The 57,513-nt window shown below is 63.6% G+C and carries 53 protein-coding genes and 1 pseudogene (2 of these 54 cut by a window edge); 9 read left to right on the top strand and 45 right to left on the bottom strand.

Features of this window, described 5'->3' with window-relative positions:
* From mraY to E6X30_RS07630, 10 genes are all read right to left on the bottom strand, one after another.
* Positions 1-530 carry the beginning of a phospho-N-acetylmuramoyl-pentapeptide-transferase gene (gene mraY, locus E6X30_RS07675; RefSeq protein ID WP_016662989.1) on the bottom strand. The gene continues 553 nt to the left of window position 1, outside the view, so only the first 530 of its 1,083 coding nucleotides appear in the window; it begins with the start codon at positions 528-530; its stop codon lies beyond the left edge, outside the window.
* Complete coding sequence (murF, locus tag E6X30_RS07670) at positions 527-1,975, bottom strand: UDP-N-acetylmuramoyl-tripeptide--D-alanyl-D-alanine ligase (RefSeq protein ID WP_016662990.1); 1,449 nt, start codon at positions 1,973-1,975, stop codon at positions 527-529. Before murF ends, mraY begins: the two co-directional genes overlap by 4 nt.
* Entirely contained in the window at positions 1,968-3,548 is a 1,581-nt protein-coding gene (locus tag E6X30_RS07665) for a UDP-N-acetylmuramoyl-L-alanyl-D-glutamate--2,6-diaminopimelate ligase (protein WP_016662991.1), read from the bottom strand. The genes murF and E6X30_RS07665 overlap by 8 nt, the downstream gene beginning before the upstream one ends.
* Positions 3,549-3,553: 5 nt before the next feature.
* Positions 3,554-5,389, bottom strand: coding sequence for a penicillin-binding protein 2 (locus tag E6X30_RS07660; RefSeq protein ID WP_232049669.1), 1,836 nt, complete (start codon positions 5,387-5,389; stop codon positions 3,554-3,556).
* 2 nt (positions 5,390-5,391) lie between these two features.
* Positions 5,392-5,877 (bottom strand): septum formation initiator family protein, encoded by a 486-nt coding sequence (locus E6X30_RS07655; RefSeq protein ID WP_016662993.1) that lies wholly within the window; start codon positions 5,875-5,877, stop codon positions 5,392-5,394.
* Positions 5,878-5,879: 2 nt separating this feature from the next.
* Positions 5,880-6,851, bottom strand: coding sequence for a 16S rRNA (cytosine(1402)-N(4))-methyltransferase RsmH (gene rsmH / locus E6X30_RS07650; protein WP_016662994.1), 972 nt, complete (start codon positions 6,849-6,851; stop codon positions 5,880-5,882).
* A 162-nt stretch (positions 6,852-7,013) separates the two neighbouring features.
* Positions 7,014-7,445, bottom strand: coding sequence for a division/cell wall cluster transcriptional repressor MraZ (mraZ, locus tag E6X30_RS07645; RefSeq protein ID WP_016662995.1), 432 nt, complete (start codon positions 7,443-7,445; stop codon positions 7,014-7,016).
* Positions 7,446-8,010: 565 nt separating this feature from the next.
* Complete coding sequence (locus E6X30_RS07640) at positions 8,011-8,421, bottom strand: DUF3040 domain-containing protein (RefSeq protein WP_016662996.1); 411 nt, start codon at positions 8,419-8,421, stop codon at positions 8,011-8,013.
* Positions 8,422-8,542: 121 nt separating this feature from the next.
* Complete coding sequence (gene dinB / locus E6X30_RS07635) at positions 8,543-9,784, bottom strand: DNA polymerase IV (RefSeq protein ID WP_016662997.1); 1,242 nt, start codon at positions 9,782-9,784, stop codon at positions 8,543-8,545.
* 38 nt (positions 9,785-9,822) lie between these two features.
* Entirely contained in the window at positions 9,823-10,269 is a 447-nt protein-coding gene (locus E6X30_RS07630; RefSeq protein WP_016662998.1) for a hypothetical protein, read from the bottom strand.
* Between the two features lie 63 nt (positions 10,270-10,332).
* Here E6X30_RS07630 and E6X30_RS07625 point away from each other — a divergent pair, with 63 nt between their 5' ends.
* Positions 10,333-11,181 carry a spermidine synthase gene (locus tag E6X30_RS07625; RefSeq protein WP_016662999.1) on the top strand — a complete coding sequence of 283 codons (849 nt, stop codon included), beginning with the start codon at positions 10,333-10,335 and terminating at the stop codon, positions 11,179-11,181.
* A 51-nt stretch (positions 11,182-11,232) separates the two neighbouring features.
* Here the strand turns inward: E6X30_RS07625 and E6X30_RS07620 are convergent, their stop codons facing one another.
* On the bottom strand, positions 11,233-11,439 hold the full coding sequence (locus E6X30_RS07620) for a cold-shock protein (protein ID WP_016663000.1): 207 nt from the start codon (positions 11,437-11,439) through the stop codon (positions 11,233-11,235).
* A gap of 238 nt (positions 11,440-11,677) precedes the next feature.
* Between E6X30_RS07620 and E6X30_RS07615 the strand changes: the two genes are divergently transcribed.
* Complete coding sequence (locus tag E6X30_RS07615) at positions 11,678-13,918, top strand: hypothetical protein (protein WP_016663001.1); 2,241 nt, start codon at positions 11,678-11,680, stop codon at positions 13,916-13,918.
* 290 nt (positions 13,919-14,208) lie between these two features.
* Here the strand turns inward: E6X30_RS07615 and nrdR are convergent, their stop codons facing one another.
* Complete coding sequence (gene nrdR, locus E6X30_RS07610) at positions 14,209-14,661, bottom strand: transcriptional regulator NrdR (protein ID WP_034370179.1); 453 nt, start codon at positions 14,659-14,661, stop codon at positions 14,209-14,211.
* A gap of 48 nt (positions 14,662-14,709) precedes the next feature.
* Complete coding sequence (locus E6X30_RS07605) at positions 14,710-15,057, bottom strand: LysM peptidoglycan-binding domain-containing protein (protein WP_016663003.1); 348 nt, start codon at positions 15,055-15,057, stop codon at positions 14,710-14,712.
* 178 nt (positions 15,058-15,235) lie between these two features.
* Here E6X30_RS07605 and lexA point away from each other — a divergent pair, with 178 nt between their 5' ends.
* A complete protein-coding gene (gene lexA, locus E6X30_RS07600; RefSeq protein WP_016663004.1) occupies positions 15,236-15,904 on the top strand; it encodes a transcriptional repressor LexA in 669 nt (222 codons plus the stop codon).
* Here lexA and E6X30_RS07595 read toward each other — a convergent pair.
* Together E6X30_RS07595 and hflX are read right to left on the bottom strand one after the other, a co-directional pair.
* Positions 15,901-17,946 carry an ATP-dependent DNA helicase gene (locus tag E6X30_RS07595; RefSeq protein ID WP_316335977.1) on the bottom strand — a complete coding sequence of 682 codons (2,046 nt, stop codon included), beginning with the start codon at positions 17,944-17,946 and terminating at the stop codon, positions 15,901-15,903. The genes lexA and E6X30_RS07595 overlap by 4 nt on opposite strands.
* Positions 17,943-19,367 (bottom strand): GTPase HflX, encoded by a 1,425-nt coding sequence (hflX, locus tag E6X30_RS07590; protein ID WP_084813966.1) that lies wholly within the window; start codon positions 19,365-19,367, stop codon positions 17,943-17,945. The genes E6X30_RS07595 and hflX overlap by 4 nt, the downstream gene beginning before the upstream one ends.
* A gap of 220 nt (positions 19,368-19,587) precedes the next feature.
* Here hflX and E6X30_RS07585 point away from each other — a divergent pair, with 220 nt between their 5' ends.
* Positions 19,588-20,217 carry a class I SAM-dependent methyltransferase gene (locus E6X30_RS07585; protein ID WP_016663007.1) on the top strand — a complete coding sequence of 210 codons (630 nt, stop codon included), beginning with the start codon at positions 19,588-19,590 and terminating at the stop codon, positions 20,215-20,217.
* A 51-nt stretch (positions 20,218-20,268) separates the two neighbouring features.
* Here the strand turns inward: E6X30_RS07585 and dapF are convergent, their stop codons facing one another.
* The gene (dapF, locus tag E6X30_RS07580; RefSeq protein ID WP_016663008.1) at positions 20,269-21,144 is read right to left on the bottom strand and encodes a diaminopimelate epimerase; all 876 of its coding nucleotides are present in this window, start codon (positions 21,142-21,144) and stop codon (positions 20,269-20,271) included.
* Positions 21,145-21,175: 31 nt separating this feature from the next.
* Complete coding sequence (gene miaA, locus E6X30_RS07575; protein ID WP_016663009.1) at positions 21,176-22,162, bottom strand: tRNA (adenosine(37)-N6)-dimethylallyltransferase MiaA; 987 nt, start codon at positions 22,160-22,162, stop codon at positions 21,176-21,178.
* Positions 22,163-22,267: 105 nt separating this feature from the next.
* On the opposite strand from miaA, the gene E6X30_RS07570 reads away from it, so the two are divergent.
* Positions 22,268-22,738, top strand: a complete 471-nt coding sequence (locus E6X30_RS07570) for a YbjN domain-containing protein (RefSeq protein ID WP_016663010.1) — start codon at positions 22,268-22,270, stop codon at positions 22,736-22,738.
* Between the two features lie 27 nt (positions 22,739-22,765).
* Here E6X30_RS07570 and miaB read toward each other — a convergent pair whose 3' ends face one another.
* The 16 genes from miaB to E6X30_RS07490 all read right to left on the bottom strand — a co-directional run bounded on the left by miaB (position 22,766) and on the right by E6X30_RS07490 (position 39,260).
* Complete coding sequence (gene miaB / locus E6X30_RS07565) at positions 22,766-24,319, bottom strand: tRNA (N6-isopentenyl adenosine(37)-C2)-methylthiotransferase MiaB (RefSeq protein ID WP_016663011.1); 1,554 nt, start codon at positions 24,317-24,319, stop codon at positions 22,766-22,768.
* Positions 24,320-24,359: 40 nt separating this feature from the next.
* Positions 24,360-25,040, bottom strand: coding sequence for a regulatory protein RecX (locus E6X30_RS07560; RefSeq protein WP_051120582.1), 681 nt, complete (start codon positions 25,038-25,040; stop codon positions 24,360-24,362).
* Positions 25,018-26,106: a recombinase RecA gene (gene recA, locus E6X30_RS07555; protein ID WP_016663013.1), complete on the bottom strand. Its 1,089-nt coding sequence runs from the start codon at positions 26,104-26,106 to the stop codon at positions 25,018-25,020. The genes E6X30_RS07560 and recA overlap by 23 nt, the downstream gene beginning before the upstream one ends.
* A gap of 219 nt (positions 26,107-26,325) precedes the next feature.
* Positions 26,326-26,553 (bottom strand): DUF3046 domain-containing protein, encoded by a 228-nt coding sequence (locus E6X30_RS07550; RefSeq protein ID WP_016663014.1) that lies wholly within the window; start codon positions 26,551-26,553, stop codon positions 26,326-26,328.
* A gap of 5 nt (positions 26,554-26,558) precedes the next feature.
* On the bottom strand, positions 26,559-26,870 hold the full coding sequence (locus tag E6X30_RS07545) for a helix-turn-helix domain-containing protein (RefSeq protein ID WP_016663015.1): 312 nt from the start codon (positions 26,868-26,870) through the stop codon (positions 26,559-26,561).
* 240 nt (positions 26,871-27,110) lie between these two features.
* Positions 27,111-27,611 (bottom strand): CinA family protein, encoded by a 501-nt coding sequence (locus tag E6X30_RS07540; RefSeq protein ID WP_016663016.1) that lies wholly within the window; start codon positions 27,609-27,611, stop codon positions 27,111-27,113.
* 5 nt (positions 27,612-27,616) lie between these two features.
* Positions 27,617-28,210, bottom strand: a complete 594-nt coding sequence (gene pgsA / locus E6X30_RS07535) for a CDP-diacylglycerol--glycerol-3-phosphate 3-phosphatidyltransferase (RefSeq protein WP_016663017.1) — start codon at positions 28,208-28,210, stop codon at positions 27,617-27,619.
* 37 nt (positions 28,211-28,247) lie between these two features.
* The gene (locus tag E6X30_RS07530; RefSeq protein ID WP_016663018.1) at positions 28,248-31,139 is read right to left on the bottom strand and encodes a DNA translocase FtsK; all 2,892 of its coding nucleotides are present in this window, start codon (positions 31,137-31,139) and stop codon (positions 28,248-28,250) included.
* Between the two features lie 107 nt (positions 31,140-31,246).
* Positions 31,247-32,938 carry a ribonuclease J gene (locus tag E6X30_RS07525; RefSeq protein WP_316335975.1) on the bottom strand — a complete coding sequence of 564 codons (1,692 nt, stop codon included), beginning with the start codon at positions 32,936-32,938 and terminating at the stop codon, positions 31,247-31,249.
* Positions 32,939-32,953: 15 nt separating this feature from the next.
* A complete protein-coding gene (dapA, locus tag E6X30_RS07520; protein WP_016663020.1) occupies positions 32,954-33,871 on the bottom strand; it encodes a 4-hydroxy-tetrahydrodipicolinate synthase in 918 nt (305 codons plus the stop codon).
* Entirely contained in the window at positions 33,868-34,587 is a 720-nt protein-coding gene (gene thyX, locus E6X30_RS07515) for an FAD-dependent thymidylate synthase (RefSeq protein WP_016663021.1), read from the bottom strand. Before thyX ends, dapA begins: the two co-directional genes overlap by 4 nt.
* Positions 34,588-34,642: 55 nt before the next feature.
* Complete coding sequence (locus E6X30_RS07510) at positions 34,643-35,350, bottom strand: HAD family phosphatase (RefSeq protein WP_051120672.1); 708 nt, start codon at positions 35,348-35,350, stop codon at positions 34,643-34,645.
* A 42-nt stretch (positions 35,351-35,392) separates the two neighbouring features.
* Complete coding sequence (locus E6X30_RS07505) at positions 35,393-36,154, bottom strand: S-layer homology domain-containing protein (RefSeq protein WP_232049713.1); 762 nt, start codon at positions 36,152-36,154, stop codon at positions 35,393-35,395.
* A complete protein-coding gene (locus E6X30_RS07500; protein WP_016663024.1) occupies positions 36,151-37,050 on the bottom strand; it encodes an SGNH/GDSL hydrolase family protein in 900 nt (299 codons plus the stop codon). The genes E6X30_RS07505 and E6X30_RS07500 overlap by 4 nt, the downstream gene beginning before the upstream one ends.
* A 55-nt stretch (positions 37,051-37,105) precedes the next feature.
* Positions 37,106-37,870 carry a 4-hydroxy-tetrahydrodipicolinate reductase gene (dapB, locus tag E6X30_RS07495; RefSeq protein ID WP_034370222.1) on the bottom strand — a complete coding sequence of 255 codons (765 nt, stop codon included), beginning with the start codon at positions 37,868-37,870 and terminating at the stop codon, positions 37,106-37,108.
* Positions 37,871-37,901: 31 nt separating this feature from the next.
* On the bottom strand, positions 37,902-39,260 hold the full coding sequence (locus E6X30_RS07490) for a pitrilysin family protein (RefSeq protein ID WP_016663026.1): 1,359 nt from the start codon (positions 39,258-39,260) through the stop codon (positions 37,902-37,904).
* Between the two features lie 93 nt (positions 39,261-39,353).
* On the opposite strand from E6X30_RS07490, the gene E6X30_RS07485 reads away from it, so the two are divergent.
* The gene (locus E6X30_RS07485) at positions 39,354-39,953 is read left to right on the top strand and encodes an RDD family protein (protein ID WP_016663027.1); all 600 of its coding nucleotides are present in this window, start codon (positions 39,354-39,356) and stop codon (positions 39,951-39,953) included.
* Between the two features lie 83 nt (positions 39,954-40,036).
* Here E6X30_RS07485 and E6X30_RS07480 read toward each other — a convergent pair whose 3' ends face one another.
* The 3 genes from E6X30_RS07480 to E6X30_RS07470 all read right to left on the bottom strand — a co-directional run bounded on the left by E6X30_RS07480 (position 40,037) and on the right by E6X30_RS07470 (position 43,845).
* Positions 40,037-42,274 carry a polyribonucleotide nucleotidyltransferase gene (locus tag E6X30_RS07480; protein WP_016663028.1) on the bottom strand — a complete coding sequence of 746 codons (2,238 nt, stop codon included), beginning with the start codon at positions 42,272-42,274 and terminating at the stop codon, positions 40,037-40,039.
* Positions 42,275-42,464: 190 nt separating this feature from the next.
* A complete protein-coding gene (gene rpsO / locus E6X30_RS07475; RefSeq protein ID WP_016663029.1) occupies positions 42,465-42,734 on the bottom strand; it encodes a 30S ribosomal protein S15 in 270 nt (89 codons plus the stop codon).
* A 103-nt stretch (positions 42,735-42,837) separates the two neighbouring features.
* Positions 42,838-43,845, bottom strand: a complete 1,008-nt coding sequence (locus tag E6X30_RS07470; RefSeq protein WP_232049671.1) for a bifunctional riboflavin kinase/FAD synthetase — start codon at positions 43,843-43,845, stop codon at positions 42,838-42,840.
* Positions 43,846-44,031: 186 nt separating this feature from the next.
* On the opposite strand from E6X30_RS07470, the gene E6X30_RS07465 reads away from it, so the two are divergent.
* A complete protein-coding gene (locus E6X30_RS07465) occupies positions 44,032-45,528 on the top strand; it encodes a L,D-transpeptidase family protein (protein WP_016663031.1) in 1,497 nt (498 codons plus the stop codon).
* Between the two features lie 20 nt (positions 45,529-45,548).
* Here E6X30_RS07465 and truB read toward each other — a convergent pair.
* The 7 genes and pseudogenes from truB to rimP form a co-directional block, all read right to left on the bottom strand.
* Positions 45,549-46,490: pseudogene (gene truB, locus E6X30_RS07460) on the bottom strand (tRNA pseudouridine(55) synthase TruB); the annotation flags it as partial.
* A 9-nt stretch (positions 46,491-46,499) separates the two neighbouring features.
* The gene (gene rbfA, locus E6X30_RS07455) at positions 46,500-46,952 is read right to left on the bottom strand and encodes a 30S ribosome-binding factor RbfA (RefSeq protein WP_016663033.1); all 453 of its coding nucleotides are present in this window, start codon (positions 46,950-46,952) and stop codon (positions 46,500-46,502) included.
* Between the two features lie 35 nt (positions 46,953-46,987).
* Entirely contained in the window at positions 46,988-48,106 is a 1,119-nt protein-coding gene (locus tag E6X30_RS07450; RefSeq protein ID WP_172620165.1) for a TRM11 family methyltransferase, read from the bottom strand.
* An 89-nt stretch (positions 48,107-48,195) separates the two neighbouring features.
* Positions 48,196-51,075 (bottom strand): translation initiation factor IF-2, encoded by a 2,880-nt coding sequence (infB, locus tag E6X30_RS07445; protein ID WP_016663035.1) that lies wholly within the window; start codon positions 51,073-51,075, stop codon positions 48,196-48,198.
* Positions 51,076-51,165: 90 nt separating this feature from the next.
* Entirely contained in the window at positions 51,166-51,459 is a 294-nt protein-coding gene (locus E6X30_RS07440) for a YlxR family protein (RefSeq protein ID WP_255348412.1), read from the bottom strand.
* 208 nt (positions 51,460-51,667) lie between these two features.
* Complete coding sequence (nusA, locus tag E6X30_RS07435; RefSeq protein WP_016663036.1) at positions 51,668-52,636, bottom strand: transcription termination factor NusA; 969 nt, start codon at positions 52,634-52,636, stop codon at positions 51,668-51,670.
* Between the two features lie 51 nt (positions 52,637-52,687).
* A complete protein-coding gene (rimP, locus tag E6X30_RS07430) occupies positions 52,688-53,233 on the bottom strand; it encodes a ribosome maturation factor RimP (protein ID WP_016663037.1) in 546 nt (181 codons plus the stop codon).
* Between the two features lie 96 nt (positions 53,234-53,329).
* Between rimP and E6X30_RS07425 the strand changes: the two genes are divergently transcribed.
* Positions 53,330-54,376 (top strand): DUF4439 domain-containing protein, encoded by a 1,047-nt coding sequence (locus E6X30_RS07425; RefSeq protein WP_016663038.1) that lies wholly within the window; start codon positions 53,330-53,332, stop codon positions 54,374-54,376.
* Between the two features lie 12 nt (positions 54,377-54,388).
* Here E6X30_RS07425 and E6X30_RS07420 read toward each other — a convergent pair whose 3' ends face one another.
* A complete protein-coding gene (locus tag E6X30_RS07420; protein WP_016663039.1) occupies positions 54,389-56,155 on the bottom strand; it encodes a proline--tRNA ligase in 1,767 nt (588 codons plus the stop codon).
* Positions 56,156-56,299: 144 nt separating this feature from the next.
* On the opposite strand from E6X30_RS07420, the gene E6X30_RS07415 reads away from it, so the two are divergent.
* On the top strand, positions 56,300-57,052 hold the full coding sequence (locus E6X30_RS07415) for a GTP pyrophosphokinase family protein (RefSeq protein ID WP_016663040.1): 753 nt from the start codon (positions 56,300-56,302) through the stop codon (positions 57,050-57,052).
* Here E6X30_RS07415 and E6X30_RS07410 read toward each other — a convergent pair.
* Positions 57,049-57,513: the 3' portion of a GNAT family N-acetyltransferase gene (locus tag E6X30_RS07410; RefSeq protein WP_016663041.1), read on the bottom strand. The gene runs 405 nt beyond the window's last position; the window shows 465 of its 870 coding nt (coding positions 406-870); the start codon falls outside the window, past its right edge — the gene reads right to left on this strand; it ends in the stop codon at positions 57,049-57,051. The two genes, E6X30_RS07415 and E6X30_RS07410, sit on opposite strands and share 4 nt — an antisense overlap.

Below are 57,513 nucleotides of genomic sequence, written 5' to 3'. Positions count from 1 at the left end.
ACAAGGAAGTTGGACCAGATCGCAAACAGGACAATGCCGACGGCCGTACCGGCAAACGCGAGATTCAGCCACGGGATGTCGCGCACGAATGAGATGTGCATCGAGGCAGGCGTGTGCCCCCAGCGATCGGGGAACTGGAGAGCAAGAACGGCGAAGGCGGTACCGATCAGTCCTTGCCCCACAAGTTTTGCGCGTGGAGAAAGACCGAGCGACTGCTTCTTGGCAATCTTGGCGTAATCATCCATGAAGCCGAGCACGCCGAGCCCGACCATGAGCAAGAGTGCAAGCAGGCCCGACACTGACGGCGCGCGAAGAATGCTCAGGTGCCCCATGCCGTAGCCGATGAGGGTCGCGAGGATGATCATGACGCCGCCCATCGTGGGCGTTCCACGCTTGGTCGCGTGGGTCGTGGGGCCGTCGTCGCGCACAAACTGCCCGTACTGCTTCTTCACGAGGAAGCGAATATAAAGCGGGGTCAGGGAGAACGACAGGACCGCGGCTACGGCCCCCGCGATCAAGATTCCGATCATGCCTTTTCTCCTGCGTCTTCCGCTTTCGTGGGCTCAGCTGCCCACGTGCGCACGAGGGACTCACCAAGTTTCGCGAGACCCGCACCGTTCGATGATTTGAGCAAGAGGGTACTTCCGGGCCTCTTCACCGTTTCTAGCACAGCGGGCGCATCCTCGAGGCGTTCGACATACACCGCGCGCTCGTTCTCACCGCGGGTTTCGGTCACACCTTGGTGGATCGCATGCGCCCCGCACCCAATCGTGACAATGACGTCGATCCCCTGCTCTACTGCGAAAACACCCATATCCCGGTGTGCCTTCTCGCTCTCGGGACCGAGTTCGAGCATTTCGCCAAGGACCGCAACGGTGTGGCGTTCATGACCAAGAACCGCAAGGGCGCTCAAGCCCGCGCGCATCGAATCGGGGTTCGCGTTGTAGGCGTCATTGATGAGTGTCACGTCGCCCGGCAACTCGCTCACCTGCATGCGCCCTGGGGAGCGCTGTTCGGCGGAGCGAAGCCCTGCGACGACGTCCTCAAAGCCCACCCCAGCAGCTGCGGCCGCGGCCGCGGCTGCAAGAGCGTTTTTCACGTGATGCTCGCCCGTGAGCGTGAGAGAGACGGGCGCCTTCTTACCGCCCATATGGAGCATGAAGCTCGCCCTAGCGGCGCCATCAAGGCCGACATCGCTCGCGTAGGCTTCCGCGGAGTCGTCAGTAAGGGAAAAGTGCACGACTCGAGCGCACGTGCGCGACTGCATTGCCTTTACCCGCGCATCGTCGGCATTAAGCACGGCGGTTCCGGTTTCCTCGAGAACCTCGACGAGCTCCCCTTTCGCGAGGGCGATGTTGTCGAGGCCTCCGAACTCGCCCACGTGGGCCGAGCCGACGTTAAGAACAAGGGAAATATCGGGGCGCGCGATGTGCGTGAGATGGGCGATGTGCCCAATGCCCCGTGCCCCCATCTCGAGCACGAGAAAGCGCGTCGTTTCGCTGAGCTCGAGGACGGTGAGGGGAAGACCCAGCTCGTTATTGCGGCTTCCAATGGGTGCGATTGTGTCCCCGACTGGCGCGAGGATTGCGTGAAGCAGATCCTTCGTGCTCGTTTTACCGTTCGAGCCTGTCAGCGCGATCACGATCGGCGGCCTCGCACTCGCACGTGCTTCGGCCAACTCGTGTCGTGCGAGGATTTCGAGCGCCTCGAGAGGATCCGCGACCTGAATAGCGGGAAGCTCGAGACCGGGGACAGCCTTCGTCACGAGAGCCGCAGCGGCACCGGCCCTCGCGGCCGCGCCCACATAGTCGTGACCATCGACGTGCTCGCCTTCGAAGGCGACAAACAGGTCTCCTTCACCGATGACACGCGAATCAACGCTCGCCTTTCCGTGGACGCTTTCGTTGCCGTGAGCGCCACCGACGAGTCGGCCGCCCACGAGACGCGCGATTGCGCCAACCGTCGTCTTACGCATCGCGCACCTCCGTCGTCAGGTCCGCCTTATGTGCACGCTGCCACGCCGCTAGCGCCGTGCGTGCGTGGACCCGGTCGTCGAACTCAATCGTGCGATCGGCGAGTACCTGTCCACTTTCCGCGCCTTTGCCCGCGATAAGCACGACGTCACGCGCGTCCGCTTCGCCGATCGCTCGTGCGATCGCTTCGGCACGATCTCCCACGTTCTCGACGTCGGCACGGCACGTCGTCGGAATGCCCGCGAGCACATCGCGCCTAATCGATGCCGGATCCTCATCGCGCGGATTGTCGTCCGTGACGAACACGCGATCAGAAAGTCGCGCAGCGATCTCTCCCATGATCGGTCGTTTGAGCGAATCCCTGTGCCCACCCGCACCGAAAACCGTCACGATTTTTCCGACGCCCTCGAGGGTGTGGAGCGTCTCGAGAGCCTGCTCAAGCGCGTCCGGAGTGTGCGAATAGTCCACGACGACGCGCGGGCAAGCGTCGGACTCGGCGACCCTCTCCATGCGCCCCGGGACCGTGCCCGCCACCGCAAGCGCCCGACGCACCGCCTCCCCCTCGAAGCCGAGCGCTCGAAGGACGAGTGCGACCGCGAGGGTATTGGCTACGTAGTGGGTTCCCGGAAGCGCGCTTTCAAGCGTAAAAGGTTCGCCTTCCGACGGTTGCACGGTGAACACCGTTCCGTACTCTCCGCGGCGGATCTCCCCCACCGTGAAGTCGGCTTCGTGTCCTTTTGCGGAGTACGTCGTCACCGGAACGCTCGCATGGGCTGCGAGACGACGGCCCCACTCGTCGTCGACACACACGATTCCCCGCTTCGCATGCGCGGGCGTAAACAGTGATGCCTTCGCCTCGAAGTACTCCTCCATGTCCTTGTGAAAGTCGAGGTGGTCCTGGCTGAGGTTCGTAAACACCGCAACCTCGAACTGGACGGCGGCTACTCTGTGGAGCACCATCGCGTGGCTCGATACTTCGAGCGCGGCACACGTCATGCCCTCGTCGACCATGTGGCGCATAAGCGCGTGGACGTCAGTCGCCTCGGGGGTCGTGCGCTCCGTCGGAATTTGCTCCTCGCGCCCGCCTGCCCAGGCGAGAAACGTCCCGTTCGTGCCGACGATTCCGGCACTTTCACCGAGCTCTTGGAGCGTGCGCGCACACATCGTCGTGACCGAAGTCTTGCCGTTCGTTCCGGTCACACCGATTAGCGGGATGGCATGCGAGGGCTCGCCATACACGAGATTTGCGGCGAAGCCCGCGAGCGCGCGGGGATCCTCGCACACGAGCACCGAGTAGTCGCCCCCCGGATGCGCGTCGTTCACGATCGCAGCGCCCGCTTCGTCCGTGAGAATTGCGGCGCAGCCCTGGCTGAGCGCCGCCTTGGCGTAGGTCGCTCCGTGCGCGTTTTCACCCTGAACGGCGACGAAGAGAGCGCCGGTTCCCGCCTTGCGGGAATCGATCGTCACGGATGAGATCGGCACACTCCTACCGCGCAGCTCGAGTACGCCCGCTCCAGGCGCCCCTTCGAGCTGCCGGGCGAGATCTCCCAGCATGAGATCGGTGCGATCACTCACGAGTTTCACTTCCATTCGTTCTGAAGTTGAGTTCCAGGCTCGCCGGAGGGGGCGATGCCGCGGCGTTGAAGAGCGTAGCCAAGGAGTTCGGAAACCGCGGGGCCCGCCACGACCGAGCCCGACTTGAACCCCTTAATTCCGTAGACGAACACGCCGACGACGAGTTGCGGGTCATCCATCGGGGCCATCGAGATAAACGATGAGGTGTACGTTCCCCCGGGCACCTGCGCCGTTCCGGATTTTCCACCGACCGCGTAGCCCGCGACGCTACCGGCAGCCTTGCCATCATCATCGACGTCGTTATCCATGAGGGCCCTCATGGTCGCAGCGGTCTCACTCGAGACCACGCGAGTGTGCTCTCCCTCGGGCTCCGGGGTGAAAGAGCCGTCATTAGCGACGCGTCCCTTGACGATGCGCGGCTGAATGTGCACACCGTCGTTCCCAAACGTCCCCACCGCCGAGGTGATCTGTAGCGCGGTGACGGCGTATCCCTGGCCAAAGGCCGTCGCGTACTGCGTACGCCCGCGCCAGTCCTTCGCCGCGTGGAGGATGCCTGCGGATTCACCGGGGAGGTTCACTGCAGTTTTCGCGCCGAACCCAAACCCCCGCAAGTACTCTTCCCGCTTTTCCTTCGGGACCCGCTCAGCGATTTCGACCGTGCCGACGTTGGAGCTGTGCTTCAGGACTCCGGCGAGCGTGTAGTGCGCTACGGGGTGCTCGTGCGAGTCCTTGATACTCTCTCCGCCAAATTCCTTGCGGTAGGGGATCGTGAAGTGGTCGTCGACCTTTGCCTTGCCCTCGTTGATCACCGTAGCCACGGTGAACAGTTTGCCTGTGGAGCCGGGCTCGAAGACGTTGGAAACGGACTGGTTTCCGCGGTACTTTGCGTCGGACGCGCCCGGGTTGTTCGGATCGTACGTGGGGTAGTCCGCGAGCGCGAGAACATGGCCGGTCTTGGGATCGATCACCACGGCCGAACCGCCGCTGCCACCAAAATCCTTGACGCGCTGCGCAAGAATTTCCTGGGCGCGGTATTGAAGGTCTCGATCGATCGTGAGCTCGATGCTTTCACCGTCGATCGCTTCTTTTTCATGGACCTTAGCCGAGGGGATGAGTTGGCCGCCCGCACCCCGCTCGTACTGGCGTTCGCCGTCGGTCCCTCGCAGAATCTTGTCGAATGACAGCTCAGCGCCCGCGAGGGCCGTGCCGTCGGAGCCCGTGAAGCCCACGATATTACCGGCGACCTGGCCCGCCGGGTACAGACGCTCGGCGACTCGCTCCGAGGTGACACCACCGATCTTGAGTTGCTTGACGGCAGCCTCAACCTCCGGACTCACGTCTTTCGCGAGGACGGTGTAGCCCGATTTACCCGTGAGCTTCTCTTCGAGCTCCTCCACGCTCATCTGCAAAAGAGGTGAAAGCTCCATCGCGACGGCCTTGACTCCCTTGACCGTCGCCGTTTGAGACTTTGCTCGGTACTCGGGCATCTGACGCTGGTCCACAATGATCGTGTAGCGCTCGGTGCTCGTCGCGAGCACCTGCCCGTTCGCGTCGAGAATATCGCCGCGTAGAGCTGGAACTGGCTCGGTGTGCAAGCGCTTCGCCCGGGCCTCAGCCGCGAGCTCCGCCGAGTTGATGCCCTGAATCCACACCAGGCGCAGGCTGATCGCGAGGGCCGCAATCAGCATGAGCGCCACGATCACGCGGTGGCGGCGATAAGGCTCATACCCGTTCCGGGCACGCGCGGCGCCGGCCGATTGACGGGAAGCGTGAGAACGCCCGTCACGCACGGTGCGCGGCGGGCGGCTGCGAGAATCTCGCGGCGGACGGGAATTCGGCACGTCTAGCGCGCCCTCTCGTTACCCATGCCGTAATCGTAAAGATTCTTCGGCGCTTTTGTGACGTGCGGAACGAGCGCGGCCGCTCCCTGCGTCGCGGCCGCAGCCTCACCGATGATGCTGCCGTTCGCGAGATCGATGTAGGCGACCTTCCCTGCAGGCACCATCCCGAGCTCACGTGCCTGGCGCTCAAGCTCCTGTGGTGTTCCGAGAAGATCCGACTTCTCCTCGAGCATCTGCGTCTGCTCGCTCAGTTCACGCGATTCGCGCTGGAGCTTCGCGACCTCGTAGCTCATGTTCGTCATCGAAATGTTGAGCAATAGGGTCGCGACCACGGCGCCGAGCAGCACGAGGGTGCACAGCACCGTGAACGGGATGGAGCTGCGTTGGATGTGCGGGCGCGAGACAAGCGCGAGGTTCGCCTTGCGCGCATGAGCAGGGGCGAAGCCAGCACGCCTGCGTGAGGCGGGGGATGCAGCGAGCTGTGCCATAGCTATGAGATCTCCGGTGGTGTTATGCGTTCAATGGCGCGCAAACGCACGCTTGCGGAACGGGGGTTGGTTTCTTGCTCGCTCGCTGGCGCCTTCATGGCGCCACGCTTCACGAGCGAAAAATCGGGGGCAAACTGAGCGAGGTCGACGGGCAATCCTTCGGGGGTCTTCGACGAGCTCGCCGCGGTGAAGGCTTCCTTGACCATTCGATCCTCGAGAGAGTGGTACGACTCGATCACGAGCCTCCCTCCCGGCGCGAGGGCCGCGAGAGCGTTGTCGAGCGCGCCGTGCAGGATGTCGAGTTCCTCATTCACGGCGATGCGCAACGCCTGGAAGGTGCGCTTGGCCGGGTGACCGCCTGAGTGGCGGGACTTCGCGGGAATGGACTTTTCGATCGCACTGACGAGCTGAGGGGAGCGCTCGAAGGGTTCCGACGCTCGTTCCTTCACGATCGTGCGCGCGATGCGCCTGGAAAACTTTTCTTCGCCGTAGCGGTAGAGGATGTTCGCAATGTCCTGCTCCGACCACGTGTTGAGGATGTCCGCCGCGGTGAGCGCATCTCCATCGGGGTTCATACGCATATCCAGCGGGGCATCTGCGCTGTATGCAAACCCGCGTTCGCGCGTATCAATCTGAAAACTCGAGAGCCCGAGGTCCATGAGGATGCCGTCGGCCCTATCGCGCCCCGCGTGTGCGAGCGCGTCGGCAACGCGATCGTACGTGGTGTGTACGAGAGTGAAACGCCCCTCGAAGCCTTCGCTCGTGAGCCGCTCACGCGCGAGACCAAGCGCGGCGCGGTCGCGGTCGATACCGACGAGATGCGCATGCGGGAAGGCTTCGAGCACCGCACAGGCGTGGCCAGCCATTCCAAGGGTGCAATCCACGTAGGTGGATTCTTCCCGCTCAAGCGCCGGTCGAAGGAGTTCGAGGCACTCCTCGCGCATGACGGGTGCGTGAAGCTGGGATGCGTCCATGCCGTGCCTCCCTTCGCGCTTCGCTTACTTTCGCCGTTGCGGCGCCGATGTCGTGGTCGTTTCGCGGGTGACGTCATACCGTCAGACATCTCCTCGCTTGCGTCCCGCCACCGGGGAAGATGCGTCGGGGCGCAAGCGAAGAGATGCCTCGCGGCACGTCGTCTAGAACAAACCTGGAACGATTTCGGTTGCCGTTTGAGCGAAGGCCTCCTCGGTCTGTCCCAGATATGTCTCCCACGCCTCGCTCGACCAGATCTCGATGCGATTACCGGCACCAATAACCGTGCATTCGCGATCGAGTCCCGCATACGAGCGAAGGTGCGAAGGAATGGTCACGCGCCCCTGCTTATCCGGCACGACGTCTTCCGCTCCCGAGAGGAGCACGCGGAGGTAATCGCGCGCGTCCTTGCTCGTGACCGGCGCCTGCCGCAACTGCTCGTGGAGACTCTCAAACTCACGCATGGGATACACCGTCACGCAGTGTTCCTGGCCGCGGGTCATGACGAGTCCAGCCGCGAGCTGGTCACGAAACTTTGCCGGAAAGATGAGCCGCCCCTTGTCATCGAGCTTGGGCGTGAAGGTGCCAAGAAACATGGGCACCTCCATTCCCCCGTTCAATTCGGGTGGACCTCTCCTTACGCCCCCACTTTACCCCACTTCCCACCACAAACAACACCCCCTCCCCCACTTTGTCACGAAATCGGCATAAAACTGCAGTTCATGGCAGTGGAGGCAAGTGGAGGAGATTCCCCGCACAGCTCTTCAAGCACCCAAAATCGGAGGGTTTTCCCAGACTCACCGCACTACCCGCAAGGAAATTGCGCGACACCGACCGAGACGCATTTACACACAAAATGCCTGTTCAGAACAGCTAATTGGCGCAAAGAGTGCACCGTCGCACCAAGGTCGCAGGATCCTGGAGGGCAACGCGGGTGGAGGAAAGTGGGGAGAGTGGAGGGAAGTGGAGGAGGCAGTGGAAAGTCAAGGGCGAGGGAAGCACGCTCTAGGACTTAGAACCTAAGGAATGCAGTAGAGAGCCGGGATCGAAGGACGATGCCGGTTTCCTTTATCGCTAGCGCTTGCCTACACAAATAAACCGGCTTCCCTTTCGTGAAGCCGGTTCCTACAGGACGATCCGGGCAACGGCGCCCGGGAAACGCTAGCGGTCGCGACCGCGTTCGTCCCAGCGATCTTCGAGTTTCTTCATGAAGCTCGACTGCTGAGACCCCTTGGAATTCTTCCCCGCAACTCCCTGCGTGAAGGACGGGTGCATCCGTCGAGGGTCATCGAGGGGAATGGTCTTTGGCTTTTCCGCTGAAAGACACACGAATGCCCCAACGACCATGACGATAAAGGCAAGAACACCGAGCCACACTGCCGGCAGCGACACCGCAAAAATCAGAAGCGCGAGACCACCGACGATGATGCCACCACCGAGCGCGATGCGGCGCGGGCTAAACGACGACGACTTTTCAGCCCCACCGAACTGGTGCGCAAGCGTGGGGTCATCGCTCGAGAGCTGCTTTTCGAGCTCGTCGAGGATCCTCTGCTCTTTTTCGGAAAGTGGCATTGGTGCCTCCTTACACCGAGACAAAGTAGGCCCTATCCACGCACGAGAGTGAGGGGCGCTGCTCGGCGGATCGTCGTGCCTTCAGTGTAGGCAGCAAACCTGAGATTCGGAAAACGCACTGCTACCGAGAGCCCCCGCCTCGCGTCTCGCCTGTGCCCGCATCCGTGCCGTCCTTCGCCTCAAGGTCACGTTTGTCGAGCCCGGACGCTCTGGCGAGCGACCTGACGCCGAAGCGTTCACGAGCACGGTCCATCGCCCGATCCACATCGCTCCACGTCGCCGATCGCCCTTCGAGATCACCCTGCGCATGCACACTCGAGGCAGGCACGAGGTGCTCGGCCCGCACCCCGAGAAGGCGCACGGCACCCACCCCCTCGAGAGCACGCTCGCACACGACGAGGGCGCGCTCACGAAACTCCTCGCTCTCCTGAACCGGAATGGGGAAGCTACCCGTTCTCGTGAGGCTCGACCAATCGGGGCGGCGAACCTTGATGGAGACGCTCTTCGCGGCCAGGCCCCGCCTGCGCAATCGGAACGAGACTTCGTCAGCCATGCTCGTTGCGATCGAGCGCAGCCGCACGGGATCAGCGATATCGGTCGAGAACGTACGCTCCTTTCCGATGCTCTTATCTTTCGCACTCGCGCCGACGGGACGCGGATCCTCGCCGCGCGCGAGCGCAAGCAGCGCGGGGGCGGCGGAGCCCACGGCTCTGTTCACAACGCTCGGAGGGAGGGCCGCAAGATCTCCGACGGTGACCACACCGAGGTTCGTGAATTTCTTCTGCGCGACGGGGCCCACGCCACCGATGGCGGAAAGCGGAAGCGGCGCAAGGAACTCAGCCGTGCGTTCAGGCTCAACGACGTCAATGCCGTGGGGCTTGGCGCGCGAGGACGCGATCTTCGCGACGGATTTTGAGATACCAACGCCCACGGAGCAGGTCAGGTGGACTTCGTCCCATACAGCCTGGCGGATGTCTCTCGCGATCGTTGCCGGCTCCCCTAGCAGGCGCTGCACCCCGGAGATATCGAGATACGCCTCGTCTACGCTTACCGCTTCCCGAAGGGGCGTAAACCGGTCGAGAACAGCCATGATCTGCGCGGACACGTCCCGATAGTGGGCGTGCCGACCGGGCAAAACAATCAGATCGGGGCACAGTGCACGCGCGCGGCTCATGGGCATCGCCGAGTGGACCCCGTATCGGCGTGCCTCGTAACTAGCGGTCGCGACGACTCCCCTGGGCCCATCGCCACCAACCGCAAGGGGGCGGCCCCGCAAACGCGGGTCGTCGCGAACTTCGACGGAGGCGAAAAAGGCATCCATGTCGACATGCGCGATGGCGCGCTGCCACGGCTCACCGTCCATGCCGCACCTCCCAACGCTTGATACTTAAGCCTACGCGGTCAGGCAGCGGCAAGAGCCTCAAGCCCGAGGAGCTCCTCCTTCACCGAGTGAACATAGGCGAGGGTCTGTTCCGCGTGCTCCTGCACGTCCTGCTCGGAGATTCGACTCGTGTGCTCCCAGTAGTGCTCCGCGCTACGGCGAAGCTCGACAAAACGCGCCGCCTCCCGTGCGCGCGCCCTGTGCATTCCGCCCATGCGCTCAAGCGCCACCCACACGTTCAGGGGCAGCTTGCGTTTCCTTTGAGTGTTTGCTCGGCGAATCGCGAGCCCCGCAATCTTGAGCGCTGCGCGGTGGACGCGCTCGAATCGTTCAGCGGCGCTCACGCCTGCCTCATCGAGGCTCGCGTGGATCTCGGCCTCGAAGGCTTCCAGACGATCCAGATCCGCGTTAAGGTCCCGAATTTCGCGCAGCGCCGCCGGCGCTGCCACTGTCATGGTCGATGTCATGATTCTTCCCCTTTCTCGACACTCACGACGATAGGAAGGGGGTGAGACATTTAAACTCGAGTCATGGCACGCAACCGTCGATCGAACCGGCTCCCCCTCCACCTCCCCTTCTTCGAGGACATTCCCACCAGCCACTCAGTCGTGCGGTTGGAACCCGAAACAGACGGCTCCTACACCGTGATCATCGACGGCATGGAAAGCTCCCACATCCACCCCGATCCCGAGCACCTCGTCTTCGAATACATGCGGTGGATCGCCCTGATTATGACGACGACGTACCCCAGTGAGACGGCACTGAACATCGCCCACCTCGGCGGCGGAGCCGCCTCGCTCCCCCGTGCTCTCGCCCATCATTTCCCCGCCTCCCGAAACTCCGTCATCGAACTCGACGCGAAGCTGATCAACCTCGTTCGCGAATGGGTCGACCTTCCCCCTTCGCCTCGCGTCGCCATTCGCGAGGGAGATGCCTTCGCCGTCCTTCCCACACTGCGCACGGCACGCTTCGACGTAGTGATACGCGACGTCTTCTCCAACTCCCGCACGCCCCTCGCCATGCGTAGCCTCGAAGCAGCACGCGAACAGCGCCGAATACTCAACGACGACGGCATGTTTCTCGCCAACATCGCCATGGACCGAGACCAGCACGAACTCGCCGATGAGATCGTCACGCTGCGCGAAGTCTTCGGCGAGATCGAGCTCATCGCGGAACCGAGCGCCATCAAGAAACGCCGCCGCTCTAACTGCATCGCCGTCTACGCGCCCGGCGGGCTCAGCGACGATGCCCGCAGAGCGATTCGAACCGACGCGGTGACAGTGCGCACTCTCGACAAAAAGACCGTCGACAAACTCGCCAGTGGCGGCAGCGTTGTTGAGCTCGGAGGCGATGCGAGCGCAGCCACCGTCGGACATTAAAAAAGTTCCGCACCCTGCACGGGTGCGGAACGAAAGCCTAGCGAGGCGAACCTACGCGAGCGAACGAACGTGCGCGGCCTGCGGGCCCTTGTCGCCGTCGACAACCTCGAACTCGACGCGCTGGCCCTCATCGAGGGTGCGGAAACCGTCCATGTCAATGCTCGTGTGGTGAACGAACACGTCAGCGCCGCCACCATCAACCTCGATGAAGCCGAAACCCTTTTCGGCGTTGAACCATTTAACTGAGCCCTGTGCCATGCGTGGACTCCCCTAACTTCTCGTACCAAACTGCGCGAAAACACGCGCAGGTACCATCATTCCACGCTGGATGTTCGCGCGCCCAGTTTCCCTTCAGCGTGTCGAGCGGATTCCTGCTGGCCACGCGAGCGCGCACACCGGGTTGGAACGCACATGAAAAGCGACCATAATGGAATGTCGCTTCCGCCTCCCGCGAAGGGACGCAAGCGAATCGTGACCCATCCTGGAAGGACCCAACGTGGCTTCCTCTGACGAGCAAATCGCCCTCGAGCAGCGCTACGCCGACCGAGTCTACGCACGCATCGACGAACAAATCGCACGCCTCGAAACGCAACTCACTGACGTCATCAGCGCCCAGACGGCGAGCACGCACCAAAACCGCAGCGAGCGAGACTCCTTCGCGACTTTCTACGAGGATCGGATCGGGCTGCTGAGGTCCGTCTCAGAGAACGCTATTTTTGGCCGGCTCGACAGGTCCGACGCCACCCGGCACTACATTGGGCGCATCGGCGTGTTCACCGCTGAAGGCACCCAACTCCTGGTCGACTGGCGCGCCCCCGCAGCCGCCGCGTTTTACCAGGCAACGCCGAGGCACCCGCAGGGCGTTCGCTTGCGTCGGCACCTCGTCACTTCGGGACGCACCGTGACCGATATCGAAGACGACGTTCTCGACGGCACGCTCCTCGACTCAGATGAGCACCATTCGAGCCTCCAGGGAGAAGGGGCACTCCTTGCGGCGGTCTCCGCGAAACGCACGGGCCGCATGGGCGATATCATCGCGACAATCCAGGCCGAACAAGATCGCATTATCCGCCACGAAACACGCGGCGCGCTCGTTGTGCAGGGAGGCCCCGGCACCGGCAAGACTGCCGTCGCCCTCCACCGCGCGGCTTACCAGCTCTATACGCACCGTAAGAGGCTCGAGCATTCGGGCGTTCTCATCGTTGCCCCCACGCGCGGCTTCCTGCGCTACATCGAGCGCGTGTTGCCCAGCCTCGGCGAAACAGGCGTCGTCACCCTCACGCCGGGCGAACTCGTTCCGGGCGTGCGGGCAGACACACACGATCGCGAAGACGTCGCCCGCGTCAAAGGGTCCCTCGCGATGGCAAAGGTTCTGCGCCGTGCCGTCAAGGCGCGCCAGCAAGTTCCCAAAGGCCCCATCGACCTCAATATCGACGGGGTCCACATCACTCTCACTCCGGGCGATGTCCGTGCAGCGCGCGCGGAGGCCCGCGCGACGGGCAGGCCGCACAACCATGCACGCACAACCTTCGTACGCGCCGCACTCGACCGCCTCGTTGAGGCCTATGTCGCCGAGCTCACGCGCCTCGAACGCCCGTGGGCAGAGGAGGACCGCGCGGATCTCCTCCACGATCTGCGAACGAACCACGACGTCAAAGTCGCCCTCAACCGGTGCTGGCTGCCATACAGCCCGCAATCCTTCGCCCGTTCATTCTTCGCGAGCATCGAGCGGCTGGTTCACGCGGCGGGCGACCACATGAGCGCGCGGGAGATCAAGCTTCTTCACCGCTCGAAGGACGCCGAGTGGACGATCGAAGACGTCGCCCTCCTCGACGAAATCGCGGAGCTCCTCGGTGAAGACGACACCGCCACGCAGCGCGAGAAGGACAAGGCTCGCACCACCGAACGCTCAAACCTCGAGTATGCCGAAAAGGTGCTGTCCATGATTGATTCCGAGGGGATCGTCAGCGCAGCTGAACTCGCCGCTCAGGTTGGCGCACGGCGCGACAGCCGCTCCCTCGCCGAGAAAGCTGCAGCGGATCGCACCTGGACCTACGGCCACATCGTGGTCGACGAGGCACAAGAGCTCTCGCCGATGATGTGGCGTGCACTCATGCGTCGAAACCCCACGAAATCGTTCACGATCGTGGGCGATGTGGCGCAGACCTCCTCGGTCTCCGGCGCCGACTCGTGGGATCACGCACTTTCGCCTTTTCTTGAGGATCGGGCCAGCATCGAGGAGCTCACCGTCAATTACCGCACGCCGTCGCGGATCATGCGTCACGCCTCCGCACTCGCTGCCGCACACGGCTTGCGAGTGACGGAGGTCAGGAGCGTGCGCGAAGGTGAACACGACGTACGTTTCCGGCACACACGTGCCGACAGGGTCATCGAGGAGGCAGTTAACGAGGCGCGCACGCTTGCCGACCTCACGCAGGGCCGCGTGGCGATCCTTTGCCTCACCGAGGATCTTGATGCCCTCTTGGCGGGAGCTTCAGCCGTATTCGGCGCCTCGGCAGTGGGCCGTGGTTCGATCGGTGTGGACAGAGAAGTTTCCGTGATGACTCCGACAGATGCCAAGGGACTCGAGTTCGACGCGGTCGTCATCGTGCGCCCCGCCGAGATTCTCACGAGCCATGCTCGCGGCGCTAACGATGTGTACGTCGCGCTCACGCGGCCGACTCAGGCGCTCAGCGTGGTCTATTCGGGAGATCTCCCCGCCGGATTAGGCGCGTAGGGCCCGGCGGCTTCTGGGCTCTGGCGGAAGCGCCCGCTTTGGCGGGGGCATGAAAGAACCGATGGCCGCGGCTTCCCCTCCGCGACCATCGGCCAAGAAAATCATACAGTGTTTCTCGAGGGCCTCCGACCACTTTTCTCAAAATCTCTCCAGCAAGGGGTCATGCCGCCAGATCCTTGCCTGCTCCGGAGGAAAAAGGCGGAAGCCCTGGCTGCTGAGGTCAGGGCAGGAAACGCGCATCGCCGATCAACCTTCGGCTCGTTCAACTCGCCCCACAGGGGTGCAGCGCCCTACTTCTCGCCCTCGGTTCGTAGTTCCTCGATGGCCGACTCAAAGTCCTCAAGGCAGTCGAATCCGCGATAGACGCTCGCGAAACGAAGGTAGGCGACGAGGTCCAGCTCTTTGAGCGGCTGCAGAATCGCGAGGCCTACGTCGTGGGCGTCGATCTCCGACACACCCTTGAGACGAATCGCCTCCTCCACGCGCTGCGCGAGGACCGCGAGTTGGTCGTCTGTCACCGGTCTGCCCTGGCATGCTTTACGCACGCCGGAAATCACCTTGGATCGCGAGAATGGTTCACTCACGCCAGAGCGCTTATGGACCGCGAGCGAGGCTGATTCCGTAGTCGAGAATCGCTTATTGCACGCAGGGCACTGCCGACGGCGGCGGATGGTCATGCCGTCGTCGGCTGTACGCGAGTCCACGACGCGCGAATCTTCATTCCTACAAAAAGGGCAGTGCACCCCGAAATTCTACCAGGGCACCCCATTCATACTCCGAGGCCCTACCCGCTAGAGCGTGGGCAGCGCGAGCTCCTGACCCGGGTGAATCACGGTGCCATCGAGACCGTTGACGTCCTGGACAAGCATGAGATAGTCGCGAACATCGGTGCCTGCAGGCGCGTTAGCCGAGACAATGCTCCAGAGGCTCTGCCCCTCCTCGACCTGAACGGTCGTGTACGACACGGCTCCCTCAGCACCCGCGACCGCCGCAGGCGAGAAAAAGACAACGCCGGCAACGATTGCCGAAGCAGCGAGTACGAGCGCAATGAGCGATGCCACGACGATGCGGCCGCGGCGAGTAAGACGAAGGCGAACATTCTTTCGAACCGGCTGAGTGCTACACGTAGAAGTAGTCATTTTTAGAATCCTTGTTCGATTGACGACATGACGAGCGTACGATCATCTGTTCGAAAAAGTCAAGACATTTTCGAACACATGTTTGGAACAAGCGTTCTGTTCCGGTACCTTTGAGGTACGCCTCAACTCAACAACGGGGGTGAGACATTTAAACTCGCCCCACCGAAAGGAACGGCGCATGGCACCCTCAGCTCACGGCTCTTCAGCTGGCGCCCCCGCCCTCACCGAACGCCAACAACGCATTCTTGAGACGATCGCCCGCTCCATCCGCGCAAATGGTTACGCGCCCACGATGCGCGAAATCGGCGAAGCAGTGGGCCTCCAGTCACCGTCGTCGGTCTCCCACCAACTCTCGGAACTCGAGCGCAAGGGATACATCCGCAAAGATCCGAAACGCCCCCGCACGCTCTGGCTCGTGGAAGCAGATGAGGAAGGCGAGCCGCTCCCGAGCGAATTCGAAGCACCCGGCTCGCCCGCCGTCAATGTCCCACTCGTGGGCACGATCGCGGCCGGCGTGCCGATCACCGCTGAGGAACAGGTAGAAGATGTTTTTGCGCTCCCGACCCAGCTCGTGGGCGATGGCGAACTCTTCCTGCTCAAGGTTCAGGGTGATTCGATGATCGATGCCGCCATTTGCGACGGCGACTGGGTCGTCGTCCGCCAGCAGAAGGTTGCGGAAAAAGGCGAGATTGTCGCGGCCATGATCGATGGCGAGGCGACAGTGAAGACTTTCGCACGAAGCGACGGGCACGTGTGGCTCATGCCCCACAACCCTGCCTTCACACCGATCCTTGGCGACGAAGCCGAAATCCTCGGCAAAGTCGTGGCGGTTCTCCGCGCGGTCTAGAGATTGCCTGGATGCGGTGGCGCAGCGAGCTCTGTGCGCAGTCGCTCGAGTGCGGCAAGCGCGACGGCGCTATCGCGCGTCGTCCACAGCGGAGGAATTGCCTGGCGAATCACGCCTCCATAGGACTTCGTCGCGAGCCTCGAATCAAGCACCGCTAGCATTCCACGGTCGCTCTCGGCGCGGATAAGTCGCCCGGCTCCTTGCGCCATGCTGAGTGCCGCCTGTCGAACGGCTACCTCGTAGAAACCGTTGCGCCCGAGTCGGGCGTATTTCTCTTGTCTCGCTGAAGCGAGCGGATCATCGGGCCGAGGGAATGGGATCCTGTCAATGAGCACAAGGCGGCAGGCCTCGCCGGCGACGTCAATGCCCTGCCAAAACGTTCGCGTCCCGAACAGACAGGTGTCACGACTCTGTCGGAATCGCGAAGCGAGCGCCGCGTTCGAATCCTCTCCTTGCAGGAGCACCGTGCGCCCGGTCATCCGTCGAACATACTCCGCCGCCTCCTCGGCCGCTCGGCGGGAGGAGAAGAGTCCGAGCGCTCCTCCTCCGGCGGCGTCAATGAGTTCGACGATGTGGTCAAGTGTCGCGCTCGAGATACCCTCGCGCCCCGGGGCGGGAAGATGCGAGGCGACATAGAGAATCCCTTGCTGGGCGTACGCGAAGGGAGAGCCCACATCGAGGGCCGACCACCACTCGCGCACAGCATCCTCGCTTCGAGTGGCACCAACGTCGCTTTCAGGCTCGGCATGCTTGTCAGCGCGAAGCCCGAAAGAGAACGCGGCGCTTTCAAACCGGCCGCCGAACGTGAGCGTCGCCGAGGTAAAAATCGATGTGCGCTCATCGAGGATCCGGGTTTTCACGAGGCCAGCGACGCTGAGTGGAGCGACGTCGATAAATGTTCGGCCGAGGGCTTCGCTGTGATTGAGGTAGACGACATCGTCCTCGTGGGGCGCGAGCAATCTCTCGCACACGTCGATGATTTGTTGCAGCTTTGCACGCACGGATGTGCGCGCCCCCGCAGTCGTCGCATCGGAGCTATCACCGGCATTTTTGGCTTCCTCGCGTGCCGACTCAGCTTCGGCGCGGATCGCCGCGAGAGTGTCTCGCAGCCGGGCTTCGAGTTCGCCACGCACCCTCCCGTCGGGGAGCGGGGCGAGAGCTTCCTGGAGGGCACTTCCCGCATCGTCAAGTTCAAGTGCGCTCACGCCGAGGCTCCTCAGCTCCCGAACGGCGCCGCGAATCGCGCCCTGATGCAGCGATTCGGTCACCGAGGACGTCACGCGGTCAACAAACTCGTGGGCCTCGTCGATGACTACGACATCGTGCTCGGGGATGATCCCGTGCCCGTCGAAGGCGTCAATGGCGTAGAGCGCATGGTTTGTCACGATGACGTCGGCCTCGCGCGCGAGTGCGCGATTGCGTTCCGCGAAGCATTCGTCGTGGAATGGGCAGGAAGAGCCAATGCACTGGGAGCCGGTCACGGAGACCTGGCGCCACGCTCGGTCCGACACCGGGGTGTCGAGATCGTCGCGGTCACCCGTATCTGTCGTCTGCGCCCACTCGCGCAGCCTCTGCACCTGCGCGCCGAGTCGTTCGGAGTCGTGCTTGACTCCCGTGACCGAAGCCTCGGCGAAGAGTGAACCTTCCTCGAGTTCGTCGGGATAGCCGCCCTCCAGCTTGTGGAGGCACACGTAGTTGCCGCGCCCCTTAAGGAGACTGAAGCTCGGCACACGCTCGAGTTTCGTCCCGAGGGCTTCAACAATGCGAGGGAGGTCCTTGGCGACGATCTGGCTTTGCAGCGCGAGCGTCGCGGTCGTGATGACGACGGGGGTGCCGCGATCAATCGCGCGTTTGAGGGCGGGAACGAGGTATGCGAGGGACTTGCCCGTGCCCGTCCCTGCCTGCACGAGGAGGTGGCGGCGCAGCTCGATGCTTCGCTCGATGGCGTGAGCCATGGCCCGCTGCCCCGGGCGATCTGCGCCGCCGACTGCGGCGACCGCTGTCGCGAGTAGCTGGTCGAGGTCCGTGCCTGATGCGTTCACTGGCGCGCGGCGGCGAGTTCGGAAGCGAGAGTTTCGTCGACGCGTGCCACGAGGCGCGTGCCCTCAGCGAGGAATTCCTCGCTGACGAGCTCGCCCTGAGTGTGCACGCGCGAGACGAGGTCGCCGCGCGTGTAGGGCACGACGACATCGATGTCGACCGAGGGCCGCGGGAGCATGTCGGCGATGAGTGCACGCAACTCCTCGATGCCTTCACCCGTGCGGGCCGACACGACGGCCGCGTGTTCCACTTGCGAGCGCAGACGCGCGATCGTTTCGGGACTCGCGAGATCCGCTTTGTTCAGAGCCACGATTTCTGGCACGTCGAAGCCTTCAATATCAGCGAGAACGGCGCGTACAGCGCGAATCTGCCCCTCGGGATCGGGGTGGGAGGCATCGACGACGTGCAGGAGGAGGTCCGCCCCGGAGACTTCCTCGAGGGTTGAGCGGAAGGCCTCCACGAGCTCGGTGGGAAGGGAGCGCACGAATCCGACGGTATCCGCAAACGTGAATTCGCGACCGTCGGGCGTCACGGACCTGCGCACGGTTGGGTCGAGTGTCGCAAACAGGGCGTTTTCAACGAGAACGCCGGCCCCAGTGAGACGGTTAAGCAGGGAGGACTTCCCGGCGTTGGTGTATCCGGCAATCGCAACAGAGGGAATGTTGTGACGTTTGCGGTCGGCGCGTTTGGCCTCGCGCGAGGGGGCCATCGCCTTGATGTCGCGCCTGAGCTTAGCCATGCGCGTGCGGATGCGGCGGCGGTCTAGTTCGATTTTCGTTTCGCCGGGGCCGCGGGAACCGATCCCGGCGCCACCGGCAACGCGGCCACCCGCCTGGCGCGACATCGACTCGCCCCAACCGCGCAGGCGCGGCAGGAGGTACTCGAGCTGCGCAAGCTCGACCTGGGCCTTACCTTCGCGGGATTTTGCGTGCTGGGCAAAAATGTCGAGGATGAGGGCCGTACGATCGATGACCTTGACCTTGATAATGTCCTCGAGCGCGCGGCGCTGCGAAGGGGCAAGCTGCCCGTCGCAGATCACGGTGTCAGCACGAAGGTCGGCCACAATCTCGGCGAGTTCCTTCGCCTTGCCCGAACCGAGGAAGGTGGCAGGGTCGGGGTGGGCACGGCGCTGCATGACGCCGTCGAGAACGCGTGAGCCCGCAGTCTCGGCAAGCGCTGCGAGCTCGCGCATCGAGTTTTCTGCGTCTTCGACGTTGCCGGTCGTGAAAAGCCCCGCGAGCACGACGTTCTCAAGTCGAAGCTCGCGGTATTCAACCTCGGTGACGTCTTCGAGATCGGTGCGAAGTTGATCGACGCGGCGCAGAGAGTGGCGCTCGGCGAGATCGAGTTGGTCGCCGTCGGCATCGCTCTCATACGTTGTCGCCGAGATCGAGGCGTCGCCGCGTGAGAGGACGCGCTGCATAATCGAGGATTCGCGGGCGTCGCTTCCCGCATTCTCGGGCTCCGCTGCCTGCGGTGCTGCGTGTGATGTCTCGAATTCGGGATCGGGGACGAAGGGTGTCAAGTGCGCCTTTACTCCAGGTTCTCTCAAGTGGGGCCTCGCGTGAGGTCTGCGTATAAGTGTGTCACGTCCGAACCCGATGCGGGAGCTTTTCGCGTTCTGCGCCACTACACTCCTTGCTGTGACAAGCGACGCCCATTACTTCTCTCCCGCGCCCGGTACGGACCTGGAGCGCCGCGACCTGCGCGTGCACCTCGCTGGTGCCGAACGGAGCCTCGTGAGCGCGAAGGGTCTGTTCAGTTTCGATGGGCTCGACAAGGCAACCGCAATACTCCTCGACCATGCGGAGTTGTTCGCACCGCTCGCACCTAAAAGCGAGGTTCTCGATATTGGCTGCGGCTGGGGCCCGATTGCACTGAGCCTCGCGCTTACCCAACCGGACTGCCACGTCACGGCGATTGATGTCAATCCACACGCACGTGCCATCACGCGCGAGAACGCCGCACGGCTCGGCCTGTCAAACGTCACTGTCGCCGCGCCAGACGAGATTCCCGAGAGTGCCCGCTTCGATGCGCTCTGGTCGAATCCGCCGATCCGTATCGGCAAGAGTGAACTGCACACTGTGCTTACGCGGTGGATCGGCCAGCTCCGCGGGACGGGTACGGCCGCGATGGTCGTCGGGAAAAATCTAGGCGCCGATTCGCTCGCCACGTGGCTCGCGGGCCAATTCCCCACACGGCCGGTCGAGAAGGTCCATTCCTCGAAAGGGTTCCGCTTGCTCGGCGTAGGCCCGGAGCGCCCAGAAGTTTAGAATCGCTCGCGCATGGGGAGGCGTCGGAATTCCGACGCCCGCCTAGCCTTCCTACTTCCCTCGCTCGCGCGCTGGCCCGCCGCAGGTGAGCTCACCGAGTTCGGCCGGGCCCGTGAGAGTCATGCGCCCGTAGGGGTCCCAACCAATTTCGAGGCGCCCGCCGCGCACATCGACGCGCCACGGCTCGCGCGTGCCGTCCCCACGTGCCTCAGCGAGAGCGGCAACCACGGCAGTCGCGCCGGTTCCGCACGAGAGGGTCTCCCCCACCCCTCGCTCGAAAACCCGCATGGCGACGTGTCGCTCGCCGCGGATCTCCACAAACTCAATGTTCGTGCCATCTTCGGGCTCGGGTTCAAGCTCGGGGCGTTCGGTGAGGTCAAGCTCGTCAAGGCTGAGGTTTTCGGGTAGCTCCACGACAGTGTGGGGGTTGCCCACATTCACATCAGTGCCTTCGAGGAAGCGGTCGGCAACGCGGACGATCCTCGTGACACCTTCAAGTTCTGCGGCCCCCATGCCCACGCGCACCTGCCACTGTGGGCCTTCCTCAAGGATCTCGACCGTGCGTACACCCGCGCGAGTCATGACGTCGAACACCCGATCCTCAACGTAACCGCGGTCAGCGAGAAACGCTGCGTAGGCCCGAACGCCGTTGCCGCACATTTGCGCAATCGTGCCATCAGCATTGCGATAGTCCATAAACCACTCGGGGACCGTGTCGAACCCCTGGCTTGCCGGATCACCGAGGCATCGCGTACGAATCGCGCGGATCACCCCGTCCACTCCCGTGGGGCCCGCGAGCTCACGCACGCGTGCGCTGTTGAGCTCGCCTCGACCCGCAGGATCGTCGATCATCACAAAATCGTTTTTGGTGGCGCTCGCGTAGCTTAGAGCCTTGCGCGCGTTGGGGCATGAAGATGCAGTGGCCATGGCTCGATCATAGGCACGCGCGCGCGGGACCTCACACCTCAGCGTTTGACGGGCACCTAGCGGCGTGCGCAATCTCGCGCTCAATCACGGCGAGCGCTTCGTCGGAATCCTCCCCCGGCACCCACGTGAGCCGCGTATCCCGCCTGAACCACGTGTCCTGCTTGCGCACGAGACGGCGGGTATTGGTGATCGTCGACTCGATCGCTTGCTCGAGACTCCAGTGGCCCCGCACGTGCTTGATCATTTGGGCGTAGCCGATCGCCTGGCGCGCCGTCACCCCGCGCTCAAGGCCCGCATCGAGCAGTCCCTCGACCTCGTCGCGAAACCCGGTTTCAACCATGCGATGCACGCGCTTCTCGACGCGCTCGTGGAGCGTGTCCCGGTCGAGCTTCACGGCGACGTACGCGATCGCCGGATCGTGGAACGTGTAGGTCGGCAGGAACGCGGAGAACGGCTTTCCGGTGAGGCGGTGCACCTCGAGCGCTCGCACGATTCGACGCTCGTCCCGCGGCGCAATTTTCGCGGCTGCATCGGGGTCTGCTGCGGCGAGCTGGGCGTGGGCGGCTCCGGTGCCGATCGCTAGCACGTGAGACTCGATCTCCTCGCGCACAGCGGGGTCCGACGGTGGAAAAGCCATCACGTCGGTGAAGGCTCGCACGTAGAGTCCCGAGCCCCCAACGACAACCGGAATCTTGCCCCTTTCGCGGATCTCGCTCGCAATCCGGCGTGCATCCGCCTGGAACGTTGCGACGCTCGCCTCTTCGGTGACGTCGAGAATATCGAGGAGATGATGGGGAACACCGCGGCGCTCGCTCGGGGTCACCTTGGCGGTCCCCACATCCATTCCGCGGTAAAACTGGAGAGCGTCAGCGTTGATCACTTCGCCTCCGAAACGGCGGGCAGTCTCGATCGCGAGGGCGCTCTTGCCCGTTGCAGTCGCGCCCGCAATCACGACAAGCGGCGGCACCTGTCCAGCGCCACTGTCGTGGCCCCCACCACCGTTCACCGCATGTGCCACGTGAACTCCCTTCGATCTCACCACTGCTCGTTCGCGCACCGAGCCGAAAGCCGCTAGCGTGGACTTCACGCAGCCACCGGCCCGGACACCACAGAAAGGCAGCCGATGCCCAACGGCCACTCACACGAAGCCGCACTCGCAGGCGAAGAACTCAGCATCGAACGTCTCAAGGAGTCCCTCGGGCGGCTCGGCTATGCCTTCGTCGAGGATGATGACACCCCCACCGTGTTGCGTGCGCGCTTTGACCACTATCCTTTCACGTTCGCAGTCGCCGGCGAGCACTCGCACATCCTCGTCATCCGGGGACGCTGGGACGAGCTACTCGCCGTGCAGCAGAAACTCGAAGCGACGCGCCTATGCAACCACTGGAACATGGAACGCATGTGGCCGAAAGCGTACGTGCGCCGCGAGAATGACTCGGTGCTCGGCGTGTACGGCGAGCTGGTCTTCGATTATTTCTACGGGGTTAGCGACGACGCGATTGACCGCGCCATCACGTGCGCGCTATCAACGACGGTAGCGTTCTTCGCGAGCCTCTCGACACAGGTGAGCGACCAGGACGACGTCACCGCCTGAGCGCGTGCCCTCACCGCCCGATTCCGCCTAGCGCTCCGGGCGCCTGAGGCTCGGAAGACCGAGGCTCACGGGCCCACCGGGGCCGGGCGTGCCGCACGAGGCCGCGTCTTCATCGCCGTTCGCGCGGCGGCGTTCCCACGCGTCGCCCGAGCGGGTGCGACGCACCTCGAATTCGCCGCCTTCGGCACCCGAGTCGGCGATCAGGTAGAACGGGGCGGCTTTGGTCACGCGAGCACGGACGACATCACCGGGGCGAGGGCGGTCCGCCTCCGCATACCCTTCGGGCAGAGCAACGTGCACGAGCCGGCCGTCCTCGGCGCGGCCAGAGATGCGGTGCGTTTCGGAGTCTCGATCACCCTCGCCTTCGGCGATGAGGACGTTGACCTCTGCTCCGACCTTCTTCGCATTTTCTTCGGCCGCAATGCGATCCTGAAGCGCGACGAGCCTCTCGAATCGCTCCTGGACGACTGCCTTCGGGATCTGATCGTCCATTTCGGCGGCCGGAGTGCCCGGGCGCGGCGAGTACTGGAACATGAAGGCGCTCGAGAAACGCGAAGCCTCGACGACATCGAGAGTCTTTTGGAAGTCCTCTTCCGTTTCACCGGGAAAGCCGACGATGATGTCGGTCGTGATTGCTGCGTGCGGGATTTTCTCGCGCACCTTTTCGAGGATCCCGAGGAATTTCTTGGAGCGGTACGAGCGGCGCATCGCCTTGAGAACAGCGTCGCTGCCCGATTGGAGCGGCATATGCAGTTGCGGCATCACGTTGGGTGTTTCCGCCATCGCGTCAATGACGTCATCGGTAAACATCGCGGGGTGCGGCGACGTGAATCGCACGCGCTCGAGCCCCTCGATTTCGCCACACGCGCGCAAGAGCTTGGCAAACGCGCCCCGGTCGCCGAACTCCACTCCGTAGGAGTTCACGTTTTGACCAAGGAGAGTCACTTCAAGAGCTCCCTGGTTCACGAGTTCCTGAACCTCGGCGAGAATCTCGCCGGGGCGACGGTCCTTCTCCTTCCCTCGGAGGGAAGGAACGATGCAGAACGTGCACGTGTTGTTGCAGCCGACTGAAATCGATACCCAACCCGCGTACGCGCTTTCGCGCTTTGTGGGGAGAGTCGAGGGGAACACCTCGAGCGACTCAAGGATTTCCACCTGGGCCTCTTGTTGAACGCGAGCGCGGTCAAGAAGAACGGGGAGGGAACCGATGTTGTGAGTACCGAACACGACGTCGACCCAGGGTGCACGCTCAGTAATGGTGGCGCGATCCTTTTGGGCCAGGCACCCGCCGACGGCAATCTGCAAATTGGGGTTGGCATCTTTCGCAGGGCGGAGCTGGCCGAGGTTACCGTAGAGCCGGTTGTCGGCGTTTTCGCGCACGGCGCACGTGTTGAAGACGATGACATCGACGTCGCCGTTCAACGGGTCGGCGCCGTCGGCGGCCGGCGTATAGCCTGCCTGCTCTAAGAGGCCCGTGAGGCGCTCAGAGTCGTGGACGTTCATTTGGCAGCCGAACGTGCGCACTTGGTAGGTGCCGCGTGCCGGCGCGTCATTGTCGTTCAGGATCGCTGTTTCGCTCATGGTGTTTCAAGGATACGTAGCCCCGTGGGTTCGGGCACGGTCAGGACCAGGTGACTCCCGCCGCATCAAGCTCGCGATTGAGCACGAAGAGCGTGAGGTTTTCCGAGTAGCCTCGGCGCGCGAGTGCGCCGCCAATGCGCCGAAGGGCCGCCCCTCGATCAAGGTTTTCAGCCCCTCCGCTTTTACGAAGCTCCTTCGCAAGCCGTTCTCTCGCGAGGATCTGGCAGCGCTCCTTTTCGCTGTCGTACGGAGCGGTCTCCGCGAGAACGGTGTCGATATCGGGCGCACCGACGCCTTTATTTTCGAGTTCTCGACGCAAAGCGGCTGTGCCAAGGAGTTTGCTCTCGCGTCGCTGCTCTACCCAGGCGCGTGCAAAGCCTTCGTCATCGATGAGTCCAGCGGTATCGAGACGCCGCATGATCTCTTCGAGAACATCAACTTCATGCACGCGCTGCGCGAGCTTTGCGCGAATCTCCGCCTCGCTGCGCTGACGGTGGCCGAGTAGGCCGAGCACATACCGGCATTCCTTGACGACGACCTTTTCCGTTTCGTGATCGCGGAATACTCCACCTCGACACGGGTTGCTGCCCTCCCCAGGTGCGGCTTCCCCCGCTTCGATGGCGGCGATGTGCTCGGCAAGCTCTTCAACGACGCCCGCGCGCCAATCCTCTTGCCCAGCCCGAACGTGGGGGCGAGGCTCAGATTTGCGCAGGGACGTCATCGTCTACGAATTCGCCGTCCCCCACAGGAGCATCGGCAGCGGCCTTCTTAGCGGACTCATCTGCATACTGGCCAATGCCGAGCTTCATAAGGATCTTCTGTTCGATATCTGCGGCGAGATCCGGATTGTCCTTGAGGAACTGGCGCGCATTTTCCTTGCCCTGGCCGAGCTGATCGCCATCGTACGTGTACCACGCACCGGACTTGCGCACGATGCCGTTTTCGACGCCGAGATCGATGAGGCCACCTTCGCGAGAAATGCCTTCGCCGTAAAGGATGTCGAATTCGGCCTGCTTGAAGGGCGGAGCCATCTTGTTCTTCACGATCTTGACGCGAGTGCGGTTGCCAACCGCGTCGGTACCCTGCTTGAGGGTCTCGATTCGACGAATGTCCATGCGCACCGAAGCATAGAACTTGAGTGCTTTACCACCCGTGGTGGTTTCGGGGCTGCCGAAGAACACGCCGATCTTTTCGCGAAGCTGGTTAATGAAGATAGCGGTGGTGCCACTCGAATAGAGCGCACCGGTAAGCTTGCGAAGCGCTTGTGACATGAGGCGCGCCTGGAGGCCCACGTGAGAGTCCCCCATCTCGCCTTCGATTTCAGCCTTTGGCGTGAGTGCCGCGACGGAATCGACGACGAGGACGTCGATCGCGCCCGAGCGCACGAGCATGTCGGCGATTTCGAGAGCCTGCTCGCCGGTGTCGGGCTGCGACACGAGAAGTGCATCGATATCGACGCCGAGCTTCTTCGCATATTCCGGATCGAGGGCGTGCTCCGCATCGATGAAGGCAGCAATACCACCCGCCCGCTGCGCGTTTGCAATCGCGTGGAGCGCAACCGTGGTTTTACCGCTGGACTCCGGGCCGTAGATCTCGACAACGCGACCGCGGGGAAGACCACCGATACCGAGCGCGACGTCAAGTGCGACCGACCCCGTGGGAACGACTTCGACGGGCGGGCGTGTGTCGTCGCCAAGGCGCATAATCGAGCCTTTGCCGAACTGACGGTCAATCTGTGCGAGCGCGTTTTCGAGCGACTTATCGCGATCCTTGGCGGCAGCTGCCATGGCGGTTCCTTTCGTTTGTCACCCCGTTACGAGGTGGACTCTCGCTTGACCCTTCCAACGGTAAACGGGGGTGAGACATTTAAACCCGACCCCGGCACAGGTGTGGATGCACACGCACCGTGGAGGCCGAACAACACCATCGTAAACGAACACCTGTTCGATTTGCACGTTAATGCGCACGCGTGTTCGATTCTTGTCACGCCTTTCGCCGCCACACGCTCACGCGCGCGGACGCGCCTCGGGCGGGACCTCCCAGCGCATGTGCACAGGCACATCCATGTCATCACACAGCGCGTGCCACACTTCTTTAACGGGGTAGCCCGCCTCAATCGCCTGGTTCGGGGTTAGGTTCCCGCACGTCACAAGCGCGAATTCACGACAGTACGTATGCGCGAGTTCGGCACCAAAGACATAGGCGGCGAGCTCACGAAACTCGCTTCGCCTCACGTTGACTACCGCGCCAGCGCGTATTCGGCGCCCTGGACGCCCCGCTCAAGTTCGGCGGGAACGGTGTCGGGAATAACGATGCCCTCTTCGAGTGCCACGCGATCTGCAACTTCGCGGAGAATCACCGACATGGGGTAACCGAGAGCTTCGGTCACGGAGGCGAGCAGTTCACTCGAGGCCTCCTTTTGGCCGCGCTCGATTTCGCTCAAGTAGCCGAGCGAGACTCGCGCATCGGCCGATACCTGACGCAGAGTCTTGCCCTGGCGGCGACGCGCCTCACGCAAAACGCCGCCGAGTTCCTGGCGGAAGAGCACCATGCGAGATTCTCCCTTCCTTGTCAGTGTTCCGCGCCGCGGTACTGCCGACTCGCGGCCCAGCACGGACGCCGGGCGCGACCCCGTGGCCGTCACCCATTTTCGTTGCCTGGGAGCACCAGCTCCCGCATTTTTGTACGTATTCACGCCTGTTCAACGCACGAGGGTTCCTCGTTGTTCCGCCATCCTACGGCCTCACACGCGCTCGCTTTTCAGGTTTCCCACACCGGCCCAACGCGCCTGTTACACATTTGCGCTGGTCAGAGCCTCAATGCCGAGGGTGATCGCATCGTCCACAACACCCGCACGGATCGCCGGTCGCGAGCCCGTGAGGCGTACTTCACGCACGAATTCGCGACTTGGCGTACTCACGGCGATGTAGGCGAGCCCCTCCGGGTTGCCGTAATCGTCATTCCCGGGCCCGGCCACTCCGGTCGTCGCAAGGGCAACATCTGCCCCGTACACGCGGCGCGCGGCCCGAGCCATGCTGCTCGCGACCTCGGCGCGCACGGCTCCCTTCGCCTGCAGGTCCGCAAGGTCTAGCCCCAGAACAGACGCCTTCGCTTCGAAACTGTACGTGCACGCACCCCCCTGGACGACTCTGCTAGCGCCCGGAACATCCACGAGGCGCGCGACGAGCATCCCGCCCGTGAGCGACTCAGCCGTCGCGAGGCTCATACCCCTCTCTTCGCACATAGCAAGGAGGGCGCGGGCCGACGCCAGCTGCTCACGCGGCGCGTCCATTCTCGTTAAGCCGCTTTCTGCGCGAGTGCCTCGCGGCGCAGGCGCAGCCCGTCGTTGACATTGCGAAGCCCCGACCAGAGCGTGAGCACAAGGGCGATGGCGATAAGCGTGATGCCGATCCACCACGCGGGAGGCCACATCAGCTCAAAGGGCATGAGGCAGAAGGTGATCCCGATCGACTGCATCATCGTCTTCGCCTTGCCGCTGAAGTTTGCGGGAAGCGCGCCATACTTCAAGATCGTGAAGCGCATGACCGTAATACCGATCTCGCGCACGAGGATGAGCACTGTGATCCACCACGGCACGTACTGCCACACCGAAAGCATGATGAGCGCGGCGCCCGTCATCGCCTTGTCGGCAATCGGGTCCATGATCTTGCCAAAATCGGTAATGAGGTTCCGAGAGCGCGCGAGGTAGCCGTCGACGAAGTCCGTGACCATTGCGAGCACGAAGATCCCGGCAATGACCCACCTCATGGCGATGTCCTCGTGGTAGAGCGCGGCTACGACCACGAAGATAGGCACCATGACCATGCGCGTCATGGTGAGGACGTTCGCGATATTCCACAGCGGAACGCGCGGGGTATCGGAAGCGCTCATGGGTGTTTCCCTTCTCTTTAGCGGCGTCTTTCGCGCGTTAGCGGCCCGTGAGCTGCCAGGCGTCTTCGCCGTCGGCATCGTCGTTGTCGTAATACTCGGGACTCACCTCACGCGAGGAGTGGTCCAACGGATCATCCGAGTAGCGATCTTGGGCCGAGGAGGCGTCAGACTCCCCCGCCCCGGAACCGGAACCTGCGTGGGAAGCGTCCTGCGAGTCCTCATACAGGTCCGTGTCCTCTCCCTTGATACGCGCGATCGCGCGCGGGAGATCCTCGGGACGCACGAGCACATCGCGAGCTTTCGAGCCCTCGCTCGGCCCGACGATCTCGCGTGACTCGAGAAGGTCCATGAGGCGCCCCGCCTTGGCGAAGCCCACGCGGAGCTTGCGCTGAAGCATCGAGGTGGAGCCGAACTGCGTGGTGACGACGAGTTCGGCCGCCTGAAGCAGCACGTCGAGATCGCCGCCGATGTCATCGTCGATCTGTTTCTTCTTGGCGACCTGCTGCACGTCCTCGCGGTACTGCGGCTTCGCCTGCCCCTTCACGTAGTCGACGACTGCGTGAATCTCGGACTCGTTGACCCACGAGCCCTGCACACGCATAGCCTTCGCCTTGCCCATGGGGTGAAAAAGCGCGTCGCCCTGGCCGATGAGCTTCTCCGCGCCGGGAGTATCGAGGATGACGCGCGAATCCTGGAGGGAGCTCGTCGCGAACGCGAGGCGGGAGGGAACATTCGCTTTGATGATGCCCGTGACGACGTCGACGGAGGGTCGCTGGGTTGCGAGCACGAGATGAATGCCGGCAGCGCGCGCAAGCTGGGTGATGCGCTGGATCGATGCCTCGACGTCTCGCGGGGCGACCATCATGAGGTCGGCAAGCTCGTCAACGACCACGAGGAGGTACGGGTAGGGCGCGAGCACTCGCTCACTTCCCGGCGGGGGGCTCACCTGGCCCGCGCGCACGGCCTTATTGAAGTCGTCGATGTGCTTGAAGCCGTACTCGGCGAGATCGTCGTAGCGGTGGTCCATCTCCTTCACAACCCACTCGAGCGCCTCCGCAGCCTTCTTGGGGTTCGTGATGATGGGGGTAATGAGATGCGGGATCCCCTCGTAGATCGTCAGCTCAACGCGCTTTGGATCAACGAGCACCATGCGCACTTCCTCCGGCGTTGCACGCATGAGGATTGAGGTGATCATCGAGTTCACAAAGCTCGACTTACCGGCGCCGGTCGCGCCCGCAACAAGCAAGTGGGGCATCTTCGCGAGATTCGCAATCACGAATCCGCCTTCGACATCCTTCCCGAGCCCCATCACCATGGGGTGTTCGTTGGCGGTCGCGACACCACTACGAAGGACATCCCCGAGCGCAACAGTTTCGCGGTCCGCGTTCGGAATCTCGATACCGATCGCCTTCTTGCCGGGGATCGGCGAAATGATGCGCACATCGGCGCTCGCGACCGCGTACGCGATGTTGTTGGACAGCGCCGTGACCTTCTCGACCTTCGTGCCGGGGCCGAGCTCAACCTCGTAGCGCGTCACGGTCGGGCCGCGGGAAAAGCCCACGACCTCGGCGTTCACGCCAAACTGCTCGAACACTTCGCCGAGTGCCGCGACAACGCGATCGTTCGCTTCGGAGCGAGCTTTCGCGGGCGGGCCGGCCACGAGCATGTCGGGGCTCGGGAGCGGGTAGGCGGTCTCAACCTGGAGTTCGGGCTGCACGTGCGGCCCCTTGACACCTTCGCCCTTGGGCGGGGTCAGCTCGCGGGTCTGCTCCGCAGCGCTCACGCTCGGCACCGGCACGGTGGGGGCGTTTTCCAGGTCCGACGTTTGGCTGGCAGCCGTCGGAAACTCCTTCTTCCTGCTGTTTTCCGCTTCGAGGTAATCGTAGGGGTCAGAGCTTTTCGCGCCGGATGCGAGTGCACTGGCGGCATCTGCCTTTTTCACGAGCGGTTTCTTCTGCGAGCGCGGAAGCGTCGTCGTCTCGGCCTGCTCACTCTCGGCGCCCTGGCGATACGCGCCATCGCCTTCGTAGCCGAAGGCTTCGTGATCGACGCCGGCCTCGAGGTTCTCGGTGTCGCTTGACGACCGGCGATTTTTGCGGCGGAACAGATCGCTCATGCGCCGAGTCTTCGTTGGGCTGCCCTCGGCGTTGCCCTCGGCAGCGTGGAGAGCCTGCTGGCGTCGGCCCAAGCCGAAGGCCTCGCGCTCCGCTTCTTCACGCTCTCCCCTGCCCACGAGAGCCCCGTAGACCCCCGCGAGACGCGACCCTACTTGGCCGAGCGGCGTAGCAGTGAGCACGAGAACGGAGAACAGGGCGAGGACGACTCCGAGAGTGACGATCACCCAGTCAGGCAGGACATTCGCGAGGGGCGCCGCGACGAGATAGCCGCACACGCCGCCACCGCGCGCGAGGGCGTCAACACCATTGGACGGCGTGGGAATACGCGCGCTCACGGATGCGACCGTACAGAGCGCACACACAAGCATGAGTAGTCCCGCGAAAAGGCGTCCGTTCGCGTGAACGAGATCGGGCCTGCGGAACATCCGAAGCGACCACAGCCCTAGAAGGAGGGGAAGCAGCACGGCGATCACGCCGAACGAGCTCGCAGCGACCGTATGAATCGCGCCAAAGCCCCATTCGCGCACCTGGAACCATTCGGGAACGATGAGAATGAGCGCGAGAATGCTCAAGAAAAGAGCGAAGCCATCGCGCCGCTCTTCGTAGGCGACCTCCCAGCGCTGAATGCCGATGCCGCGAACGAAGCCGCCAACCGCGCGGGCAACGCCGAGGTACCCGACGCGCAAAGCGCGCACCGGGAGGGGAAGCGTCGAGGGATCCGTGGGCGCACCTTTCGTGCGCGACGAGCCCGAGGACGAGCCTCGGGAGGTTCCTTTCGACGCACGTGCGGGGGAAGTCGTACGTGTCGCCATACTCCACAATCTACCCGCCTAAGGGTACGAACGTCACGAGGTCAGCCCCGGCGTGTGAATCACACAGGGGGCTGACCTCGCAGCGGCATCTGCAAAAATCCGCGTCGCTAAGCCTCGACGACAACCGGGATGATCATCGGGCGGCGGCGAAGGCGCTGAGAGAGGAAACGCCCCACCACGCGGCGCATCGCCTGCTGAAGCTGATACGTGTCGTGCCCCTTCTCGTCCTCGATCGCCTTGTGCAGCGCCTTGATGACGTCGGGCTTGATGCGCTCAAACACCTCGTCATCCTCGGCGATGCCTCGCGAGTGGATCTCTGGCCCGGCAATGAGCTCGCCGGTTTCACTATTGACCACGGCGAACAGGGAAATGAAGCCCTCTTCCGCGAGGATACGGCGGTCCTTGAGATCGGCCTCGCTTACCTCGCCCACACTCGAACCGTCCACATACACGTAGCCAACTTCGACCTCGCCGGCGACGCGTGCGACGCCGTCTTTGAGGTCGACGACCGTGCCGTCCTTCGCGAGCACGATGTTCTCGCGAGGGATACCTGAGGACTGCGCGATCTTCCCGTTCGCGATGAGGTGGCGCACCTCGCCGTGCACGGGCATCACGTTCTTCGGGCGCAGAATGTTGTAGCAGTACAGCAACTCGCCCTCGCTCGCGTGCCCCGAGACGTGCACGCGCGCGTTCGCCTGGTGCACGACCTCGGCCCCGAGTTCCATGAGGCCATTCATCACGCGAAACACGTCGTTCTCATTGCCCGGGATGAGCGAGGACGCAAGAATCACGATGTCCCCCTCGCCGACTTCGACGCGGTGGTTGCGGTTCGCGATACGCCCGAGCGCGGCCATCGGCTCGCCCTGGCTGCCCGTGCACATGTACACGATCTTGTGATCCGGAATGTCGTCGGCCTTCTTGAGGTCCACGAGCGTGTTCGGGGGAACATTGAGGTAGCCCATGTCGGCAGCGATGGTCATGTTACGCACCATCGAGCGCCCCACGAACGCCACCTTGCGTCCGTGCGCGTGCGCCGAGTCGAGCACCTGCTGAACGCGGTGGACGTGGCTCGAAAAGCTCGCGACAACGATCTTCTGCTGCGCGCGCGCAAAAAGATTATCGAGCACGGGACCGATCTCGCGCTCCTTGACGGTGAAGCCGGGAACCTCGGCGTTTGTCGAGTCGACGAGGAAGAGATCCACGCCCTCTTCACCAAGGCGCGCGAAGGCACGAAGGTCCGTCAGGCGACCATCGAGCGGGAGCTGGTCCATTTTGAAGTCGCCCGTGTGGAGAACCGTGCCAGCCTCGGTACGGATCGCGACCGCGAGCGCATCGGGAATCGAGTGATTCACGGCGATGAATTCGCACTCGAACGCGCCAAACTTCTCGACATCCCCTTCCTTCACGGCGAGCGTGTACGGCTTGAGCCGATGCTCACGGAGCTTCGCCTCGACAAAGGCGAGGGTCAGCTGGCTACCGACGAGCGGGGTGTCCGGCTTGAGGCGCAGAAGGTAGGGAACTGCACCGATGTGGTCTTCGTGGCCGTGCGTGAGCACGATCGCGGCAACGTCATCAAGGCGATCCTCGATCGAGCGGAAGTCCGGGAGGATTAGGTCGACGCCCGGCTGGGCCTCTTCGGGGAAGAGAACGCCGCAATCGACGATGAGAAGCCGGCCCTCATACTCGAAGACGGTCATGTTTCGGCCGACCTCGCCGAGACCGCCGAGCGGGGTCACCCGTAGTGTCTTGTTCTTCAGTTGTGGCGGGGTCCCGAGTGTCGTGGAAAAGGGTGTAGTCACAGTGTCCTAAATTCTTCAGCTGGTGTGCTGCGCGAGGACGCTCTGGTAGGCGTCTACGGCGGCGTGGATGCGCGCCGCGACCTCCGGCTCGACCGTTCCGAGCGGGGCGCGGCAGCCAGCGTGCGGAAGCACGCCGAGGTGTGTAAGGGCTTCTTTGATCGCCATCGTTCCTGGGCCCTGGTTCATGATCGCGTCAACAAAGTCGATGCGCGATGCGTGGAGCCTTTGCGCGAGCGCGAGGTCGCGCTGTTCGAGGGCGTCAAACATAAGACGGTCGAGCCGCCCCGTAAGGTGACTCGTGACCGAAACCGTACCAACGGCGCCGATCGCGAGCCACGGCAGGTTGAGCGCGTCTTCACCGGAGTAGATATCGAGGCCCGTGTCACGGATGAGCTTCGAGGCCTCGTGCATGTCCCCCTTGGCTTCCTTGAGGGCAACGATGTTCGGGTGCTGGGACAGTTCGACGGCGCTCTCGTATTCGATAGGGATGCCTGAGCGACCGGGAATGTCGTAGAGCATCGCCGGCAGGTCGACGGCGTTGACGATCTCGAGCGTGTGCGCGATCAGGCCGCGCTGCGTGGGCTTGGAGTAGTACGGGGTGGCGAGAAGGAGGCCGTCGGCATTGCCGCCCTCTTCGATCGCGCGTGCAAGCTCGACAGAGTGACGCGTATCGTTCGTGCCCGCCCCCGCGAGGAGGGTGACATCCGCGCCAACTGCCTCGCGCACGGTCGCGAGAATCGCGAGCTTTTCCTCATCGCTCGTGGTGGGCGATTCGCCCGTGGTGCCGTTCGCGACGATGAGATCGTGGCCTTCGTCGACGAGATGGCGCGCGAGGCCGGCGAGAGCCTCGTGATCGACCTTCTCGAGATCCTCAGTGAAGGGCGTGACGATAGCGACGCCGAGACGTCCAAATACCGGTGCTTCTTGACTCACGGCGCCACCCGGCCGCCCGCGTTGAACGCCTCGTAGGTGAGGGGCATCGCCTCGGTGAAGAACTCTTCGATCTTTTCGGCGACCATCTCGATCTCGCGCTGCGGGAACGACGGGAAGTGCGAGCCTTCACGCTTGGTGCGCAGCGACAGGAAGTTCATCATGCTGCGGGCATTGACGGTCACGTACATCGAACTGAACAGCGTGAGGGGCAGAACACCGCGCGCGACCTCGCGTGCAACGCCGGCCTCGAGCATCTCGAGATAAGCGGCATACGCGCTCTCGCACTGCGCCTTGTACGCCTTCGTCACGATCTCGTGCTGCTCGGGGCTGCCCTCGTAAAAGTCATAGGCGCCGGGTTTGCCCTTCTGGACGAGCTTGCGCTCGGGACCGGGCACGTAGAAAATCGGGCGCATTTGGCGGTAGCGGCCCGATTCTTCGTTATAGGACGCGATCCGGTGGCGCATGAACTCGCGGAACACGAAGATCGGCGCTTCGACGTAAAACGTGAAGCTGTTGTGCTCGAACGGCGAGCCGTGGCGGTCGCGCATGAGGTAGTTGATGAGGCCCTTGTCGCGATCGGAGGCATCAGTGCCCACGACGCTCTTGGACTTTTCCCCCTGGGTCGAGACCCGCGCGGCAAAGATGACATCGGAATCGGAAGCCTGTGACCTCACAAGGTCGACCGTGACGTCAGATCGGAACACTATTTCGCTCATATGTATCACCCTAGTTGACCAAGCAGTTCAAAAACCGAAAATCGCCGCGTGGCGCTCACCGCGCACGAAGCACGAGCTCCCCTTCGCAGGCCTCGATCGAGACATCCGCGAGCGAAGGAATCACGAGATCGGCAAGGGGGCCGACGGTCTCCGCACTCGCACTGTTGAGAACACTCACGACGAACGCCCCCGCAGCACGAGCTGAGGCGAGGCCGCCCGGCGCATCTTCGACGACGATGCACTCCGCCGCATCGACCCCGAGTCTCTGTGCCGCGAGGAGGTAGGGCTCGGGATCCGGCTTGCCATGCGTGACCTGATCGGCGGTCACGAGGGTCGTGGGGTACGGGAGCCCAAGGGGCCGGTAGCGCGCCTCGAAGAGTGGAAGCGTGCAGCTCGTCGCTATCGCCCAGCATTCGCGCGAAAGCGCAGCCTTTGCCTCTTCGAGTTCGCCGAGGAAACGCGCGGTCCCGTCGAACGCCTCGACATCGCCCGCGCTCGCAATTTCGTATCCTTCGACTTTGGTGAAAAGCTCCTCGAGCCTCTCCTCGCTGATGTCGGGCATCGCGAGGCGCAATACTCGCCTGGCCGGTTGCCCGTGATAGTGCTTTTCAAACCGCCCCGCACCCTCGTCACCGAGGAGGGTGTCCCAGCTCGCCTCGACACTTCGAGTTGAGTCGACGAGGGTCCCATCGGAATCGAGAAGGATCGCCTTCGCACGCGCGAGAGCTGTTCCCTTCGCGCACCCGTCGAGCGTCGCCGCCATGTCTGCCACGTGTCACTCCTTAGTCGAGGGTGGGGCGCCCGTCTAGTGGGCGTCGTCGAATAGGGCGTTCGCGCGTTGAAGCAACCGCGCGAACTCGCCCCTCACGAGAGTAGCGTCTGGCCGAAGTTCGGCATCCACGAGAGGGGTGGAAGCGTCGGCCTGTCGCTCGCCCGAGCTCTCGGCTTCATCGACCGTGAGGTCGCGCCCGAGCAGTCCCACTGCACGGGCCCACTCGATATCCGCAAAGCGCGGGTGCTCCTTGGAGACGTCGCGAAAGCTCGCGATCTCGGGCGCAACAGCGGAGCCTCCCGCCGCGAGGTGCGCCGCAAGTACGCCGCGAAGCAGCCGCGCGAGGAACGAACACCCCTCCGCTCGCGTCACGGGCTGCGTCGGCTGAAAGGTCGCGTCGTACTCGCCGAAGAATACCGCTTGGCCGCGCATCCACATGATTTCGCGATAGCTGCGAGCCGTCTTCTCAATGTCGCGATACGGTTCGAGGTCGAGACCGTCACGCTCGGGGGCACCAGCGAGACGGTACAGCATGATCGCGGCGTCCTCACGCGTCACATCGGCGCTCGGAAGAAACGTTCCCTCGCGGGCTGGATCGAACAGATCGTGTTTCACGAGCCACTCGATCGCGTCGGCGTAGCGCTCCGCGGGATCAGCAACGACCTGCATGCCCGGCTTCGTCGCGGTCGCGGGCCGTAGCTTGAGCGCGGCGATCCCGGCTATCCCCAAGAGCGAGGCCAGCAACGCCCGCCGCGTCGTCACGAGGCCTGCCGCTTCCGAATTCACCGCCCTCATGCCATCCACGCGAGCTCCTTCATTTTCTCGATGAGAACCCACGAGACGAGGAGATTGCCCCAACCGCTCAAATGGATACCGTCGCTACCCCTGAGCGGGGTCGGTACGATCCCCTTCTCGAGTTCGGAACGTGTTTCTGCTCGCGAGTGCAAATCAAGCGACGCGATTGGTTCGGCGCGCAGCGCCTCCTCGCTCGTCAGGAGGGCTTGCACATCCACGAAGCGGTGCCCGTAAACCTCGCGTTGGGCGGCGTTGACCGCGTGAATGGCCCTAATTTTCTCGAGAGCATCGAGATCGTTTTTCGTGACCCACTGCCCGAGAACGATGGCATCCGTCTTCGGATCACGCGCGGATGCGACGAGCCTCTCGACGTCGCTCAGCACCTGCTCACGCTGCACGATGTTGTTCTTCCCCGTCCAGATCACGTGCCGCCAATTCTCGGTGGTGGCTTTCCACGACGATGTGAAGACACCCGATGTCGCAGGGCCGCCGTCGGACTCAAAGAACCATTGGTTTTCCGGCGTTCCCGTAAGCGTGCCGCTCGCCCCGCTCGACAGCTCCCCGTGACACGTGAACGACCACATGCCGGGAACATCCGTGTCCACGCGCACATTCACTCGCCCACCCGTGTACCCCTCGGGGATATGCACCATGGGCGTGTCGAGTCCACGAAGAATCGTCGTGTGCCCCGAAAACTGTGCCCCGTACGCGAGGTTCGTGACCGGGACGGGGTTCATTGCATTCGCAACTTCCTCGTGGACGTATACCGGTCGAGGCGTGTGCTCGGCACCGAGACCGCCTTCCATCGAACTCGAACCCCACAGTGCAAGAGGCCGTTCGGGCGCGAGTGCCGCAAAGGCACGCGCGAGGGCGTGCGAGGGCGGGTTCTCGGGCATAGAGCCTCCTCGGGTGCGTGCGAGAGGTGGGCGATCAGTTCCGACGCCACTTAGCTTACAGCGAGAGGTAGTTCTCTAGCCCCACCGTGAGACCGGGATGAGAGGCCACCTCGCGCACGCCGTGGAGAACCCCGGGCATGAAGCTCACGCGATCGAATGAGTCGTGACGGATAGTGAGCTGTTCTCCCGGGTTGCCGAAGAGAATTTCCTCGTGCGCCACGAGTCCGCGCAGACGCACGGCGTGCACGTGAACGCCGTCGATGTCGGCTCCTCGCGCGCCGTGGGGGTCGCGCTCGGTCGCATCCGGGACGGGCCCGAGGCTCGCCTGTGCGCGGCCGTCAGCGATCGCGCGGGCCGTATGCAGCGCGGTTCCGGACGGCGCATCGAGTTTTTCGGGATGGTGAAGTTCGACCACCTCTGCGCTCTCATAAAACCGCGCGGCGGTGCGCGCGAAGCTCATCGCGAGCACCGCCCCGATCGCGAAGTTCGGGGCAATGAGAACCCCGGTCTCGGGGGTGTCGTCGAGGGCTGCGCGAACGTCGGCGAGCGCCGCATCATCCCAACCGGTCGCCCCCACGACCGCGTGGATACCGTGCTCGATAAGCCACAGCACGTTCGCTTTCGTCACGCTCGGAAGGGTGAAGTCGACGGCCACGTCCACGAGCGGCGCGCCATCGTCGTCGAGAAGCTGCTCGAGGGAGTCCTCGGCCGTGATTCCCCGCACGAAGTCGAGATCGGAGGCCGCCTCGAGAGCGCGGACAACCTCGCTTCCCATACGCCCGGCTGAACCAATGACTCCAACGCGAATGCTCATAACCATCCCCTCGTGTGTGTATTCGGAATCAAGTATGTCAGGCGGCGCCGGTACGGCCGACGTCGACGCGCACTCTCAGCGCCGAAGCAACCTCGGAGGCGATCTCGCGCACGCTCTCGCGCGTCACGCCGTGGAAGGCTTCGAGAGCTTCATCAACCGTTCGATACGAACCGAGAACGAGCTCAGCCGTTGCGAGCCGCGCCATGCGCGACTGCGTGTCCTCGAGGCTGAGCGCCATCGACCCCGAGATGTGCCCGAGCGTCCGCGCAAGCTCTTCTCGCTCGATCCCGTCTGTCGCGAGCCTCTGCGTCTCCTCGAGCAAAAGCTGCGCGACCTTTTCCGCATTCATGGGACGGCACGCGGCGTACAGCCCCGCAAGACCGGCATCGCGATACGCCGCTGTAAACCCGTACACCGAATAAGCAAGGCCGCGCTTCTCACGCACCTCCTGGAAGAGCCTCGAACTCATCCCACCACCGAGGATCGCCATCGCGACACTTAGAGAATGCCGCCGTTCGTCCCACGCGGGGATCGCCGGTCCGCCAAGGAAAAGGTGGGTCTGTTCGGTCTCGCGCATAAGACGCTTCGTGACGGCTCCGTGCCGCAGCGCCTCGAGTCCATCTGTGCCATCCTCGCCGCTCGGGTACGCAAAGCCCTGCTGGGCACGGCGAGGGCGCGGCGCTTGCCCGTCGCTGAGGCTCCACCCGCCTTTTGCAAGACTGTCGAGAAGCATCGTCGCGACCTCGTCGTGGTCGACGTCTCCGACTGCCGTCACCACGAGGTTGGTACTCAAGTAATGGGCGCGGTAGTGCTCCCGCACCGCCTCGACCGTGACGGCGTTGATCGTCGCGGGCGTTCCCCCTACGGGCCGCCCGAGGGCCGTTTCCTCGCCGAGCACGGAGGCGATGAGAGCCTCGTGGCCCACATCGGTCGGGTCGTCCTCCGCCATCGCGAGTTCCTCGAGAATGACCTCGCGTTCGGTCGTGAATGCTTCGCTCGTGATCGAGGCGCTCGTGACCATGTCCGCAAGGGTCGCAAGGGCCATGGGCAAGTCGACTGAGCGTACACGAGCGTAATAGCACGTGTGCTCCTTCGCGGTCACGGCATTCGATTCGCCTCCCACTTCATCGAAGGCGCGGGCAATGTCGAGGGCGCTTCTCGTGGGCGTTCCTTTAAAGAGCAGGTGCTCGAGAAAGTGAGTCGAGCCGGCGTGCTCAGGTCTCTCATCGCGCGAGCCCACCGGAAGCCAGAATCCGACGCTTGCCGAGCGAACACCGGGGTCACGTTCGGTAAGGAGCCGCACTCCCCCGGGAAGAATTGAGCGGCGCGTGAATGCGCCCTCCTGCTCGTGCAAAACCTGATCGAGGCCTGCCGAAAGGTCGAGCGAAATTGACATGTGAAAAGCGGTCCTTCTCCTAGTGGTGTGCATTACTCTATAGGCGCGGTCACTCGCGGCCGCACGATCGTTGCCCGTCTCCCGAGGAGCAGAATGTCGAATCCCACCCCAAGTTTCCAGCCGCAGGATCCGCACACGAACCAGCCCCACCAGGGGCAGCAGAGCTTCGGCCAGCAGTCATCCGGTTCGGGCACTGGAAGCATAGAGATCCCCGGTAAGGGTACCCGTACTCTCGCGAGCGTCGGTCAACGCGCTCTCGCTCGCATTATCGATGGTTTGATCGCCGGCGCCGCCGGCGGCATCATCGGCGCCATCCTCGGCGTTATCATTTTCGCCGCGGCCGCCTCGGGAAGCGAAACTGGCTCTATCCTCACATTTGGTGTGTCGTTTGTTGTCATCCTTTTGATCGCGATCATCGGTCTCGCGTACGAAACCCTCATGCTCACTTTCTACGGTGCCACCCTCGGCAAAATGGTCATGAAGATCAAGGTCGTGAGCGTCGAAACGGGAGAAAATCCGCAGCTGCTCAACGCACTTCTGCGTTTCGCCCTGCCCGGAGTGATGGGGCTTATCCCGATCGTGGGTGGGCTCGCTGCGCTCGCGTGCTGGCTCTCGCCCCTGTTCGATAGTTCGGGTCGCCAGCAAGGCTGGCACGACAAGATCGCGAAGACCGTCGTTATCGCGAATAGCTAAATAGCTCTCCCCAGCAATAGAGTGGGCGGCCAGGATTTCCTGGCCGCCCACTCTCGTCGTGCTTTGCGCGAGAGCGCGAAAGGCTACTCGGCGCCCTGCTCGGACTCGTCCGTCTTCTCAGCGTCGTCTTCGTCAGCCGCCACAGCGAGCGAGATCTTGCCGCGCGAGTCGATCTCGCGGATCTCAACCTCGAGCTTCTGGCCAACGCTCACGACGTCGTCGACGCTCTCCACGCGCTTACCGCCGTTGAGCTTACGCAACTGCGAGACGTGCAGCAGGCCGTCTTTGCCCGGGGTGAGGGAGATGAACGCGCCAAAGTCGACGACACGCACAACCGTGCCGAGGTACCGTTCGCCGACCTCGGGAACGAGCGGGTTCGCAATCGCGTTGACGGCCGCACGCGCAGCCTCAGCCGAGGGGCCGTCGGTCGCACCGATGTACACGGTGCCGTCGTCCTCGATCGTGATGTCCGCGCCCGTGTCGTCCTGAATCTGGTTGATCATCTGCCCCTTCGGACCGATGACCGCACCGATCTTGTCCACCGGGATGGTGACGGCGAGAACGCGCGGGGCGTTCGGGCTCATCTCATCGGGCTGATCGATGGCCTCTTCGAGAACCGAGAGAATGTGCAGGCGAGCTTCGCGAGCCTGCGACAGGGCGCCTGCGAGGACGGAAGCGGGGATGCCGTCAAGCTTCGTGTCGAGCTGGATAGCCGTCACGAACTCTGAGGTTCCCGCGACCTTAAAGTCCATGTCGCCGAAAGCGTCCTCTGCACCGAGGATGTCGGTGAGAGCCGCGTACTTCGTCTCGCCGTTCACGGTGTCGGAAACGAGGCCCATAGCGATACCGGCAACGGGCGCCTTGAGGGGCACACCGGCATTCAGGAGCGCGAGGGTCGAAGCGCACACGGAGCCCATCGAGGTCGAGCCGTTTGAGCCGAGAGCCTCGGATACCTGTCGAATCGCGTACGGGAACTCCTCACGGCTCGGCAGAACCGGCACGAGTGCGCGCTCGGCGAGCATGCCGTGGCCGATTTCGCGGCGCTTGGGCGAGCCCACGCGGCCCGTCTCACCGGTCGAGTAGGGCGGGAAGTTGTAGTGGTGGATGTAGCGCTTGTGATCGACAGGCGAAAGGCCGTCGATCTGCTGCTCCATCTTGAGCATGTTGAGGGTGGTGACGCCAAGAATCTGGGTCTCGCCGCGCTCGAAGATAGCCGAACCGTGCACTCGCGGCAGCACCTCGACCTCGGCCGAAAGCTGGCGGATGTCGCGAAGGCCGCGGCCGTCAATACGCACGCCCTCCGTAAGGATCTTCTCGCGCACGACCTTCTTCGTGAGCGCACGGAAGGCTCCGGTAATTTCCTTCTCGCGCTCGTCGAGCTTGTCGGCGAGTTCCTCCTTGACCTGCGCGAGCAGAGTCTCGGTGGCCTCTTCGCGTTCCTGCTTGCCCGCGATGCTCATGACCTCACGGAGGCGATCGGTCGCCGCTTCAGCGACGAGATCGTACGCATCGTCCTGGTAGTCGAGGAAGAGCGGGAACTCACGAACGGGCTTCGCAGCCTTCGCGGCGAGCTCCTTCTGGGCCTCGCACAGCGTTCGGATGTAAACCTTGGCAGCTTCGAGGCCCTGGGCGACGACCTCTTCGGTCGGCGCCACCGCTCCCTGCTCCTTGATAAGCGACCAGGCGTTGTCGGTCGCTTCGGCCTCAACCATCATGATCGCGACGTCATCTTCAACGATGCGTCCAGCGACGACCATCGAGAACACGGCCTCATCGAGCTGGCTGAAGGTCGGGAAGGCGATCCACTGGCCGCCCTCGGCATTCGGCATGAGCGCGATACGCACGCCACCGATGGGGCCCGAGAACGGCAGGCCCGAAATCTGGGTCGAGGCCGAGGCGCCGTTGATGCCAACGACGTCATAGGCATCGTCGGGGTTCACAGCCATAACCGTGAGAACAACCTGGACCTCGTTGCGCAGGCCCTTGACGAAGGCGGGGCGCAGCGGGCGGTCGGTCAGGCGGGCTGCGAGGATCGCGTCGGTACCCGGGCGGCCCTCGCGGCGGAAGAAGGAGCCGGGGATGCGGCCCGCGGCGTACATGCGCTCTTCGACGTCAACAGTCAGCGGGAAGAAGTCGAACTGCTCCTTCGGCTGATTGGAGACAGCGGTTGCGCTGAACACCATCGTGTCGTCGTCGAGGTAGACGGCGACGGCACCCGCGGCCTGCTTTGCGAGGCGGCCGGTTTCAAAGCGCACTTCGCGCTTGCCGTACGAGCCGTTGTCGATCGTGGCGATCGTTGAATGAATGTTGTGGCCTTCCATGGTCACTGTCACTCTCTTTCTGTGGTGAACAAGAGTTTTCTTTGCGTGGGGCCGGCCATCGCCAGTCGCGTATCCCGCCTGCGCGGAAGACGTCACTGCCGAGGACCGATCCCCCTCTCATCATTGTTGCAAGGAAAACTCGATGGATGGTAAAACGCCGCCCACCCGGCGGGTGAGCGGCGGAATAAAGTCAGCGGCGCAGACCGAGACGCTGAATCAGCGAACGGTAACGCTCAATGTCGACCGACTGCAGGTACTGCAGAAGGCGCTTGCGGCGACCAACGAGGAGAAGCAGCCCACGACGGGTGTGGTGATCGTGCTTGTGATCCTTGAGGTGCTCGGTGAGGTAGTTGATGCGATGCGACAGAAGCGCAATCTGCACCTCGGGCGAGCCGGTGTCACCCTCGCTCAGACCGTATTCCTTAATGATCTCCTGCTTGACGGAGGAATCGTAAGCCACTGGCTCTCCTATCACCTTGTTGCACGGCGCACCGGGGCCTGTTCTCCCGAGCACTTAGAATCCGTGGCCGATTAAGCACGGCCTTCCAAGGCTAGCAGCAGCGTTAGGCGCGCGGGTCGCCATGGGCGGCAAGAGTGCTGCGAGTCACGGCCACATCGCGGTGCATCTGCTCGACCAGGGCCTCGATGCCATCGAAGGCAAGCGTCGGCCTGAGCCGCTCCACAAACTCCACTTTCGCTTGCCGATCGTAGAGCTCGTACTCGTGCGAGCCGAGCACGTACGTCTCCACGATCCGGTAAGCAGGGCCCTCTTCGAACGTCGGGTTCGTGCCCACGGAAATGGTCGCGGGAACTCGCTCGAGGAATCGGTCGCCGTCAAGCACCGAAAAGTAGCCCGCGTACACCCCGTCGATCGGGACGGCACCACTCGGGTGGGCACTGAAGTTTGCCGTGGGAAATCCCAGTTCCCGCCCACGCTTAAAACCATGGCGTACCGTATCGCGCACCGAGTGCCACCGGCCGAGCATGCGCGCAGCACCGGACATATCACCCGCAAGCAAACTCTTCCGAACGAGAGTCGAGGAGATGCGCTCGCGCCCTCCCGACTCCGCCTCGGTATCCGCATCGAGCTCCTCGACACTCACGACCTGGAAGCCGTACTTCTCGCCGAGTTCGACCATCGTGTGAAAGTCACCTTCGTTACGGCGTCCGAATCGCGAGTCCTTCCCGAGCACAACGGCACGCGCACGAAGGAGGTCAACAAGGTACTCGCGCACGAACTCCTCAGCACGCAGCTGCGCAAACTCGAGCGTGAAGTGGACATCGAGCAGGTCTTCGACACCCGCTTCGCACACGAGGGCATTTCGATCGTCGTATCCCGTGATCAGCATCGGCTCTTCGCTACCGGTCATGACGTGGCGGGGATGCGGATGGAAAGTGAGGGCGCGCGGCGCAAGGTCGTGAGCACTCGCGTACGACACGAGCGAGTCGATGACTCGACGATGACCACGGTGCACGCCGTCAAAGTTCCCGATCGTCACCACGCCCGGCGCGAGTTCACGCGGAACCTCATGAGGGTCGCGCCACACGCGCGAGGAGGTCACTTCGTTCACGGCAAGCTTTCGTGGGGGGGGATCGAACACATGCCACCTTAACCGATGAACAGCGAGGAGGCTTCGCGGGCGGGGTCGGTAACGTCACTCATGACACACCTCGCATACTTCCTTGCATCTTAAATCTGTCGCGCGCATTCGCTACAGTGAACGTAGTCCCCTCTCTACGTGTGAAGGATCGAGCGCATGTCAACCACCCCCGTGACACACACTCCCGCTTCCAAGAAGCACGGTCGAACAGTACTTCTCGTTCTCACGGCTTTGGCTGTCGTCATCGCACTCGTCGCGACCGGCGGCTCGTTCGCGTACGCAAAGCAATTTGAGGGCAAGGCCCTGCCCGGCACCACGATTGCCGGAGTCGATGTCGCTGGAAAAACGACCGAGCAAATTCGCACAATCGTCCAGAAAGAAACCACCGGCGTCACTGTCACCGTCGACGCCAACGGCGAGCGCACAACCGTTCCCCTCGAGGAGATCGGTGGGCGCATCGACGTCGATAAGACTGTCGAGAAAGCCCTTTCACGTGAGTCGAGCATCCCGTCGGTTGTGAGCGCTGCCCTGAGCGGCACGCACTCCATCACGCCCGTTGTCACCGTCGACGAGGAGAAAGCCCGCGCTTACGCCGAGTCCCTCGTTCCCGACAACGAAGTCGAGCCCGTCGATGCGCAAATCGTCCAGGACGACGAGACCAAGGAGTTCTCCGTCGTTGAATCGAAGGCAGGCAAGGGCGTCGATCCCGCCAACTTCGTCAAGGACGTGAAGAAACACGCGCCCGAGCTCAAAGACTTCACCGTGACGCAAGAGTTCACGACCATCGAGCCACAGCTCAACACCGAAGCCGCACAGGCCACGCTCGACAAGCTCGAAACCATGCTCAAGAGCTCCCTGGTCGTGACGGGCCCCGAGAACAAAACCTTCGAGGTCAAGCGCAAGGACCGCCTACGTTTCGTGTCGATCACCCCGAACGACAAGGGCGACAACTTCGAGATCAGCATCGATCAAGAAAAAGTCGACACGTACGTCGGGAAGATCGCCGACAAGGTTGCCACGACGAAGAAGGACGGCATCGTCGAAGTCGCCGAGGACGGCTCACGCACCGAGGTCTCCCCCGGCAAGGACGGCGTCAAGGTCACGAATCAAAAGGACATCACCGAGAAGCTGACCCACGCGCTCTCCGCGGGTGAGAACCTCGATATCGCCATGATCACCGAGGTCGAGAAGGCCGAGGTCAAGGAAAAGAAGGTTGAGAAGGCGCCCGTGGACCCGGAAAAGGTTCCCAGCGAGCTTCCCTCCTACGCTCCCGCCGAGGCCCACAACGGCGAGAAGTGGATCGATATCAACCTCGCGAACAAGACCGTGACCGCCTACGTGGGCGACAAGGCCGTGTGGGGCCCCGTCTCCGTCGTGGATGGCGGCAAGGGCACCGAAACGCCCACGGGTGAGTACGAGATCTGGCACCGTACCGAGGTGCAGAACATGGGCTGCACGCCGCGATACGACTACTGCACGAAGGGCGTCAAGTACAACCAGTTCTTCCACAAGGGGTACGCACTCCACTCGGCACCGTGGCGCTCGAGCTTTGGCTACTCCGGCTCGCACGGTTGCGTGAACATGCGTGTGAAGGACGCCAAGTGGCTGTTCGAGTGGGCAAGCCTCGGAACGAAGGTTGTCTCGCACCGCTGACAGCGGGGAACCTGCGCGCTTTAGAGGCGCGGTACAACGCTCGCGCTCTTGAGGAGGCCTCTTTTGGGGGCCGGTTCGACGATTGCCACGAGCTCACCCGTGGGCGGCACGATCGCGGCCGCCGGGTAGGTTTCGGGTTCCGACGCTTGAGGAGCCTCAATCCATTGCCCATATCTGAGCGCCGCAGCTTCGCGCTCGCTCACGGGCAGCAAAGGCAAAAACGACAGGGCCGCTTCGCCCAGCGGCGTGAGGTGCAATCCTCCCGAGGGGTCCTCTGCCGCGCGCGGCGCATCGCGCTCGGGAATTCGCTGGGCGTTGTCCACGGTGAAGTCGCCCACGCGCGTGCGCCGTAAAGCGGTGAGGTGCCCGCCTACTCCGAGGGCAGCGCCGAGGTCGCGTGCAAGCGCACGGATGTAGGTGCCGGAGCTGCAGTCCACGACGCAATCCACGTCGAGGAAGTCTCCTGCCATGCGGAGATCACGAATCTCGAAGCGCTCCACGCGAATGGGGCGCGCGGCAAGTTCGACCTCCTCTCCCCCGCGCACGCGGGCGTAGGAGCGCACGCCGCCCACCTTGATTGCGCTCACGGCGCTCGGGACTTGCTCGATATCTCCCGTAAGGTCACCGATGGCGCTCTCGAGCCTGCTACGATCCTCCTTCAGCGCACGCAGCTCATGCGCGGGGGCAACGTCGCCAAGCCGCTCACCTTCCGCATCGTCCGTGACGGTCGCATGCCCGAGTCGAATCGTCGCTTCATAGGTCTTATCGAGTCCCACGGCATAGGTGAGCAGCTTTGTGCCGTGCCCTACGCCGAGAAGGAGGAGGCCCGTCGCGGCGGGGTCAAGCGTGCCCGCGTGGCCGACCTTGCGCGTATTGAGGTGGTAGCGCACGCGTGCGACAACGTCGTGGCTCGTCAGCCCCGCCGGCTTATCGAGGAGGAGGAAACCGTGAGGCCCCTCCCCCGCGCGTTTTTACTCATCGTCCTCGTCGTCGTCCACGAGATGCTCGCCGGGGACGCGGTAGGGATCGGCGTCGCCCGCGAACTGCTTGCCGGCACGTTCGCGTTCAAGCTCGCTATCGCGGTGGTGTGCTTCGACGAGAAGATCCTCGATCGTTTTCGATGTTTCCGGGATCGTGTCCTCGAAGAACTCGAGAGACGGAGTGAGGCGCGCGGTGATGCCGCGCCCCACAGCGCTCCGCAGCATGCCCTTCGCGGCCTTGAGAGCGGCAGCGGTCCCGGCTCGCTCCTCGTCGCTTCCATAAACGGTGTAGAAAATCGAGGCGTGCTGGCCATCGCCGGTGAGGCGAACATCGGTGACCGTCACGAAACCGAGCCGCGGATCCTTGACTTTTTCATCGAGCGTGCGGGCCACGATCTTTTTAATCTGATCGGCGAGGCGCCGTACGCGGGGATTGTCGTTCATGGGTCTCTCCTTGAGTAATCGGAAGTTCCGACGCGCTATGCCTTGCGCGCAAGCGCGATGTCGCGGTCGATCGACGCATCGACCCGGTGCCTAAAGTTGCTGTCCTCCCCCACGCTCGTAAGCCCGTGCTCTTCGAGGATAGCGCGCACGTCATCCGCGGGAGTCGTGTGACGATTGTAGGCCAGCGCCACGGAGCCGCCGCGGGCGAGAACACGAGTCCACGCAGGCAGGGCGTTTCGCAAGAGATCAAGCGGTGAGCGGCTGAGGTGCGCGCCCACCTTCGCACCGTGCTGCACGCCGTAAGGGAGGTCGGCGACGATCACATCGACGCTGCGGGCTTTGAGGAAGTGATCGAGTCCGGTCGAATCCGCCGTGTAGAACTCGAGGCTCTGGCTGCGCCCCGCGCGCTGATCGCTCTTCGAGCGGGCGAGCTCAGCATGAAAGTGCCGCCCGAGTGCCTTCTTATTGATAGTGAGCTTCGTGTGCGACGTCGTGTGCTTGAGTCGATTCTCGCGCATCCACGTTGTGAGGAACGCGCGGTAGAGTTCAGCGTCCTTCTTGTCGAGGTCGACGCCCACGGGGCTCAGTCCCCACATGAGCGCCTGGTTGAGCGTGGTTCCGCGGCCGGCGACTGGATCGAGGACGCGCAACGTTCCCTCGCGCAGCGCCTGCGCTTTGCCTGCGGCATGCGCCGCGAGGTGCACAAGAAGCGCCGTGAACTGCTCATTTGTTTTCCCCTGATACTTGAGAGTCGTGAGCAGGGTACTCGGGTAGCGCTCAACGTCCGGAAGCGGAATCGGCTGGAGCAAGGGAAGCGTCGGACTTTCATCCACGTACGTGCGATCCGCCGTTGGGGCGGGCATGCGCCCGACCTCCTCGAAAGCCGCAAACACGTGCGGGCTGTAGGCGAGGGCGAACGCGAGCTCGCGCTGGACTTCGGGGCGTTCCCACGCTTCATCGTCGATGTCGAGGGCGAGGAAATCGAGGCCCGCCTCGCGCACGTCGCTCGTGCCCGTGAGCACGCCGGGAGCACCATCGTTGAGGACGAACGCAAGTTCGGCTGCAGCGAGACGCGGAGCTTCCAACCCGTACACCCTGTTCGCGCTCGGTGCGATGAGGACATTGACACGCATGTTCTCTCCGTTCATCGTCATGTGCCGCAGCATGCGGGGCAACGGCGGCGAAACGGGCGGCGCCCCGGCCTCAACCGAAGCGCCGCCCGCGTGTTATCACCGAAAGGCGATTAGTCCTTCTTCTTTTCGCGCGGCTTCTCGACCATTTCGTAGGTCGTGATGAGGTCGCCTTCCTGGACGTCGTTGAAGCTGCCCAGGTTGATACCGCACTCGTAGCCCTCGCGGACCTCGGTCACGTCGTCCTTGAAGCGACGCAGACCGGCGATCTCGAGGCCCTCCGTGATCACGACGCCCTGGCGCGTGATGCGAGCCTTCGAGCCGCGGTTGATCGTGCCAGACATGACGAGCGAACCCGCGATGTTGCCGAACTTCGAGGAGCGGAAGATCTCGCGAATTTCCGCGCTGCCCGTGTCCTTCTCTTCGTACTCGGGCTTGAGCATGCCGAGAAGGGCGTTCTCGATGTCCTCGATCGCGCGGTAGATGACCGAGTAGTACTTGATCTCGACACCTTCACGCTCGGCGTACTCGGCGTTCTGGCCTTCGGCACGCACGTTGAAACCGATGATGACGGCATCCGAGGCAACGGCGAGGTTGATGTTGTTCATCGTGATCGCACCAACGCCGCGATCGATGATGCGAAGCTGCACGTCCTCGCTCACGTCGATGCCGAGCAGCGCCTCTTCGAGGGCTTCGACCGAACCGGAGGCATCGCCCTTGAGGATGAGGTTGAGGGTCTCGATCTTGCCCTCTTCCATTGCCGCCTTGAGATCCTCGAGGCTCATGCGCTTGCGGCGCTTCGACAGCTGCGCGGCGCGCTGAGCTGCCTCGCGCTTCTCGGCGATCTGGCGTGCCATGCGCTCGTCGGCGGCAACGATGAACGAGTCACCGGCGCCGGGAACGGAGCTGAGGCCGAGCACCTGAACGGGTCGCGATGGGCCTGCTTCTTCGAGCTGGTTGCCGTTCTCGTCGATCATGGCGCGCACGCGGCCATGGCCGGTGCCACACACGATCGCATCGCCGACACGCAGGGTTCCCTGCTCGACGAGCACGGTCGCGACGGGGCCGCGGCCACGGTCGAGGCTCGCCTCGATCGCCACACCACGGGCATCCTTGTTCGGGTTTGCCTTGAGTTCGAGGGCAGCATCCGCGGTAAGCAGGACGGCCTCGAGAAGGTCATCGATGTGGAGGTTTTCGCGCGCCGAGACATCGACGAACATCGTGTCGCCGCCGTATTCCTCAGCCACGAGGTTGTACTCGGTGAGCTGGGCACGGATCTTGTCGGGGTTCGCGGACTCCTTATCGATCTTGTTGACGGCCACCACGACGGGCACGTCTGCGGCCTGCGCGTGGTTGAGCGCCTCGATCGTCTGCGGCATCACGCCGTCGTCAGCGGCAACCACGAGGATCGCGATGTCCGTGACTTTGGCGCCGCGGGCACGCATAGCGGTGAACGCCTCGTGACCGGGGGTATCGATGAACGTGATGGGGCGCATTTCGCCTTCGTGCTCCACCTGCACCTGGTAGGCACCGATGTGCTGGGTGATGCCGCCGGCTTCACCCTGGCCCACGTTCGCGCGTCGGATCGCATCGAGAAGGCGGGTCTTACCGTGGTCGACGTGACCCATGACGGTGACAACGGGCGAGCGAGGCTCGAGGTCCTCTTCCGTCTCCTCGGCAAGTTCGCCTTCGAGGTCGATGTCGAACTGCTCGAGAAGCTCGCGCTCCTCGTCCTCGGGAGAAACGATTTGAATCTTGTAACCGAGTTCCTCGCCGAGAAGCTGGAACGTGTCTTCGTCGAGCGACTGGGTTGCCGTCGCCATCTCACCCATCGCAAACAGCACGGTGATGAGCGAGGCGGGGTTGACGTCAATGCGCTCGGCGAAGTCGCTCAGGGTCGCACCGCGGCGCAAGCGGATGACGGTATTGCCGTCACCGCGCGGGATCTGCACGCCGCCCGGTGCGGGAGCCTGCATCTGCTCGAATTCCTGGCGCTTTGCGCGCTTCGACTTCCTGCTCTTGGCTGGTTTGCCGCCACGCCCAAAGGCGCCCTGGGTGCCACCACGGCGACCGCCGCGACCACCACCACCGGGGCGACCACCCGGACGACCGGGAGCGCCACCGGGGCCACCCGGACCGCCGCCGAAGCCACCGCGGCCACGGCCACCGCGACCTCCGCGGCCACCGTTGCCGCCTGCGGGACGACCTTGGCTCTCGGCCTGCGGCGAGTGCGCAGGCATCATGTTCGGGTTGGGGCGGGGCCCGCGGTTAGACGGACGTGCGTTGCCGCGGCCCTCGCGCGAGGGTCGCGAATCTCCGTCGCGACGCTGCGGGCGCGGACCACCCTGCGACTCGCCGCCGGGGCGAGGGCCTGGACGACCGCCGGGACGCGGCATGCCCTGGGAGGAGGCAAACGGGTTGTTGCCGGGGCGACCACCCGGACGCGGCATCCCCTGCGAGGACGCAAACGGGTTATTGCCGGGACGAGCGCCACCGGGGCGCGGGCCGGGGCGGTTAGCGCCGGGCTTGGGAGCGCCACCGGGCCTCGGTGCGGGGGCGGCATCGGCCTTGGGCTTGGCCCCTGGCTTGGGTGCGCCGGGTTTCGGCGCGTTCGAGCGTGCACCGGGTTTGGGTGCTGCACCGGGCTTTGCCGCGGGCGCATCGGTGCTGGCCTTCGGCTTCGGCGCGGGGCTCTCGGCCTCCGCCTTCGGTGCCGGCTTCGGCTCCGCCTTGGTAGCGCTCGGTTCCGCAGCCTTCTTCGGGGCCGGCTTGCGGGGCGCGGGCTTCTTGGCGGCGCCCTTCGATTCCGACGCCTCCTCGCCCTTCTTCTTTCCTGCGTTCGGGAACGCGGCACGCACACGGCGGGCCACGGGCGCCTCGATTGTCGAGGACGCACTGGTCACGAATTCGCCCATGTCATTGAGCTTCGCGAGGACTTCTTTACTTGGCATTCCCAGCTCTTTGGCGAGCTCGTGGACGCGAAGTTTAGCCACAATTCTCCTGTCTCGGCCGCGCCGAGCAGGCGCGGTCCACTAGTTCCTGAGGGTGCTCATTTTCGAGTACTCATCGGATGTCCATTGGTGTTATCCCGCTTCCAAATGTGGTTCGGCACCCCGTGTGGGGTGAGTCATCGCCTCACGCGCCCTCTCGAGAGTTCCCTCCCGTTCAAGTGCCGCGACGTCTACCGGCGCCCGGAAGGAGCGCTGGAAACCGCCGCGTGTGAGAGCGAAAGCAATGCATGCGAGGTCCGGATGAACCCAGGCACCGCGCCCGTGGGCACTCGCGCTCGGGTCAACAGCGAGGCTGAGGGATGTTCCCTGTTCCTCCCGGACCACGCGGATCATCGCGTGGCGTTCGCCGGTTTCCCGGCAACCCACGCACGTGCGAGACGGTCGATGTGCCGCGCGAGAGGGCCGACGTGAGCGCGAGCTCTGTGCGGCGTGATTCTCGGTGATGGCGACAACTTCCCTCTCGAATACGAATGATCAGCCCTTCTAGTCTACCCCCGGCTGGCAAAACGTAGACGAATTGCCGGAGATGCCGTGCGCACTATCACGTGGGCCGCCGGGGTTCAGCGACCGCCTCTCAGTCCTCCTGGCCCTCGGTGCGAATGTCGATTCGCCAACCCGTGAGCTTCGCGGCGAGGCGCGCGTTCTGCCCTTCCTTGCCGATCGCGAGCGAAAGCTGATTGTCTGGCACAACCGCGCGCACCTGTCGATTAACTTCGTCGGTCACGACGACAGAGGCGACGCGCGCAGGGCTGAGTGCATTACCCACGTACGTCGCGGGGTTGTCGTCAAAGTCGACGATGTCGATCTTCTCCCCCTCGAGTTCGTTCATGACCGAGCGCACGCGCGCACCCATGGGACCGATGCACGCCCCCTTCGCATTGACGCCAGCGACGTTCGCGCGAACCGCCATTTTCGTGCGGTGCCCCGACTCCCGTGCGAGCGAAACGATCTCCACGGTGCCGTCGGCGATCTCGGGAACTTCAAGCTCGAAAAGGCGGCGCACGAAGTTCGGGTGGGTGCGCGAAAGCGTAATCGAGGGTCCCTTCGGGCCACGTCGCGCATCGACAACGTAGGCGCGGATGCGCTTGCCGTGCGGGTAGCTCTCGCCTGGTACCTGCTCGTGCGGGGGAAGGAGGCCTTCGACGTTGCCGAGGTCAACCTGAACCATTCGGGAGTCACGCCCCTGCTGAATGACGCCAGAGACGATGTCATCAGCGCGGCCCGCAAACTCGCCGAGAACAGCCTCGTCTTCGAGCGCGCGAATACGCTGGAAAATCACCTGACGCGCGATCGAAGCAGCAACGCGGCCAAAGCCCTCGGGCGTGTCATCCCACTCTTCAACCTCGCCATCGACATCAACATCGCGAGCAATGACGGTCACCACACCCGTCTTTGAGTCGATCTCCACACGCGCCTCGCGCGCGGGGTGCGGCGTGTGCTGGTAGGCGGCAAGAAGGGCACTCTCGATCGCCTCGAGGAGAACCTCCATGCTGATCTCGCGTTCGCGTTCGAGCGCGCGAAGCGCTCCCATATCGATATCCATTGCGTGCTCCTTATGATCTGTTCTTCAATTATGTGCGGTGGCTGTCCGGGACTAACGAAACTCGAGATGAACCTCGGCCCGGGCGACGTCGGACACGTGCATCCGGTGCGGTCCCGGCGGCACCTTGCCTGCCGGCGCCGCCTTCGCGGCCTTCTTCGGAACGTGCGGCGGTTTCTGCACGTCAAACACGAGCTGTTCGCCCTCAACGTCCTCGAGGCGGCCAAGAAAGGTGCGCCCCGAGGTGTCTTCAACGTCGAGAAGGCGGGTGCGGGCGCGCTTAAAGTGGCGAATTTCGGTCAGGGGCCGAAACACACCCGGGGTCGTGACCTCGAGCGTCGAAGGCCCTTCCCCTATAAGCGACGTATCAGCGTCGAGGAGGTCAGAAAGCTCGCGCGACACGTCGGTGAGGGTATCGAGATCGGCGCTCCCGATTTCATCTTCGGGAAGATCGACGACGACGTCGAGAAGGGTTGCGGCCCCTCGTGTCTTGACGGTGAGATGCTCGACAACGAGTCCGTGCCCCTCGACGATGGGCGCGAAGGCCTTCGAGAGTGTTTCAACCTGACCGGCCTGAGCGGAGGTGGCGTTCTTCTCCATGGGGCTCCTTTCGCGCGCTCGTCCGTACCCAATAGAGTGGGACACCGAGATCATAATGTGCTGAACATGGTGGCACATCCGGGAACGAGGAGCCGCATGAGGCACGTAACAAAAGGCCTGGCCAGGCGTGGGTTTCTCGCGGGAATCCTCGCGGCGCCGCTACTGGCGAGCTGCACGGGGCCCACGCGCATCGCGATCGGCCAGCGCGAAACCTACACACCCCCACCCCCGGGAATAGACGAGATCTACCGCACGGAACTCCTCACGTCTGTGACGGACCTCGCGGGCATTCTCGAGACCGCCCGCCCGCACGAAGATTTCCCGTCGTTCCTGACGTCTGCGCTCGCGATCCACCAGCGAGCACTCCGCACGGGCGCCGAACAGGAGAAAATCGCCTCGGCTGAGGCGAATCGCACCGAAAAGGGGGGATCCGCCCACGAGAGCGCAGCTGTCGGCACGCAGGCCCCCGTCGAGCGCGCCATGCTCGACGCGGCACGCGGCCTCGCGGCCCTGCGCGACCTCTACGCCCACGCGACCATTCAGGTCTCGGGAGACTTCGCGGATCTGTGCGCCGCGGGGAGCGCATGGGCCGAGTGGGCCGCTCTGCGGCTTACCCGCGTCGCGAAAGCTGCCGCCGTCGCGGGCGTCAGTGCGCCCAAGCCCTTTACGGATATAGAACCCAGTCGCGAGGTCCCCGCGATTGACCCACCCGAAGCGGCTGAGACTCACCTCATTGAGACCCCCCTCGAGCGAGCGCAGACCGACGAAAACTTCGCGGCCTACGCCCTCGAGGTCGCAGCCACTCGCGTCAAAGCTGATCAGCGTGAGGCGTACCTCAAGGCGGCTAACGTCCACGCCTCACACGCTGAGACGTTCGGCGAGGTCGCCGAACGCCTTGGGCTGCCCCTGGTTGCTCGCGAGGCGGGGTACGCCCTGCCTCGCCCGCTCGATGCGGAAGGGGCCGCGAACCTACGCCTCAAAGTCACCTCTCGCACGCTCACCAATGCGGTCGAACTCGCGGGGCTGGCACCCTTGAGCGAACGCGCGCCGTTCCTCACGGCAGCCCTCGAGAGCGCAAAGGCACTCGAGGCGCTGCGCGAAACCCTCCCCCCGTTCCCGGGGATCGACGAGGGCGAGAGCTAAACCACCGGCGCCCTAGGCGCGAAGCTCGGCGAGGATCTCCGCGAGAGCCGCCTCGACGGGAACTTCGCGGCTCGCCCCACTGCGGCGATCGCGTACTTCGACAACGCCCTTCTCGAGCCCGCGACCCACGACGACAGTTGTGGGCAGACCGAGCAGTTCGGCGTCCTTAAATTTCACGCCGGGTGAGACCTTCGGGCGATCGTCGTACAGCACGTCAAAGCCCTCGGCCTCGAGCGCGGCGGCGATCTCCTCGGCCTTCTCGAAGACCTCCTGGTTTTTTCCGGTCGCGAGAATGTGAACGTCGAGCGGCGCAACCGCACGCGGCCAGGCGAGGCCCTTCTCGTCGTGATTGGTCTCGGCGATCGCGGCGACGGCGCGAGTCACGCCGATACCGTAGGAGCCCATCGTCACGACCTGCTGCTTGCCGTTCTCGTCAAGAACTTTGAGGCCAAGAGCTTCGGCGTACTTGCGACCGAGTTGGAAGATGTGTCCCATCTCCATGCCGCGCGTCAGGGTGAGCGGACCCGAACCGTCCGGGGAAGGATCGCCGTCGCGAACCTCGGCAACCTCGGCGAAACCATCGGCCACGAAGTCGCGGCCGGCGACAACCCCAAGCGCATGCGCGCCCTCGCGGTTCGCGCCCGTGACCCAGCTCGTGCCATCCACGGCGCGCGGGTCGAGCAGGAGTCGATAGCCGTTGGCCTCAAGGCCCCATCCCTGCGGCCCGATGTAGCCCTTCTTCACGTTCGGGTACTTAGCGAAGTCCTCGTCAGTGAAGGGACGCACCTCGTTCGGGGCAAGGGCCGTCTCGAGGCGCTTCTCATCCGCCTGGCGATCTCCCGGAATCATGACGAGAAGCGGGGACTCTTCGCCTTCGGGAGTCTTTTCGACATACACGAGTGCCTTGAGGGTATCGGCCGCCTCCCACGCGCGAGAGTCCTCGCGCGGGGCGTTCTCGTTGAGGAATGAGACGAGAGCGTCGATCGTCGTGACGCCTGGTGTCTCGATCTCGCGTGCGACGGGGAGGGCTGCGATGGCGTCTGCATCGAGGGGCTCTCCGGCGACCGTCGTCACGGCCTCAACATTCGCGGCGTAGCCCGCGGGGCTGAGCGCAAACGTATCTTCGCCCACCGGTGTCGGGTGGAGGAATTCTTCGGAGCGGGAGCCGCCCATCGCTCCCGCATCCGCCTGAGCAATGACGATCTCAAGGCCGAGGCGAGCGAAGACCCGCTGGTAGGCCCCGCGCATAATCATGTAGGAACGCTCGAGTCCTTCGTCGTCGATGTCGAAGCTGTAGGCGTCCTTCATGATGAACTCGCGAACGCGCAGCAGGCCCGCACGCGGGCGCGCTTCGTCGCGGTACTTGGTTTGCACCTGATAGAGCGAAATGGGCAGGTCCTTGTACGACGTGAAGAGGTCTTTCACCGCGAGGGTAAACATTTCCTCGTGAGTGGGGCCGAGGAGCATATCGGCACCCTTGCGATCCGTGAGCCTAAAGAGGTTGTCGCCGTACTCGCTCCAGCGGTTCGTTTCCTCGTAGGGCTCGCGCGGCAAAAGCGCGGGAAAGAGAATCTCATGGCTGCCGGCGGCATCCATTTCTTCACGCACGATCGTCTCGACCTTGCGCAGGACCTTGAGCCCAAGGGGAAGCCACGTGTAGATTCCCGGGGCCGTGCGGCGAATATAGCCGGCACGGACGAGAAGCTTGTGACTCGCGAACTCGGCTTCGGCCGGGTCCTCTCGAAGCGTGCGAATGAAGCTCGATGACATGCGAAGCATGGGGCGTTGTCCTCCTGGCAACAGGGGTTTCGAGGTGAATTCCTCAGGCCCTCACAGTCTAGTGGGCGCACCGCACGCACCCCACAAAATCCCAGGGCTGAGCGCGTATCGTGGAGTGTCACTCGTCACCACGGGAAGGATGACATGTCTGAGCCGCTCACGCTCTCGGGTATCGCGCCGTCGCCCTCGATGGCATATTTGCGCGCCCTCATCGGCGAAGGCGAGTCGATTCGCGAAGAGATCGAAGGCGACCCGGATCGCCTTATGCAGGTCGTACGCGAGAAGCTCGAGGGGTTCATGATGCCGTACGAATTCGGCCTCAAGGAGATCCTGACGAAGATCGAGATCCTTTCGGGCGAATGGGATGTGACGACCCCGCACAACCCCATCGAGCACGTAAAAACGCGCGTGAAATCGATGGATTCGCTGCTCGGCAAGCTCGTGCGCACGCAGTGCCCACCCGATCTCGACGAGATCCGCAACCGCATCCGCGACATCGGCGGCGTACGCATCACATGCAGCTACGTCCAGGACTGCTACCTCGTTGCCCACGCGCTTGCCTCCCAGCCCGACATCACTCTTCTCGAAGAGAAGGACTACATCGCGAACGTCAAGCCGAGCGGTTACCGCTCTCTTCACCTCATTCTCGAGGTTCCCGTGTTTCTCTCGACCCGCACGATCGATGTACCGATCGAGGTACAGATCCGCACGATTGCCATGGACTTTTGGGCGAGCGCCGAACACGAGCTCAAGTACAAGTATCAAGGCGAACTGCCTGCCGAGATGCGCGAAAAACTCATCGAGATCGCCGCGACTGCCGCGAGCCTCGATGAGCAGATGGGGATCGTGCGCGATCAGATCGAGGGGCCGCCTCTTCCGGGACGCGCAAGCGCCTAGAACAGCACGGTGGCGAGTGCGCCAATCGGCCTGAAGCCCGCACGCTCGTAGGCGCGTCTCGCGCGAACGTTGAAAGAGTTCACGTAGAGGGTGACGCGGGGTGCGTGGTCGCGACGAATGAGCTCTGCTGTGCCCCGCATGAAGGGCGCTGCGAGCCCTTGGCCGCGGTACGCGGGATCAATCCACACGCCGTGTACTTGGGCAACCCCGCCAAAGAGCGCACCGAGATCGGCCTTAAACACAATCCGCTCACCATCGCGCGCGATATACGTCCGACGCTCGCGCAGCAGATACTCGACCCGGTTGCGGTAGCCGCGCCCGCCATCCCCGCGGCAGGGATCCGTGCCCACCTCCTCGCGAAACATCGCGACGGCAGCGGGAAACACCCGGTCCAGGTCGCGGGTGTCAGCCGCCACCACGCCCGTGGAGGGGAGGTCCGACGGTTGCCCGGCGCAATACTC

Source organism: Dermabacter sp., assembly GCF_032550575.1.
Lineage (GTDB): Bacteria > Actinomycetota > Actinomycetes > Actinomycetales > Dermabacteraceae > Dermabacter > Dermabacter hominis.
This window is presented reverse-complemented; position numbering and strand designations above follow the sequence as displayed.

Excerpts from the sequence above, each read along its gene's own strand:
- murF (WP_016662990.1), bottom strand. The coding sequence starts at position 1,975 with ATGCGTAAGACGACGGTTGGCGCAATCGCGCGTCTCGTGGGCGGCCGA.
- E6X30_RS07655 (WP_016662993.1), bottom strand. The coding sequence starts at position 5,877 with ATGGCACAGCTCGCTGCATCCCCCGCCTCACGCAGGCGTGCTGGCTTC.
- rsmH (WP_016662994.1), bottom strand. The coding sequence starts at position 6,851 with ATGGACGCATCCCAGCTTCACGCACCCGTCATGCGCGAGGAGTGCCTC.
- mraZ (WP_016662995.1), bottom strand. The coding sequence starts at position 7,445 with ATGTTTCTTGGCACCTTCACGCCCAAGCTCGATGACAAGGGGCGGCTC.
- E6X30_RS07640 (WP_016662996.1), bottom strand. The coding sequence starts at position 8,421 with ATGCCACTTTCCGAAAAAGAGCAGAGGATCCTCGACGAGCTCGAAAAG.
- dinB (WP_016662997.1), bottom strand. The coding sequence starts at position 9,784 with ATGGACGGTGAGCCGTGGCAGCGCGCCATCGCGCATGTCGACATGGAT.
- E6X30_RS07630 (WP_016662998.1), bottom strand. The coding sequence starts at position 10,269 with ATGACATCGACCATGACAGTGGCAGCGCCGGCGGCGCTGCGCGAAATT.
- E6X30_RS07625 (WP_016662999.1), top strand. The coding sequence starts at position 10,333 with ATGGCACGCAACCGTCGATCGAACCGGCTCCCCCTCCACCTCCCCTTC.
- E6X30_RS07620 (WP_016663000.1), bottom strand. The coding sequence starts at position 11,439 with ATGGCACAGGGCTCAGTTAAATGGTTCAACGCCGAAAAGGGTTTCGGC.
- E6X30_RS07605 (WP_016663003.1), bottom strand. The coding sequence starts at position 15,057 with ATGACTACTTCTACGTGTAGCACTCAGCCGGTTCGAAAGAATGTTCGC.
- lexA (WP_016663004.1), top strand. The coding sequence starts at position 15,236 with ATGGCACCCTCAGCTCACGGCTCTTCAGCTGGCGCCCCCGCCCTCACC.
- hflX (WP_084813966.1), bottom strand. The coding sequence starts at position 19,367 with ATGCAGCGCGTCCTCTCACGCGGCGACGCCTCGATCTCGGCGACAACG.
- dapF (WP_016663008.1), bottom strand. The coding sequence starts at position 21,144 with ATGGCCACTGCATCTTCATGCCCCAACGCGCGCAAGGCTCTAAGCTAC.
- E6X30_RS07570 (WP_016663010.1), top strand. The coding sequence starts at position 22,268 with ATGCCCAACGGCCACTCACACGAAGCCGCACTCGCAGGCGAAGAACTC.
- miaB (WP_016663011.1), bottom strand. The coding sequence starts at position 24,319 with ATGAGCGAAACAGCGATCCTGAACGACAATGACGCGCCGGCACGCGGC.
- E6X30_RS07560 (WP_051120582.1), bottom strand. The coding sequence starts at position 25,040 with ATGACGTCCCTGCGCAAATCTGAGCCTCGCCCCCACGTTCGGGCTGGG.
- recA (WP_016663013.1), bottom strand. The coding sequence starts at position 26,106 with ATGGCAGCTGCCGCCAAGGATCGCGATAAGTCGCTCGAAAACGCGCTC.
- E6X30_RS07545 (WP_016663015.1), bottom strand. The coding sequence starts at position 26,870 with ATGGTGCTCTTCCGCCAGGAACTCGGCGGCGTTTTGCGTGAGGCGCGT.
- E6X30_RS07540 (WP_016663016.1), bottom strand. The coding sequence starts at position 27,611 with ATGGACGCGCCGCGTGAGCAGCTGGCGTCGGCCCGCGCCCTCCTTGCT.
- pgsA (WP_016663017.1), bottom strand. The coding sequence starts at position 28,210 with ATGAGCGCTTCCGATACCCCGCGCGTTCCGCTGTGGAATATCGCGAAC.
- E6X30_RS07530 (WP_016663018.1), bottom strand. The coding sequence starts at position 31,139 with ATGGCGACACGTACGACTTCCCCCGCACGTGCGTCGAAAGGAACCTCC.
- thyX (WP_016663021.1), bottom strand. The coding sequence starts at position 34,587 with ATGAGCGAAATAGTGTTCCGATCTGACGTCACGGTCGACCTTGTGAGG.
- E6X30_RS07510 (WP_051120672.1), bottom strand. The coding sequence starts at position 35,350 with ATGGCGGCGACGCTCGACGGGTGCGCGAAGGGAACAGCTCTCGCGCGT.
- E6X30_RS07505 (WP_232049713.1), bottom strand. The coding sequence starts at position 36,154 with ATGAGGGCGGTGAATTCGGAAGCGGCAGGCCTCGTGACGACGCGGCGG.
- E6X30_RS07500 (WP_016663024.1), bottom strand. The coding sequence starts at position 37,050 with ATGCCCGAGAACCCGCCCTCGCACGCCCTCGCGCGTGCCTTTGCGGCA.
- dapB (WP_034370222.1), bottom strand. The coding sequence starts at position 37,870 with ATGGTTATGAGCATTCGCGTTGGAGTCATTGGTTCAGCCGGGCGTATG.
- E6X30_RS07490 (WP_016663026.1), bottom strand. The coding sequence starts at position 39,260 with ATGTCAATTTCGCTCGACCTTTCGGCAGGCCTCGATCAGGTTTTGCAC.
- E6X30_RS07485 (WP_016663027.1), top strand. The coding sequence starts at position 39,354 with ATGTCGAATCCCACCCCAAGTTTCCAGCCGCAGGATCCGCACACGAAC.
- E6X30_RS07480 (WP_016663028.1), bottom strand. The coding sequence starts at position 42,274 with ATGGAAGGCCACAACATTCATTCAACGATCGCCACGATCGACAACGGC.
- E6X30_RS07465 (WP_016663031.1), top strand. The coding sequence starts at position 44,032 with ATGTCAACCACCCCCGTGACACACACTCCCGCTTCCAAGAAGCACGGT.
- rbfA (WP_016663033.1), bottom strand. The coding sequence starts at position 46,952 with ATGAACGACAATCCCCGCGTACGGCGCCTCGCCGATCAGATTAAAAAG.
- E6X30_RS07450 (WP_172620165.1), bottom strand. The coding sequence starts at position 48,106 with ATGACGATGAACGGAGAGAACATGCGTGTCAATGTCCTCATCGCACCG.
- nusA (WP_016663036.1), bottom strand. The coding sequence starts at position 52,636 with ATGGATATCGATATGGGAGCGCTTCGCGCGCTCGAACGCGAACGCGAG.
- rimP (WP_016663037.1), bottom strand. The coding sequence starts at position 53,233 with ATGGAGAAGAACGCCACCTCCGCTCAGGCCGGTCAGGTTGAAACACTC.
- E6X30_RS07425 (WP_016663038.1), top strand. The coding sequence starts at position 53,330 with ATGAGGCACGTAACAAAAGGCCTGGCCAGGCGTGGGTTTCTCGCGGGA.
- E6X30_RS07420 (WP_016663039.1), bottom strand. The coding sequence starts at position 56,155 with ATGCTTCGCATGTCATCGAGCTTCATTCGCACGCTTCGAGAGGACCCG.
- E6X30_RS07415 (WP_016663040.1), top strand. The coding sequence starts at position 56,300 with ATGTCTGAGCCGCTCACGCTCTCGGGTATCGCGCCGTCGCCCTCGATG.